Source organism: Pseudoalteromonas aliena (assembly GCF_038155085.1).
GTDB classification, from domain to species: domain Bacteria; phylum Pseudomonadota; class Gammaproteobacteria; order Enterobacterales; family Alteromonadaceae; genus Pseudoalteromonas; species Pseudoalteromonas aliena_A.
Window position 1 is genome coordinate 1 of the sequence record NZ_JBAKAU010000017.1, and the last position, 57,671, is coordinate 57,671.

Consider the following 57,671-nt stretch of genomic DNA (forward strand, 5'->3'; position numbering starts at 1 on the left):
CCTCGCTATGCGTTGCGCTCTGCCGTCTCAGTGGGGTCGCATTATAGGGAGATCCGAAAACAGATCAACCCTTTTTTGAAGAAAACTTAAAATAAATGACTGTTCGCGCAATTTTGCATCGAAGTGATTACTTTAAACACTAAAAAGGCCCTTTCGGGCCTTTTATACTAGTTAACTATGAGTTTCCAACCTAGCTTACTTTGTTGTTTAGACTCTTGTTGTAGCTCACTTGCCATTAATGGATGATCTTTTAACCAATTGGTTTCGAACTTAAGGTCTAATACTTCGTTTTTAGCAATTAACTCTATTTTAGGTAGCACGTCGTCTTGGCGACGCATTGATAGAATTACAGCAATACGAAGCAATCGCACCAAATACTGCGCAAGTATGCTGTTAGCCCCTAGCGAATCAAAGCACCCTTTTTGGATATCTGAACGATGCGCATTAGCTACTGCTGCAATAACTTTATGCTCTGATTGTGAAAAGCCAGGCATATCTGTGTTTTCTAAAATATAGGCTGTGTGTTTATGGTACTGCTTATACTCTATTAGCAATCCAATTTCGTGAAGTTCAGCCACCGCTTTTAACAAGGGCAATCCATTTAAGCTTTCTATGGGCCAGCTTTGGTTAATTTTACCTGCTAACTGCATTGCAAGGCTAGAAACACGGTATGCTTGCTTCTGATCAACATGGTAACGATCCATAAAACCATCGATAGTGCGTTTACGAATATCGTTATTGTGAAGCTCTGGTACCATACTGTATAAAACACCTTCTCGAAGTGCTCCGCCTGCAAGGCCCATTTTTTCTATTTCAAGTAATTCAAATAACGCAATTAAAATTGCAAGCCCAGATACAAACACAAGCCTACGCTCTTCACTTAAACCTGGTAGGTCTAGTGCTGCAATAGTGCTAAACGCAATAGATTGCTCTTTAATAGTGTAAAGCTTTTCAAGAGTGAGGAGATCATCAAGGTTTTGAGCAACCATAATCTCTTGGATAGCTTGCACAGTACCCGAAGCACCAGAAGCAACTTGCCATCCTGTTGCTTTATATTCAACGGCAATATCATTTATTACATCTCGCGCCGCTTTTATTGCTGCATTAAAGTTGCTCGTACTTAGCTTACAGTCTTTAAAGTAACGCTCTAAGTAAGTAACACATCCCATATTTAAGCTTTTATAGTGCAGTGCTTCAAAGCCCTTTCCTATAACCACTTCCGTACTTGCACCACCAATATCTATAACCAGCTGCTTACCATTACATGATGATGTATGGGCTACGCCCTTATAAATAGTTCTCGCCTCTAGCTCACCACTAATAACGTTAATAGTGTGGCCTAGTATTTTTTCAGCTTGAGTTTTAAATACATCGGCATTAGTTGCCAAACGCAGTGTGGCGGTTGCCACTATGGTGATATTTTGCTTTGGAATGTCTTGTAGACGCTCAGCAAAAAGAGCAAGGCATTCCCAGCCTCGCTGCATTGCTTCAGTACTTAATACGTTATCTTTATCAAGCCCTGCTGCTAATCTTACTTTGCGCTTTACGCGACCTATTGTTTGTAGGCCGCCAGCAATTGATTTGGCAATAAGCATATGAAAGCTGTTTGAGCCCAAATCAATAACTGCATACACATTTTTTTGCGGTATAAGTTGCCCCACCGTTCAAAAACCTCTAGTTACTACTACTTATAGTAACGGCCGAATTACGACCGTCCTTTTTGGTAACTATTATTTGGGCGACGTCCGTTGTTATTACTACGATTACGTGGGCCTGAAGAATAGTTGCGCTTTCTTTGAATAGTAGGCTTTGTTAAATCATCTAGCAACGCTGCTTTATCATAATGTGATAAAGGAATGCTGTGCTCTATATATTCTTCAATTTCATGCAAGTTATAAGCATATTGCTCACAAGCAAAACTAATTGCATGGCCTGATGCACCAGCACGGCCTGTACGCCCTATCCGATGAACGTAATCCTCACAATCATCAGGTAAATCAAAATTAAAGACATGACTCACTTCTGGGATGTGTAAACCACGAGCAGCAACATCGGTCGCGACTAAAAAGTCTAACTCACCTTTGCTAAATTGCGCTAATATAGATTGGCGTTTTTTCTGATTAACATCGCCAGTAAGCATACCAACGCGATGTCCATCAGCTTTAAGCCACGCATAAACCGTCTCACAACTATGCTTGGTATTAGCAAACACAATTGCCTTGTCAGGCCATTCTTCTTCAATTAAAGTTAACAAAAGCTTAATTTTGTCATCTTGTGAAGGATGAAATAGCTCTTCCTGTATACGTTTACCCGTTTTGACGTCAGGTTCAATTTGAACATGTTCCGGGTTTGTCATATGCTCAAAAGCTAATTCTTGTACGCGATACGATAATGTAGCAGAAAATAATAAGTTTAAACGCTTTGATGTATCTGGCATACGATCGAACATATAGCGAATATCTTTTATAAAACCTAAATCGAACATACGATCGGCTTCATCCAGCACGACTACCTCAATTTCATTAAGGGTGTAACAGCCTTGCTTATACAGATCAATTAGGCGACCCGTAGTACCAATTAAAATATCAACGCCTTTTTCTAGTTGTGCACGTTGTTTTTCATAATCTTCGCCACCATATACTAAACCTAAGTTAAGATTACAGTGCGGCGCTAAAATTTTAGCATCTTTGTGTATCTGAATCGCCAGCTCCCGAGTAGGGGCCATGATCAGGGCTCTTGGATGTTTACTAGGTGCTTTGCTAGATTGTAATAACCGATGGCACGTTGCCGTTAAAAACGCCAACGTTTTGCCTGTACCTGTTTGAGCTTGGCCCGCGATATCGCGTCCATCACAAATAAAAGGTAGGCATTTTGCTTGAATAGGTGTGCAATATTCAAACCCATTCTCGGTTAAACCGGCAACCACTTCCGGTGCGATAGCAAAGTCTGAAAACTTTTTATCGGTTAAATGTGTCTTAGTCATAGCGTTTAAGCATAACGTTTAAACTTGCAATAAGAAACAAGAGTGTTTAAATACGCACTAAATATTTCGCCTAACTAAATCGGAGAGCGCAATGAGCGAGAAAATAATCCAAATTACTGACGATAGCTTTGAGGCTGACGTATTACAATCAGACAAACCAGTACTAGTAGATTTCTGGGCTGAATGGTGTGGCCCTTGTAAAATGATCGCCCCAATTCTTCATGAAGTTGCTGATGAGTACGACAGCCGCGTAACTGTTGCTAAATTAAACATTGACCAAAATGCTGGAACACCGCCAAAATTTGGTATTCGTGGTATTCCTACTTTGCTTCTTTTTAAAGATGGTCAAGTAGCAGCAACAAAAGTTGGTGCACTTTCTAAAACTCAACTAATTGAGTTTTTAGAAAACAATATCTAGTTTAGATCTATAAAAAGGGCTTTTTTGCCCTTTTTTAAAATTTATTTTGTATAAAGACTGGACGCTTCGCCAGTGAACTGCTAGTTTATGAAGCCAACTAATCCTTAGTTATATTCAACAAACCTCACTCAACTATCAAATAAAGCGATTTTGAGTATGACAACTGTAATAAAGAACCCACCAATATGCATTTACGCGAATTAAAAGACAAGTCTATTAAAGAGCTTGTAAACTTAGCTGAGTCCATGGGGCTCGAAAACGTAGCCCGCTTAAGAAAGCAAGATATCATTTTTGCCATTCTTAAATCCCATGCCAAAGGCGGAGAGAATATCTTCGGTGGCGGTGTATTAGAGATTTTACAAGATGGTTTCGGCTTTTTAAGATCATCAGAAGCCTCTTACTTAGCTGGCCCAGATGATATTTATGTTTCACCTAGCCAAATTCGCCGTTTCAGCATGCGTACTGGCGATTCAATTTCAGGTCTTATTCGTCCTCCTAAAGACGGTGAGCGTTACTTTGCTTTACTTAAAGTAAATGAAGTTAACTTTGATAAACCTGAAAACTCTCGAACTAAAATTCTTTTTGAAAACCTTACTCCACTACATGCAAACGAACGTTTTCGCATGGAGCGTGGTAACGGCAGTAAAGAAGATATCACAGCCCGCGTACTTGATTTAGCATCACCAATTGGCCGCGGCCAACGTGGTTTACTAGTAGCTCCGCCTAAAGCGGGTAAAACAATGCTACTTCAAAATATTGCACAATCGATTACACACAATCACCCTGATGTAACGTTAATGGTTTTGCTTATTGATGAACGTCCGGAAGAAGTGACTGAGATGCAACGCCTAGTTAAGGGTGAAGTTATTGCATCAACGTTCGATGAACCAGCTTCTCGCCACGTACAAGTAGCAGAAATGGTTATCGAAAAAGCTAAACGTTTGGTTGAGCATAAAAAAGATGTCGTTATTTTATTAGATTCAATCACTCGCCTAGCACGTGCTTATAACACCGTTATTCCTTCATCTGGTAAAGTACTTACCGGTGGTGTTGATGCTAATGCACTTCACAAGCCTAAGCGCTTCTTTGGTGCTGCACGTAACGTTGAGGAAGGCGGTAGTTTAACTATTATCGCAACTGCCCTTATCGATACTGGCTCTAAAATGGATGAAGTTATCTACGAAGAGTTTAAAGGTACAGGTAACATGGAACTACACTTAAATCGTAAGATTGCTGAAAAGCGTGTATTCCCTGCTATCGACTTTAACCGCTCAGGTACTCGTCGTGAAGAGTTACTTACTAAACCAGATGAACTGCAAAAGCTTTGGATTTTACGTAAGATTGTTCATGAGATGTCAGAAATTGACGCAATGGAATTCTTAATCGATAAATTATCGATGAGTAAAACTAATGATGAATTTTTTGATTCAATGAGACGCCAATAAGTACACGTTTTAATTGAATAAAAAAGCGCCTAAGGCGCTTTTTTTGTTTAATATGATCTGCTTTAACTTTCATTATACTTATTAAGTACATCCTGCAATATATCAACTAACTCTTTAAAACTATTTGCACTACTATTTTGGCTTCTGCATAAAAGTGCTCTATCTAGACTTTTTGCCGACCGTACAATTTCATCTAAGCCAAACATTTGCGCCGCCCCTAAAATTCGATGACTGTCTTTTTGTAATGCATCTAAATCACCACTTGTAAAATGTTGGGTAATTGTTTCACTCTCCAAAGCAAAACTTTGTTTGAAGCTAACCACAAGATCACTCATATCAACTTCACTTTGCTTTGTAGTCGGATTATTTTCTGTGCTGTTGAGGTGGTGTAAAAGTGCTTTGTAAAATGATTCTTTATCTATTGGCTTAGCTAAATAACCAGTGAATCCTAACTCCAAATAACCATCTACTTCATGGCTCATAGCATTTGCTGTTAGAGCGAAAACAGGTCGTTCAAAACCACATTTTTTTAATAATTGAAAAGCTGAACATCCATCCATAACTGGCATTTGAATATCTAATAGCACTAAATCAGGATACTCTTGTAAACATTGTTCAACAGCTTGTTCGCCATTTTCAACGGCGATCACCTCGAGCCCCATTGAACGTAAATAACGACTGATTAACCTACGATTATCTGGATGATCTTCTGCAAGTACAATACGTCCAGTTAATTGCTTATTTCCCTTAGGAGCACTTTGAGTTTCAATTATGCTTTGCGCTTTATTTACTTCTGCGCACGGTAAGAAAAACGAAAACTGACTGCCTTTTTTATATTCACTTTGTACGCTGATATAACCGCCCATCATAGAGGCTAGTTGTTGCGACAAACTAAGCCCCAACCCGGTACCACCAAATCGACGACTTATACTATTATCGGCCTGGCTAAAGCATTCAAAAATAAGCTTTAACTGTTTAGAGTTCATTCCAATACCGGTATCTCTTACAATAATAACTACCCCTTGCTCAGTCTTATTCAAGGCTATAATGATCTGCCCTGAATGAGTAAACTTAATAGCATTTGCACATAAATTTATAAGTATCTGTTTAACGCGCATCAAATCGAGTTTAGTATAAAACTCATCACTAATTTGATTATCTAAAATAAGGTGTAGATTTTTTGCATTTGCTTGAGTAATAAACATTGCATGCACATCATTGACAAGTTCGACAATATCAAAGCAAGAAATATTTAACTCCAATCTATTCGCTTCAATTTTACTTAAATCGAGCACATCATTTATTAAACTTTTTAAATGGTCGCTATGACGCTGAATTACTTTCAACTCATCTTTAAGTGATTCTGGCTCGTACAACTCATTAATTAAGGCATCGGTTTGCCCTAAAATAGCAGTTAAAGGAGTACGGATTTCGTGGCTAATATTAGCTAAAAATTGGCTTTTAACATCATTAGCTTCACGCAACTCTTGTGCAATCGCTTGTAACTCGGCAGTCCGCTGGGCTACCTGTTCTGTCAGCTTCTGTTTAGCGCGTTTTTCTGCACCACGGCGGTAAAGCGCAATCCCAGTTACCAGAACTAAGACAAACAATAAAAAAATAAAGAATGTTAATTGAGAACGCTGCGACATTTTTAACTCTTGCACACGTCGATCTTGTTTAAGTTTTTCTATCTCTTGGTTTAATTGCGTTGCTTTAAATTGATGCTGAAGTACCGCTAGTGCATTTATAATTGCTGTACTTCTAAGCTTTCGCTGTTCACTAACATATTTCTGTTGCAGAGCCATTGCGCTTGAGTAATCGCCTTTACTCGCTTCAAGTAACGCTTTAGCACCCAAGCTTTCTCTAATTATTCGCTCACTACCGTATTCGTGGGCAAGTGAAATAGCCCTATCTAAGTTTATTTTAGCCTCTTCTAAATTGCCCTTAACAAACTGAATTTTAGCTAGCGCATGTAGAGCATTGAGTTCTAAATTATGGTTACCTATTTTAAGCGCATAATACTCACCTTGTTTAGCTTGCTTGTAAGCCTCATCTACTTTTTTTAATACCAAATTAGCATTTGCTAGATTAGTATATTGCGTAGATAACTTTTTGTAATCATTAGATGAAATATAATAACGCAGTGCTAACTGATAATAATGTAATGCCAAGTCAAATTGGTTACTCTCCATATGAGCAACACCCATATTATTGTATACCTGCGCAATACCGCTTTTATCATCTAATCGCTGATAAACTTTAAGTACATCCTGATAAAGACTAAATGCACTATCATAGCGTGACAAGCGTATATAAACGCCTGCTATATTAAGTAATATATCGGTTTGATCTTGCTCACTACCGTGCACTTCGTAAATAGCTTTTGCCTTTAAGTAAAACTCTAGGGTATCGCCTAGCTTATTCATATTAAAATAAGCCAAACCAATATTATTTAGTAAATTTGCTTGCTCTAGTAGTTGTTCATTTTTTTCAGCTAACACTAGGGTGCGGGTGTATTCAGTAATGGCCTTTTGAAAAAAGCCTTGATAAAAAAGCACCACACCTTGCATTTTAATTGCACGAAAGTGCTCATCAGGAAAGAACGTATCTGAGGTATTTTGTTCTAGTAATTTAAAATAGTGTAAAGACTCTTTAAAATTATTAGCCGATAACGCACCATTACCTAATGCAGAGTATACAGCGACACGCTCTTTTTTAGATAGGTTTTGATTGGCAAGTAAAGTATTAGCCAGTTGTAATTTTGGCTCCCATTGCTTTTCATTTTTAAATTGTGCATATAACGAGTCGGCATTTTGGGCATAGCTTGAAGCCATTAGTACACAGCATATAGTAAATAAGAGGCACTTAAACTTGCCCAGCATAATTTTAATCCTTCAAACCGTTACTTATATCAGTGTAATCTTTATTGAAGATACACCAATTACTAGGCCCTAAACAATGCTTAACCCACTGATTGATGAGATTTTTGAGCTAATATTAACAAAGCAAGTTTGGCAAGTTCATACTTTAGCTGCGCAGTTGTCCCATCAAGGTGCCATAGCAACGCTTGATCAAAGCCCTGAACGTGATTTATTTAAGCGTAATTTTTTAATTATGAACGCATTGTACCAACTGCAGGCACAATTAAAGCCGCAAAATCTAATTATTTCAACTTTACATATTGAGCTTATAGAACAAGAGGCTAAACATTTACTCGCAACCAGCAATAATTTACGAGATTACTATTTAGATTGGGATAATTACGACACGAGTGAGCAGCAAGTAGAAGAGTTGTTAAATAGCTTTTGGCATCGTATTAAAGCAACACCTAAAAAACATGTATTAACAGATAAAGAATACAATGAGCTGATTTTAAATTGGAATTTACCTGAGGATTTTACGCTTAAGGTCTTGCAAAAACGCTGGCGACAACTTGCGCTGCAAAACCACCCCGACAAGCTAAGTGGCTGTGCGGAAAAGTTTAAAAAAATAAAGTTACAATACGAGCAGCTTAAAACAGCTGCCCGTTAAACTGTTAATTTAGCCGTTTAAATTAACGCGTAAGGCGACGAGCACGAATTTTACGGCCCTTAATGTTACCTTCGGTTAGCTTACGTAACGCAGGCTTAGACGAATTACGCTCCACGGCAACAAATGCAACGTTATCAAGCACATTAATTTTACCTACTTGGCGACCTGCAATACCATCTTTACCCGTTAAGGCACCTAAAATATCACCAGCGCGCACTTTTTGTTTCTTCCCTGAATCAATCATTAGCGTAACCATTTCAGGTCGGTACGGTGGTTTATCTAATAAGTTAAATGATGGCATTTGTTCTGGCGTGATATCACGCTCGTAATGATCGCCAATTTGCGCAACTTTAAATGCTTCAGCTTCACCGTAAATAGAGCATGCTATGCCCTTTTTACCGGCACGACCAGTACGCCCTACTCGGTGTACATGAGTCTGCGTATCATGTGCTAAATGGTAGTTAATCACCATATCCATATCATCAATATCTAAACCACGGGCAGCTACGTCAGTTGCCACTAATATAGACGCACTTTTATTAGCAAAGTGAATAAGTGTACGCTCACGATCGCGCTGCTCTAAATCACCATGAAGCGCAACTGCACTAAAGCCCTCGTCGGCTAAATCGTCACATACTTGCTGAGTTTCTACCTTGGTATTACAAAACACAACACAGCTTTGCGGTGTAAATTTAAGTAATAATAATTTAAGAGTTGGGTAACGCTGTTTATTGTTATCCATTTTGTAGAAGTATTGTTTGATAGTACTTTTTGCTTGCTCCTCTTCTACTTTAATCATTTCTGGATTTTTTAGTACACGCTTTGCTATAGCTTCTATTGCACGGGGGAACGTAGCGCTAAATAGCAAGGTTTGGCGATTTTGCGGTATACGTTCAATAATAGCATCAAGGGTGTCTTGAAAGCCCATGTCTAACATTTGATCGGCTTCATCAAGTACTAACGTTTCAACATCATCTAAGCGTAATGTACCTTTTCTAATGTGGTCATCTACACGCCCAGGCGTACCCACAATAATGTGCGCGCCATGCTCAAGCGATCCAATTTGCGGACCAATTGATACACCGCCACATAACGTTAATATTTTAATATTGTGGATACCGCGCGCTAATTTGCGCATATCAACCGCAACTTGCTCAGCAAGCTCACGCGTTGGGCATAAAACTAACGACTGAATACGAAAGCGTTTTACGTTTAATTTAGCCAATACACCTAAGCTAAATGCAGCCGTTTTACCTGAGCCGGTTTTTGCCTGAGCAATAATGTCTTTACCTTCAAGTACAGGTGGCAAGCTTTGCGCTTGCACAGGTGTCATTTGCGAATAGCCGAGTGTTGATAAGTTATCAACTAAACCAGCAGGTAAAGCCAAAGATGAAAATGCAGTAGAAGTCACAGTTAGTTCCAAAATAATAAAAAACAACACAGGGCATAGCCCACAAATATGGCCCATATAATAGCAGAATTCATATTGGGCAACCATTAATACCCAATTTTCAGATAGCTTGTTAAACCTTGTTAATAAAGATGTTGAAAATGATACTAGTTTTCATTAAGATCCGTGAAAAATTAACACAATGACATTGGATGTAACGAATGAAACTGAACCCTTTATACCTAGCACTTGTAGTTGCAAGCTCAAGCTCTTTTGCTGCCCCCGCCGATATAGAGCGAATTCAAGTTAAAGGTAGCTACTTCAACGACTACAAAGTCGACAACGCTAATGGTGCTATGAGAACATCAGCTTCATTATTAGAAACAGCCCAATCAGTAACTGTTATTAGCGATACAATAATTAGCGAGCAATTAGCAACCACGCTTGGCGAAGTGCTTACTAACGATGCAAGTCTAACGGCAGGATCACAGCAACGTAACCGCGAAGTATTTAACCTTCGTGGTTTTGAGTTAAGCTCAGGTACCGGCTATCTACGTGATGGACACCAGCATTGGTCGCACTATCAACAACCAATCGAAATCCTTCAACAGGTTGAAGTTATTAAAGGCCCTTCAAGCATCTTATATGGTCAATCAGGTCCTGGTGGCTTGGTGAATATGGTTACAAAAAAACCAACGGCGAAAACGTTACTAAACGCCTCAGCTGATGTTGACCAGCATGGTTCAACTCGCTTTATGGTTGATGCTGGCGGCGCACTAACAGAAGCTGACGATTTACGTGCACGCGGCATATTAGTAAAGCAAGATGTAGACTACTGGCGTGAATATCAAAATGGTGAAAACCGTGAGAGAGACCGCTTTTTAGGTGCTGTAGTCGTCGATTATGACATTAGCGAAAATGCACTTGTACGTGTTCATTATGACCGTACAGATGACAAAGCAGGCCTAGATACGGGTGCATGGATTGATGATAACGCCAATGTTATTGGCGACGATAAAACTATTCGTGATATGTCATGGGCATTTACTGATATCACTGTAGAAAACGTAGGTATCGATTTTAACGTATTCTTATCTGACAATTGGAAAGTAAACCTAGGTTATAATGAGCAGACTTTTGAGCGCCAACGCTTTGAGTCATCTCCTAGTCGCAATTCTTACGACACTCAAACTAACACATACACTTCGAACCCATACGATCGTTTTGATGATTGGCAATTCACCACTGCATTTATTGATTTTATTGGTGAATTTGAAACGGCTGGCATACAACATCAATTTTTGATTGGTGCTAACTCGCTTGACTACTATTATGGTCAACTGCGTACATCTGCTGATTCATTTAATTTTACAGCAGGCCAAAATGAACCTGTCCGCCCAGATGTGAGCTATAAAACCGATCTCATTAAAAGCGAAACTGAATACGACTACTATGGTATATATGCGCAAGACCTAATTACTTTCTCTGAACAGTGGCAAGTGTCTGTTGGCGGTCGCTTTGATAAGCAAACACGTGAAGGACAAGATAACGAGTCGTTTTTGCCTAAATTCGGCGTACTTTATCACCCGAATGAATCAGCTACTATTTATGCCAGTTATACAGAAGGTTTTGAACCACAAAACGAAACCATTACTGACGTAAAAGATATCAACTTTGGTATGAAAATAGATGCTGTCACCTCTGAACAAAGAGAGCTTGGTATTAAATGGCAGCTATTTGATGAGCGTTTAATGCTTAGCGGTGCTATTTTCGATATAAGTAAAAATGGAACCTTAGTTACAGAACAACTTGAAACACCTATCGGTTCAATTACCTCTGAAACAAACCAAGTTGGTGAACAGCGCCATAAAGGTTTTGAAATGGCAGCGCAAGGTGCAGCTACTGACCGCTTATTTGTTATGGCATCAACTATGTATTTAGATGCTAACTATGAAAGAGCGAACGAAAACCTACAAGGTAAACGCCCTGTAGATGCCCCTAAATGGTCAGCATCTCTGTGGACTCGTTATGAGTTAAATGATGCAATTGCTTTTAATGCGGGTGCCTTTTATGAAGGTGAACGCTTTGCTGATAGCGACAACTCTATTACCAAAGATGCCTATACACGTGTAGATGTGGGTGCAACTTATAAATTTATTATGAGTAATACCGATATAAATCTTCGCCTTAACGTTGAAAACCTATTTGATACTGATTACTTAGGTGGCGGCGGCAATGGTAATGTAACTATTGGCGAAGGCACTAACTTACGCCTAGCGGCACAATTTAATTTTTAAGATTAAATACGTTAAAAAAGCCCGCACTTTGTAAAAAAGTGCGGGCTTTTTGTATTTTGTCTCATTGTATTTTTTAGCCAAGGTATTTAATGGTTTAATAGCTATTAAGTTTCTTACAAGCCAAGGTTAACAATGAAGAAAATAATTACAACAATACTGCTTGCCAGCAGTTTTTTAGCCAATGCCGCTGAGCCCGAATTTAGCGCTGATCAATTAAAACAAGTGACGCAGCTTCGAACAACTGCTCTTAATAGCAATTTGAGCTATGAACTGCTTGAGTCTTTGACTACTGAAGTTGGCCCGCGCTTACCCGGTACAGACAACGATAAAAAAGCAGTGGCATGGGCCAAAGCAAAATTTAACCAACTTGGTTTTGATAAAGTATGGCTTGAAGAAGCAACCTTTCCTGAGTGGCGCCGATACAGCGAAAGCGGAAAAATACTAACCCCAAGCGAGCAGCCGCTTCATTTAACTGCACTTGGTAACAGTATTAGCACACCAAAAGAGGGAATTACAGCCACCGTAGTGTTGTTCGAAACGCTTGATGAGCTAATCGCAGCCCCAGCAAATAGCTTAAAAGGTAAAATAGCCTATATTAATTACCGTATGAACCGCCATATAGACGGTAATGGTTATGGCCCTGCGGTAAAGGCACGCGGTACAGGTGCTATAGAGGCGTCTAAAAAAGGCGCTGTTGCCTACATGATGCGCTCAGTAAGTACCGGCCATCATCGTTTTGCTCACACTGGCGGTAGTTACTATAAAGACGGCGTTAAAAAAATACCTAACGTGACGATTGCCAACCCTGATGCGGATCAAATTGCCCGCTTAGTAGCCTTAGGCAAAGACGTGTCAGTAAACATTAACGTGCAAACCGAAAATTTAGGTGAAGGCACAGGCTATAACGTAATAGGTCAGTTTAACGGCACTGAAAACCCTGAACAATATGTATTAATTGGCGGCCATTTAGATTCTTGGGATTTAGGAACTGGCGCGTTAGATGACGGCGCAGGCGTTGCACTAACAATGGCAGCTGCTAAACATATTAGCGATGTAAAACGCCCTAAGCGCAGTATTCGCGTTGTGCTTTTTGCAGCAGAAGAACTTGGTCTTTGGGGTGCAAAAGCCTATTTTGCAGAGCATAAAAACGAGCTAAGCAATATTGTTGCAGCAGCTGAGTCTGATTTTGGCGCTGATGTTGTGTATGCTTTTGAATCGAACGTAAGCGCAGAGTCACTTCCTGTAGTGCGTGCTATTGCAAAAGAACTTTCGCCGTTAAATATTGAGCATATTGGTAAAAACCAAGCGAATGGTGGCCCTGATCTAATTCCACTTAAAGCAGCAACCTCAGCACCTATTTTTGAACTTGCTCAAGATGGAACAGATTACTTTGATTACCACCATACAGCTGACGATACGCTTGATAAAGTAACACCTGCTAAGCTTCGTCAAAATACCGCTGCATACGCTGTATTTGCTCTAATGGCTGCTGATGCAAAAACCACTATCAAGCCTAAAGCTCAAAATAAGCAATAACAGACATACTTATTTACAGTTTGTGGCTTTAACTAACACGTTTCTTGTTTTACCTTTAGGTAATTAAACAAGGAGCGTGCTTTATGTTACTTTTCAACACGAGTGAATCATTCCCACATTTTGCACAAACAACACGCTGCCCTCATTGTCAAAGCGACGCCTATCATTTAGTAAATAAAAGCCGCTATTTACGGTTTAGTATTTTACCTATGCTTGCCTTAAAATTAAGCTATAAACGAGAGTGCTATCAATGTGGAAAAAGCGAACCTGTAAAAATAACGCAACTACCGTTAATAGAAAAACTAAGCCTACCTAAATACTTTATTGGTGTATTTTTATTACTTTGGATTGTTTTATTTTTTTATCAACAGCACTTTAATAGCGAGACTCAAAAGAAAAGCTATTTAAATACGCCTAAAATATATGATACCTACTTAGTACACGCCGATAAATTTACACACGAGCCCTGGACCCTAACCAATTTAAGAATTGCTCAAGTTTTAAGTTTTGATAAGCAGTTTATTACCTTTCAGATAAGTAACTACAGCTATAAACGTAATAATAGTATTACTTTGGCAATGCGTACTAGCCAACTAATTCAAGACAATTACTTCTCTACTCAAACAATCACCCTGCCTCGTGATGAAGTAAAGCGTTTGTATAAAGACGAAGCTATTTACGACGTGCTGCGCCCTTATGCCAACATCCTTTATGGTGGGTTTGTGATGCATCCTCCTAAACCTAAGCCACTATATAAAGGCTTAAAGCTCGATAAAAACAATCAACAAGGCATTATTTATTTTAAAGATGGCCTGTTTGTTGAAGCATTTAATAGCTTTAAACAAGCTGCTAAAGCGGGCTCTCAATGGGGACAATTAAATTTAGCGCAAATGTATCGTGATGGTCATGGAATAGATCAGGATCAACAGCAGGCTATTTATTGGTATAAAAAGGCCATTGAGCAAAGAAATACTAAAGCACAATTTGAGTTAGAATCTCTTTGTAAAATAGCTAACTGTGAATGAGTGAATTTCAATATAGCTGGCGCAACAAGTACGCCAGCTATAAATTATTTTTTAAATAACTTTGTATAACCTACATGTATAAGCACAACAACTAAGCCGGCAATCACGCCTAGCAAACCATCAAACAATAAAGGTGCTAATATTTCACCTGTACCGCCAGCAACAGATTGAGCATAGCTTGTTGCATCGACTTGAGTATGATGCAGTAACTCAACACCATGTACTAAAATTCCGCCACCTACTAAAAACATAGCGATGGTGCCCGCAAATGCTAAAAACTGCATCAACCTAGGCGCTGCTGCGAGTAAGCCTTTACCAAGTAATTCTTTAAATTTATTAGCTGACACTTTAGATTGGTTGAGTAAATAAAGTCCGGCATCATCCAGTTTTACAATACCAGCTACTAAACCATAAACGCCAATCGTCATTATAATTGCGATAACACAAAGCACTAAAGCTTGGTTAAGCAATGTAGCACCTGCCACAGTACCTAAAGTAATCACAATAATTTCGGCAGAAAGAATAAAGTCGGTTCTTATTGTCCCTTTTATTTTTTGTTTTTCGTACTCAACTAAACCTAATTTCTCATCCTCGTCTACCGCTTCACTGTTATGAGGCAAAAACTTAGCAAATACTTTTTCAGCTCCCTCAAAACATAAAAACAAACCACCAATCATTAAAAGCGGTGTTATTAACCAAGGCAGCCATACGCTTATTAATAAAGCGGCGGGTACGAGTATCGCTTTATTTAAAAATGAGCCCTTTGCCACAGCCCAAACAACCGGTAATTCACGCTCTGCTGCAACACCTGTAACCTGTTGTGCATTGAGTGCTAAGTCATCACCTAATACACCCGCTGTTTTCTTTGTTGCAACTTTCGACATTGTCGCAATGTCATCAAGTAAAGTGGTTATATCATCTAATAACGTTAAAAGATTAGTGCCTGCCATAAAGCTTCCGAGCTCAAAAAATATTGCTATAAACATAGCGTAAAGCGCTCCTTTCACCAACGGTTAATTTTGCTTTGTTATTCTCATATAAACAAAATAGATAAGTCGTCTAAAAGTAGTGGATTAAAAGTAAATGGAGGAATGATGAACGTATATTTGGCTATAGTGGCTGGCTTACTTAGCTTAACGGCATGTAACGACCCGCAAATAAGTACCACCTACTTATGTGACAAAAGCACTGTAAATCTCAATGTTATTAATCAGAGCAATGCTGAGCTTACTTTCAATAATCATACTTATTTACTTAATCGAGAAAGAAGTGCGTCTGGTAATAAATATATAAATGAAGATGTTTTATTTTGGGGGAAAGGTAACAACGCAATGCTAATAATTGCAGGAAAAAAATACCAATGCGTTACAGAGTAAAAAATAATATATTCGATTCAATGCTGAACTAAATAAAGTAATAGAGCGTACTAAAAAGTATAACCACCCTATCAAGAAAAGTTAAAAACTAATTAACTCATATATATTGTAACTGTATTGAGGGTACTCTAAGTTTTGAGTGCAGATAATGACTTGGCTTGCATGAAATGGGTATAATACTTTAACTCTTTTGCTTAATAGCGGCCCACAATGAAATATAAAGATCTACGTGATTTTATCGATTTGCTTGAAAAAAAAGGCGAACTTAAACGTATCACCCAAGAAATCGACCCGTATCTTGAAATGACCGAAATATCTGATCGCACCTTACGTGAAAAAGGTCCTGCGTTATTATTCGAAAACCCAAAAGGCTATGATATGCCAGTGCTTACCAACTTATTTGGTACACCAAAACGCGTAGCAATGGGCATGGGCCAAACAGATGTTAGCGAGCTTCGCGAAGTAGGTAAGTTACTCGCTTTTTTAAAAGAACCTGATCCACCAAAGGGTATTAAAGAAGCTTTAGGCTCTATACCTATTTTTAAGCAAGTGCTTAATATGCCTGCAAAAGAAGTTAAAAAAGCACCTTGTCAACAAGTAGTTTTAGAAGGTGATGATGTAGATTTAACTAAATTACCTATTCAACATTGTTGGCCAGGTGATGCTGCGCCATTAATTACCTGGGGCCTTACAGTTACCAAAGGGCCTTATAAAAAGCGCCAAAATTTAGGTATTTATCGCCAGCAATTATTAGGCAAAAATAAAATAATTATGCGTTGGTTGTCACATCGTGGTGGCGCGCTTGATTTTCAAGAATGGTGTAAAGAAAACCCAGGGCAACCCTACCCTGTATCGGTAGCGTTGGGTGCCGATCCTGCCACTATATTAGGTGCAGTAACGCCTGTGCCCGACACGCTAAGCGAGTATGCATTCGCTGGCTTATTACGTGGCAGCAGAACCGAAGTTGTAAAATCTATTTCAAATGACCTGCAGGTCCCTGCCAGTGCAGAGATAGTACTTGAGGGTTACATAATGCCTGGTGAAATGGCACCAGAAGGCCCTTATGGCGATCATACCGGTTACTACAATGAAGTCGATGACTTCCCAGTAATGACGGTCACTCACTTAACGCATCGTAAAGACCCTATTTATCACAGTACATTTACCGGCCGTCCACCTGATGAGCCAGCTATTTTAGGTGTGGCACTTAATGAAGTGTTTGTGCCGATACTACAAAAGCAATTCCCTGAAATTGTCGACTTTTACCTGCCGCCCGAAGGGTGCTCGTACCGTATGGCGATTGTAACAATGAAAAAACAATATCCTGGTCATGCCAAGCGCGTGATGATGGGAGTTTGGTCGTTCTTACGCCAGTTTATGTATACCAAATTTGTAATCGTCTGCGATGACGATGTTAACGCCCGCGATTGGGAAGATGTTATTTGGGCTATTACTACCCGCATGGACCCTGCACGTGACACCACATTAATAGAAAACACCCCTATTGATTATCTCGACTTTGCATCACCTGTATCAGGGCTCGGTTCAAAAATGGGAATGGATGCTACCAATAAATGGCCTGGTGAAACCACACGAGAATGGGGCGAACCTATTGTTATGGATAGAGCCACGAAAGAGCGTGTAGATGATATTTGGCAAAGCTTGAATATTCTGTAAACGTTTATATGTAAGTACATAACAGGCTATAAAGTAACCCTGCAGATATGCTAGAATCGATACATTCTATTGCGTATCTGCTGCTTAAAGCGCTACTAAAAGGTAAAAAATGCAAACATTAAAAGCTGAAGTTGTAGCTATCAGCCCACTTACAGAATTTGTACATAAAGTAATTTTAAAGCCTCAACAACCTGTTACGTTTGAAGCAGGCCAATACATGCAATTAGTACTAGGTGAAAAAGACAAACGTGCGTTTTCTATTGCTAGCCGCCCTTCACAATGTGACGAAATTGAATTACACATTGGTGCCTCGGGTGCAGACTCATATGCTATGCAATCGCTTGAACATCTTCGTAGTGCCTATGCTGATAATACCCCGGTAGATATTGAAGCAGGCCTTGGCGTATCGCAATTACGCCTTCAGTGCGAACGCCCTATTATTTTACTAGCCGGTGGTACTGGTTTTTCATACGCAAAATCAATGGCTGATCATTTAGCTGAAATAAAATGCGACCGTCCTGTATTGTTTTACTGGGGTGTAAAAGAAGAGTCTGCTTTATACGCACACACAGAAATGCAAGCTTGGGCAGACAGTAACGAAAACTTTAAGTTTATTCCTGTAGTAGAAAATCCATCTGCAAATTGGCAAGGTCATACTGGCTATGTACATAAAGCTGTGATGAAAGATATTGTATCACTCGAACCATACGATATTTACATGGCGGGTCGCTTTGACATGATAGGCATTGTTCGTGATGACTTTATCACTCACGGCGCGATACGTGAAAACATGTACGCAGATGCTTTTGCATTTATCAAATAATTGAAATTTACTTTTAGTTATGAATAAAGGTACCTAATCGGTGCCTTTATTTTTATTACAACAAATATTTAATAGCTAAAACCTATCAACTTCATCAATATAAACAATTTCCTAAATACCTAACTATAAACCATACTTTGTATAGAACATCAGCGGGAGAGACCCAAATGCTAAATACAAAAGTAAAAGACTTTATGCAACGCAAGTTGCCAAATATCACACCAGATACAGAAATGACGACAGCCATAGCAGAACTACAAAAATTTAAACTACTTGGCGCACCAGTATTTGATAAAGATAAATGCCTAGTTGGATTTATATCAGAGCAAGAGCTTTTAAAACCACTTACGCAAAACAGTTATTTTTGTGATGGAATGGTTAAAGTATCGCAGCTTATGCAAACAGAGGTAGTGACCGTTAGCGGCGATACCAATATTATCGAGCTTGCACAGCAGATGCAGCCTGGTAAACCAAAAAACTACCCTGTTATAGAGGGTATTAAAGTAATCGGTATGATCAGCCGAGCAGATGTGCTTAAAGCGCTTTACGATAATTACATGAGCTGCCAAACACACTAAATATCAGTTATAGATACAAAAATGCCGCTTATATAAAGCGGCATTTTTAATGCTCTTAAATTAACGTGTGCTAACGAGTGCTAAAAGTTCTTTTTTATCGCCATCACTTAAAAATGCTATTTCTAACGCATTTTTTTGAGCTTTTTCCATATCAACTTGAGATAAGCCAGCTTTAGGTGCAGCAACGGTATATTCATACTCAATTTCAATACCTTCAACCGCAGGATCATCAGTATTAATACACGCTAAAATACCATGATCTAAAAACTGTTTAAGTGGGTGCTTAGTTAAATCGTTTACTGTACTGGTTTGAATATTACTTGTTAAGCACGACTCAATACCAATACGGTTATCGCGTAAATAATCCATTAGTTTTGGATCTTCAATTGCTTTAACGCCATGCCCTATTCTGCTCGCACCCAACTCATTAATTGCTTGCCAAATACTTTGAGCACCAAGTGCCTCTCCAGCATGAATAGTAGAGGCTAAATACGCATTTCGTACTTGTTTAAAGTGCTCTACAAACAACTCACCTGGAAAGCCAATTTCGTCACCGGCTAAATCAACAGCGACTAAATCATTTTTAAATGCGAGTAATGCATCAAGCTCTTTTTGACACGTTTTTACGCCATAAGTACGCGATAAAATACCAATCAAGTTAGCTTTTATATTTGCGCCCATTGTTGCTGATTTAATACCATCAACAACCGCCTCTACAACCCCTTCAGGGTGTAAACCTTGGCTTTGTGCCATATAATAAGGGCTAAATCGAAGCTCTACATAATCAAGACCTTGTGCTTGTGCATCTTCAATGTTTTCAATCGCGATACGTCTACACGCATCGTAGTCGCCAAGTACAGTAACTCCCCAATCTAACTTTTGTAAAAAAGCCATAAGGTTTGGCTCAGGGTCAATAACTTGAACATGAGGGATTAATGCTTCAACGTTATCTGCAGGTAGCTCTATATTAAACTGTCGACCAAGTTCTAATATGGTTTGCGCACGCACATTACCGTCTAAATGGCGGTGAATATCTAGCAAAGGTAATTTTCTATTGATCATAATAGCAACCCAGTTTAGTTAAATTTGCGCGCATGATACGCAGATATAGTTATTTTTCAAGTGTATATGATTTGCGGTAAGTTTTAGCGGTCATATGTCTGCTTTTTGTGCAAAACATAACGTTATTTATTTGATAAATAATGCCAAAGAGTTTTAAAAAGCGTATTTGCATCAATAGGTTTGGTAATATAACTATTCATTCCAGAGGCTAATGCCTTTTTAACGTCATCATCATGTGCGTTCGCCGATAGCCCTATTATGGGTAAATCAATTAACCCTAAATCACAACGAATTACTTTTGTTGCTTGGAGTCCATCCATTTTCGGCATCTGAATATCCATAAGAACAATGTCGTAGCTATTTTCGGTTAGCTTTTCTATGGCTTCAAAACCATCATCAGCAATATCGGCAATACACCCTTTTGTTTTTAAAATGGCACTGGCAACATGCTGGTTAAGTGGGTTGTCCTCTACTAAAAGTAACTTATAGTTTGCGAATGATAAGGTACTTACATCTATTTCGTCGTATTGCTGCTGAATTTGCTCTGCCTTTGGTAAAGGCGATATAAGCGGCAAACTAAATGTAAATGTAGAACCTTTGCCTTCATAACTGACTAAATCAATTGCACCACCCATTAACTCAACCAGCTTTCTGCAAATACTTAACCCTAAGCCTGTACCACCATATTGACGTGAGGTTGAGCTATCGGCTTGCGCAAACGGTTTAAACAATTGTTTTTGTGCTTCGCTACTAATACCAATACCGGTATCGTTAATACTAAAGTAAGTCATTTTTTTCGACTGCCAAATTTTCAGAGTGATCTCACCTTCCCCTGTAAATTTAACCGCATTATTGAGCAGGTTCAGCAGCACTTGTTTTAAGCGGATTGGATCGGTATTAATGACCAAATTTGATGTTTTATCAAAATCGAGACTTAACTTTATTGATTTAATATCAGCTTCAAACTGAAGTAAATTAAGCATTTCATCCGCTAAACTCGCTACATAAATAGGCTCTTGCATTAAGTCTAACTTGCCTGCTTCCATTTTTGAAAAGTCGAGCACATCGTTTAATACCCGCAGTAAAACACCAAGTGCTCCATCTGCTTGTTCAATGTAACTTCTTGCTTGTTGCCAATCATTTTGCTGCAGCGCTAAATAATGCAGCCCTTTTATACCGTTAATAGGGGTGCGGACCTCGTGACTCATGTTTGCTAAAAACTGTCCCTTAATGTGACTCGCTTCATCTGCTTTTTGTTTTTCTTTGCGTAATGTATGCGTTTGCCTAGCCACTTGTTCGCGAATTTGTATGTTTGTACCAGTAACTGAAATCAAAAATGTAATCAGTAACCACACAAACAACATACCTACTATTTGTGCAAGCCAATACATTAACCAAGACGTTCTAACTATTGGTTCATATAGCTCGACCTGCCAGATGCGTTTGCCAATCAACAATTGATATTCTTTGAACAGCATTTGCGAATTATCGGTATCGGCAATATAAATTGCCTGCTTTTTTCCTGATATCGTTGTATCAAAAAAACTGGCTGAAATTGAGTTATTATAATCAAATAATAGTGTTTTCGATAAGCGTTTCAAACTGACAACCGCTGCTACAAAACCTTGAAAATCATCTTCGGTGGACGACTCTCTAAAAACAGGATATAAAAAAAGCACCCCTTGTTCGGCTGTATTTTGGACCAAGTTAATTGGCTCACTTAGTGCAAGTTCATTAAGTGCTTTCGCCTTACTAAGCGCTGCATCTCTTACTTTACTTGAAGCTAAATCAAACCCTAAAACATCTTCATTCCCCTCTAAAGGGTATACGTATTTTACAGGAAAGTAATTGCTACGCGTACCTGCAGGCTGCCAAGCTCCATCTAGTGACTTTTCTTTTACGTAGAAAGGTTTGCCTGTGGCTGTATTTTCATGTATTTCAAAATCTACGAGTTTATTTGCTGGTACATAAGGTATCCATTCAAATGCTAAAATTTCTTGGCTATAGTCCAACTGCTTTGAAGTAAATTGTTTAAACTCTTTAAAGTCCACGTCATTACTACTAATAAAAAATGTAGCTAGCAATTCTAAGTCAGCAGTAATACCGTCGATCTTATGGCTTACAGCATTTTGCACAGCAAGTATTTTGGCTTCTTGCTTTTGAATGTCTTTTTCTTTTTTAACACTAGCAGCACCATAAAAACTAACGCTGATCAGTATATAAATTAATAATGAAGGTAAAATCACCAGCATACGGTGGCGTACTTGCGTGTAATTAAAAGCTGCGAGCATGAGTGGAGTAAATATGAGTACGCCAATACTGTCGCCAATCCACCATGCAATAAAGCTATCAAAAATAGCATTGGTCGGAATCACATGGCTCAATGCTAATAAGCTAGTACCTACACCTGCAGCAATAATACAGCATATTGGCCCCGCTACTATTAAGCTCTGCACACTATGCTTTAAAGAAGATAAATCTAGCGGAGCCTTAATTACATTTACTATAATTTGTCGGCCAATCCAAGCCTGTAAAACAGAGGCTAAAGTAACGCCTATAGCTTGTAACAGCAGGTTAAAATGAAGAATGTCTACAGTGTTATCAAGGTGAATTAAGTTAGTACAAAAAGCCCCAACAATAAGGCCAACAAATGACTTACGTCCCCAAATTAAAAAACTCGCTAAAGCAATTCCTGAGGGCGGCCAAGAGGCGACCGCATAGCCATCTACAGAAAGCAGTGAGTTGCTAAAGTACCCAGAAAAAAAGTAAGCACAAGCCAAGCTAAGAGTTAATATTAAAAACTTTTTCAATGCTTGTGCTCCTGAACTACAAAATGCTAAGTAGTTATAGTGTAGTCATTTATTGATATAAAACGAGCGCCTTTTCTGCCTGTGCACTATTTTTATAACTCAAAACAGCTTGTTCAGAGAACTGTTTTTTATTTTCACTATTCAATGCTTTATCAAAAATCCTTGCAGCTAAGTCATAATCACCTTGCGCGTTAGCCAGGCAAGCCAATGCAAGTAATAATGAGTTATTTGAATCATCATTTTTAAGATGATCTTGAATGCTTACTTGCAGTTTAGCTGCATCAGCAGACGTCGCTTTACTTAATATATTAGCAAGATCTAAGTGTTGCTCATTGTGTTTAACCATTTTAATTAAGTCGCTTTCAATAACAGCCAATTGACCTGCTTGCGCCATTTGCATTAAATATGCGGTGTGGCCATGAACTTGCAGTTTTTTAGGTAGCTGTTTGTATTTTTCACTCAGTTTGTCTGCATCTAACGCATTAAAGTAGGCACTGAATAACTGCGTCCACTGTGCATCAGTAAGTGCTTTTTTGCGTAATAAACGCGGTAAAAAGTCTTCCAGCGCACTAAAGTGTTGCTGCTGTACCAATACTTCTGCATAAAGTTTTAACTCAAGTGCGGTGGCTTTTTTAGCTTCTGCGCTAATACGCATTTGTGATTCAATCGCGCTACTGTCGCCACTTGCCAACCATAGTTTTGCTACTTTTAATTGATGCTCTGGGCTTATTTCAAATAAACGCTCAAGTGCTTTATCTGTTTGATTATTAGCAAGCGCTGCTTTTGCAAGTAATGCTAAGCGAATATCTTCATACTTACCTGGTACGCTATTACCTGATAGAGCCTGCTCTACATGCTCATAATCATCGTTAATAGCACTCCACAGAGCCTGTTCAATCGCTGCTTGTTTACGCTCTTGGCTACGTGTAAAAAAACCATGTTTAGTATTATGATAAATCGATAATAAGTAGCGGATTAGCTTATAAGTTAAGTACAGCACAGCTGCTGTAATCACCGCCATAATACAAAACGACACTATAGTGCCTTCAATCGTTGTATTATTAAACGAAATAAGTACATAACCTTTTTCATCTAGCAAAAATGGAGTAACCGCTAGTACAACAACAATAGCTACAATTAAAATAATTAGCCCTATCATTGCGCCCACTCCTTAACCTTTTGTGTACTGTTTAAGGTTACTTTTGGATTGAAGTTAAGCTGCTCTTTTTCAAGTTTAGACAACGCTTTAAGTACCGTTTTAGTTGTATCATCTTGCTTAAAGTACTCACCAACTAAGCGTTTTGCTTCACTTAAGGCGCTAAAAAAAATACTCGCCTGCTTACTCATAAGCGCATCTTGTGCCTGAGTTATATTAAGCTTGATTCGTTGATTTATTAAATGACGCTCTTGATCTGTAAGTAATGGCTCAATGGAAACACCCTCATGCTGGCGAATAGTAATAAAACTGTCCACAATTTTATTCCAGCTATTACTCAAATTTTGCTGCCAATCACTTACGTCACTACTTAAAGCATTTTCATCTATTGCAGCTACTTCTTCTGGTAGATTAACTGCATTAAAAGCTAAGTCGTCAATACTGCTTAGTATACTGTTTAGCTGTAAATAAATAGCCTCTGTTGCAACAGGTTTAAGGCTATCAAGTGTTTGTATGTCTTGCATAATGGCTTGGCGGACTTCAACTGTCCCTGGGTGCTCACTAAGTAATCCATCTAAGCGTTTTAAAACAGCACTGGTGCCTTGGTAATCTTTTTCAGCCCATAGTTTAAACTCAGCCATACGTTGTAAGCTGGTTACTTCTTGTGGGTTTAAAGATGAGTCTTGTTGCTGCGCCTTTTGCAGAGCCGCTTTTAGTTCTTGCTGATTTTGAACTGCACTTTCATTTAGGGCTGCGGCAACTTTTTCTTCACTATTAAACAGCGCTTGTTGCAAATTAGATTGCGCCGATTTAAGTGCTTGCAGCTCCTGGGTGAGTAACTTATTTTGCTCGCTTAACTCATTAACGGCTAGGTTTTGCGCTTTACCAGCATTTAATTTTTGGTAAAACTCGTATCCAACACCAGAGGCCACAATTAACGAAATAAGAAGCGCAAGTACTGCAACCTTACTTGTTTTTTGTTTGCTTTTGTCTGCCGTATTTTTTGTAGCTGTAGACTCTTGCTTAGTTGATTTAGCTGAGGCTGTGTTAGCTGTTGTTGGTGTGGCTTTTTCTGCCGTTACTGGCTTTGACTGTTCGCTCATGTTGCTACCTTGCTGAATTATGCAGGTAAACATAGCATTATCGCTAGCCCCTGCTGCAATATGTATATTAGCCGAACTTACCTGTTGCAGCTTTAAATAAGCAGCTATCCGCTCGCTGGCAACATAAAATTGGCACTGTTGTAACCATTGTAGTTGTGGTGCAGCAAGGGGAGTAAAAATGGCATCAACTGCTGCATTACTTGTTATGACTATACCGTGTACATTCTGACTTTTCCAGTGGTCTGTCCAGTTAGGAGAAAGACTCTCGGTGGGTTCACGTTTGTACACAACACAATTATTTAAAAAAGCACCACGCTCTTTGAGCGTTTTAGCTAACTCAGGGCGGCCACCTTGCCCCTTAACTAACACTATATTACAACCATCAACCTCGGCGAGTGATTTAAGCGCAAGTAGCCCTTCTGAATCATGCTGCTTTGGTACAGCTGCGCGCACACCAAATTGTTCATATATAGCATCGGCTGTTTGTTGCCCAACCGCATAAAACTGCGCTTTGGTATTTATATTTGGTGTTAATTGCGAAAGCTCACTGACTGCATCTTGCGATATAAATATTATTTTATCGGCATTTATAAGCGGGCTAAGTTCAGTGCTGGAGGGTGTTAAATGCGTTATTTTTAATACCGGAAATAAAGACGCCTGATAACCCGCTTGCTCAAGTTTTTGTGCAAGGGCTGCGCCTTTTCCTTCGGGCCGAGTTATCAGAATATGTGTCATTTATGCGTCTCTATAAACTTCAGCTAATATTTTGTCTGCGCCTTGAGCTAGTAATTTTTTAGCAAGCTCAACACCTAGTTTTTCTGCGTCGGTTACATGACCTGTTACTTCGTCACGTAAAATTTCGCTGCCATCAACAGCACCAACTAAACCACGTAAATGTACCTGCTCGCCATCAACTAATGCATAAGCACCAATAGGAACTTGGCAACCACCTTCTAAATAGCGATTCATCGAACGCTCTGCGTTTACGCGAATACGTGTTTGTGTATGTTCAAGTGGTGCAAGTAATGCTTTGGTTACTTCATCATCAATTCGACATTCAATACCTACAGCGCCTTGACCATTTGCTGGTAATGACACTTCTGGCTCAATGTAGTTAGCAATACGTGACTCCATTTCTAAACGAATAAGCCCCGCTGCAGCTAAAATAATAGCATCATATTGGCCGTCATCTAATTTACCTAAACGCGTATTTACATTACCGCGCAAATCACGAATATCTAAATCAGGGCGAAGTGCCTTAATTTGGCACTGGCGGCGTAAGCTCGAAGTACCCACAATAGCGCCTTGTGGTAGCTCACTTAAATTAGCAAAATTGTTTGATACAAACGCATCGCGTGGATCCTCACGCTCACAAATAGTATGCAGTGCTAGCCCTTGAGGAAACTCTACTGGCACATCTTTCATAGAATGTACGGCAATATCAGCACGTCCATCTAACATAGCTTGCTCAAGCTCTTTAACAAATAAGCCTTTACCACCAATTTTAGCAAGTGGTGTATCTAAAATTATATCCCCTTGCGTCGACATTGGGACTAATTCTACGTACACATCGGCATGAAAACGCTCAAGCTCCGCTTTTACAAACTCGGCCTGCCAAAGTGCTAAAGCGCTTTTACGTGTTGCGATGCGTACTAATTTTGTTTTTTCTGTCATAAGGGTATCCAATTAATTACTGCGTTTAGCTACATTTAGTCAGCTAAAATTCTAAATTCTTTTTGGGCAATTAAATTACCTTGTTCATCAACTACATCAACACGCCAATGACCTGTTTGCGTGTTCATGATATTTTTTGTTGAGTACGTTCTGTAACGAGGCGAAGTAACATTAAGTATAATTTCAGCCATCGTTTCACCTTCAAACGACCAAATATGCTTAACTTGTTGACCTTGAAGATTTTTAATCTCGCTAAAAAACGATAACCCTTCATCAAACTGGCTTAATCTAATATCAGCAGCAAACACATTAGTAGGCTCACGCTTACTTACTTTACGAGTAAGTACCGCACGACTAATTTTACCCGTATCTATTTGCGCGCCCAATGCCAAACTTGCCACTTGTGCTGTAGGCGAAAAACCTTCAGTGCCACTCAATGCGCCATCATCACTTTTTAACTCTAAAAGTAAGTCACTTTGATTAGCGTGCTCAGTTACGTTTTGGACTTCTTCTTGCACATCATTATCGAGATGGGAGTTTAACTCTGTATTAATACTTTTGCTTTGATCAGTAACAATATCGTTGTCAGCTAATAAAGCCGGGGTATTATTTACAAGGCCTACTTCGGCAGGTGTATCACTAAATATGCTTTGTTGAGTTTCATTTTGCACAGCTAACAACGGTTCAATACTTGCTTGAGTTACCTCTGCAGACTCAGCTGCGGTGTTGTTTACAGATAATTCTGACTCAACATCTATTACTTCATTGTCTGTTTGGTTTTCAGCGTTACTGCTAAAACTTAAGAATAGTTCCTGCTCATTTGGATGCTCGCCTTGCTCTGCATTAACAGAGGTGGTTAAGCCATATACAACTGCTGCAGAGGTCATTAATACCAACATAGCAATACTCACAATACGACGCCAATTCCACTCGTAGCTTACCGTTGGAACGCTCTCTTGTAGTTCGCGTTTAACATTTGCTTTTATAACTATTTTTTGACTCATATTGACCTCAGCGGTTGCAAAGTTAGCTTAAACGAGCAATCAACCATTGGCGAATAGCTTGCAATTCTTCTGCGCAAACTTGATGAGCCATTGGATATTCTTGCCAGCTTACATCCATGTTATGTGCTGTTAATACTTCAAACGCATTTTTACCGGCACTATGCGGTACAACGTTATCTTGGCTACCATGAGCCATGAATACGTTTAAATCAGTATGTTTTGCTTCATTCGCAAATTTGTGTGGCACACACATATAAGTAGAAAGCGCCATAACACCCCCAAGCTTTTGTTCAAAGCGCGGAGCTAAATGCAGCGACACAACACCACCTTGAGAAAAACCAGCTAAAATAATTTTATTAGCAGGTATGCCATTGGCAATTTCTTTATTAATTAACTCTTCTATCTTCTCAGCAGAATCCCTTACGCCTTGTTCATCGGCACGCTTATCTAATTCTATAGACTTAATATCATACCAAGAGCGCATTTCCATACCACCATTTATGGTGACCGGTTGCACTGGCGCATGCGGAAAAATAAACCGTATACCAAGTTCGCTTGGCAAATTTAGCTGCGGAGCTACGGGTGCAAAACCATCCCCAGAGTCGCCTAAACCATGTAACCAAATAACCGTTGCTTTGTGCTCACTTTGGGCTGCATATTCTACAAATTCTAAACTCATAGTGTTGATTGCCATTTAACTTCTTGGCCAGCTTGGCGAGTTGAGGCTTCATTTATAAACGCCCAAAATTCAGCGCCAGAACGGTTATCAATCCATAACCCATCACGCATTTCAAAATGATGACCGTTAAACTTAGTCGCAACCCATATTTGATGAAGAGGTGCTTGCTTATTGATCACTATTTTACTTTTATCAGGAAAAATAATTTCTAAAATACCTTGTGCCGATTCATAATCTAAATCAGCTTCGCAATCATCAACCTGCTCTTCAATAGTGAACATAAGAGCTTCGGCTAATTGGTGATATTCGTGTTCAGTCATTGTTATTTCCTTTGCAGGCGAGCCGCCTAATATTGGGTACGTTTTAGCTTTGAATTAGCTTTAAAAATGTGCAGCTAGTGTAACAGGAATAAAATCATCCGCGAATAGCTGCATTTTTTAGATATTCTGTTACTCTGCGATTATAAAGCCAGCAACCATATTAATCTAATGAAAGCGACACATACCTTACAATTAAAAAGACTATTAATAAGCACTGTACTGTTAGGCGCCTTAGCTGGCTGCGGACAAAGCGGTCCGTTATATTTACCAGAGCAACAAATAGAGCAAAACCAACCTCAAAATACAGCTAAACCAGTCACTACCGCTGAGCAAGTCAAAACACTGCAAAGTCAGGAGCAATAAATGGATTATTTTAACTACAAAAGCAACCAATTATTTGCCGAAGACGTAAGTGTGGCGAGCATAGCGCAGCAATACGGTACGCCATGTTATGTTTACTCGCGCGCGACATTCGAGCGCCATTTCTTAGCATTTGCTAACGCCACTAAAAATCATAAAAGCTTGGTATGTTACGCCGTTAAAGCAAACTCAAATATAGCCGTGCTTAATATATTAGCGCGCTTAGGGTCGGGTTTCGATATTGTATCTAAAGGCGAACTAGCGCGTGTAATTAAAGCGGGAGGCGATGCTTCTAAAGTGGTTTTTTCGGGAGTGGCTAAAACAGCAGACGAAATAGCATATGCATTAAAGTTAGGCATTAAATGCTTTAACGTTGAATCAGCCTCTGAGCTTGAGCGTATTTCTGAAGTGGCTTGTGAGCTAAATCTAGAAGCGCCTATCTCTATTCGCGTAAACCCCGATATAGATGCAAAAACACACCCGTATATTTCTACCGGTTTAAAAGAAAATAAATTTGGTATTGATATTCAAACCGCTGTGAGTGTCTATCAACAAGCCGCAGCACTACCTGGTTTAAAAGTAATTGGTGTTGATTGCCATATTGGCTCTCAATTAACTGAAGTTAGGCCATTTTTAGAAGCCCTTGATAAATTAATGGCGCTTATTAATGAGCTAAAAACCAACGGTATTGAGCTAACCCACTTAGATATTGGTGGCGGTTTAGGCGTGCCATATAACAATGAGCAACCACCACACCCAAGTGAATATGCAGCGCAAGTTACCGAGCGCTTAGCTAACTACAAACACCTTGAACTTATTTTTGAACCAGGACGCGCTATTGCAGCTAATGCGGGTATTTTGGTTACTCAAGTTGAATTTATTAAACAAAACCAAGACAAATTTTTTGCCATTGTAGATGCCGGTATGAACGACATGCTTCGCCCTTCTCTTTATCAAGCCTGGCAAAAAATCATTCCGGTATCCGTTCGCGACGACGAAACACCGACTCACAACTTTGATATTGTGGGTCCGGTGTGTGAAACCGGCGACTTTTTAGGAAAAGACCGTGAACTCGCCCTAAAACAAGGCGATTTACTAGCACAACGAAGTGCGGGGGCATATGGCTTTACCATGAGCTCAAACTACAACTCGCGCCCGCGTGCTGCAGAGATAATGGTAGATGGTGTGCATCATCACCTTATTCGTGAACGCGAAACTATTGAAAGCCTTTATCAGGGTGAGAAAGTTTTACCATAAACGTTTTTGTCTACTAGCTGCTCTGTGGCATGATTAGCACAGAGCAAAACCGAATTAGAGCGCTATGTTAGTTAATTTTTCCAAAATGCACGGCTTAGGCAACGACTTTGTTGTAATTGATAACATTACACAAAATGTTTTTTTGTCGCGAGATCAAATCAAAAAACTGGCAGATCGCCATTTTGGCATTGGCTTTGACCAATTGCTGATGGTTGAAGCGCCGTATTCTCCCGATCTCGACTTTCATTATCGAATTTTTAATGCCGATGGTACCGAAGTAGAACAATGCGGTAACGGCGCACGCTGTTTTGCCCGCTTTGTGCGTATGAAAGGCCTTACTAACAAGCATAAAATTACTGTGTCGACCAAGTCGGGCAACTTAACGCTCTACATAGAAAAAGACGGTCAAGTAACGGTTAACATGGGTCATCCAAATTTTGAGCCAAGTAAAATCCCCTTAAAAGCGAGCAAACGTGAACTGACCTATATTATAAGAGCACAAGAGCACACTGTATTTAGTGGCGCGGTATCTATGGGTAACCCGCATTGCGTGCTAGAGGTTGACGACATAACCACCGCTCAAGTTGAAATACTGGGCCCTTTGCTTGAAAACCATGAACGCTTTCCACAAAAAGCGAACATTGGCTTTATGCAGGTTGTATCGCAAGAACACATTAAACTAAGAGTGTGGGAGCGCGGCGTTAACGAAACCCTAGCCTGTGGCACAGGTGCGTGTGCAGCAATGGTGATTGGTCATATGCAAAATAAATTATCAACAACAGTTCAAGTAGATTTGCCTGGTGGTAGTTTGCAAGTGCGCTGGAGTGGTGAAGGTCACCCGGTACGTATGACTGGTCCCGCAGAGCATGTTTTCGACGGACAAGTAGCGCTATGAGTGAGCTAAGTACAGAGCAGGTTATTGATTACTTACAGCAACATCCTGACTTTTTAACTCATCACCCTGAGCTACTTGCACAACTTGAGCTGCAACAACAAACTCAAGGTGCAACGTCACTAGTACATATTCAGCAACGTCAATTACGCGAGCACAACACGCTTTTAAAAAGCCAAATAGATGCTATGAGCAAGCATGCAACGCAAAACGAGCTTGTATATCGTTTGTTTAGCCAGTGCCATCGCCAGCTCTGGAGCAATTACGACTTTAATGCATTAGCAAGCAATTTACGTCATATTATCTGTACTAGCCCAAACATAAGTGACTGTAAACTAATTAAGTACACTCCTCAGTATGATGTACTTATTGAACATAGATTAACAAATTCAGCGCATTACTTGGGGCGTATAAATCAACAAGAACGCATTTTATTATTTAGTGATACAACGCAATCAGCCGCTGTTTATTTAATTGGTGAAGTAAAAAATCCCATTGCTATTTTAGCTTTTGGTAGTAATGACCCTAATCATTTTGAGCCCACGCAAGATAACTTGTTTGTACTCGATTTCGTACAGGCTTTACAATTAAGGCTGTTAGAACTTGCATGAGTGACGATGCGCCTAATATTACTGAGCTAAGTGACAACTGGCGCACACCCATAACGCTATTTAGCGACTATTTAAAATTTGAAAAGCAATATTCAGCACACACCGTAGACCAATATGTAAGCCAACTTGGTTTTGCTGCCATTTATTTTAGTAAATTGTGTGACGACTGGTTTGGCGTGCAAGGCGAGCATATTCGCCGCTACAGCATGGCACTGCGATCAAAACAATTAAGTGGCCGTACTATTAGTTTAAAGCTCAGTTGTATTCGCAGCTTGTATAAATTTTTAAAAGCAAAAAATATCTCCGAGCAGCCGCATTATCACAACCCGGCGGTGGGTATAAAAGGCCCTAAGTTTGCAAAACCCCTACCTAAAAATCTCGATGTAGATCAAATGGCACGCTTGCTCGAAATACCCGACGACGAACCTCTGGCAATTAGAGACAAGGCAATGATGGAGCTTATGTATTCATCAGGGCTGCGTATTAGTGAGTTAGTTGGCGCTAACATGCAAGATATTAGTGCGGCTAATGGCGAAATTTTAGTGCGTGGTAAAGGAAATAAAGAACGATTAATTCCGGTGGGTAAAAAAGCGTTAGACGCATTAAAAAAATGGCTCACAATACGCCCACAGTTTGCAAAACCTGAAGAAATAGCAGTATTTTTAAGTAGCCAAAAAAATCGTATTTCGATTCGCCAAGTGCGCCTACGCATGCAAGAGTGGGGAATAAAACAAGGCATTAGCTCGCAGGTTCATCCGCATAAGCTGCGCCACTCGTTTGCGTCACATATTTTAGAATCATCTGGTGATTTACGCGCCGTGCAGGAATTACTAGGGCATAGCAGTTTGTCGGCTACACAAGTGTATACGCATTTAGATTTTCAACATTTAGCCAAGGTGTACGACAACACTCACCCTCGTGCAAAAAAACGAACTGATTAGGTAAATAAAAATGATCCGATTTAATCGTGCTATTAAGCCATTTTCTGTCATGAGCTTTGATTTAGACGACACTCTTTACAACAATCACCCCATTATAAAAGCAGCGGTTAAAGCGCAGCAAGATTATTTAAACGCGCTCCCGAGCTACTTAGCCCAAGGCCCAAAATACTGGCAACAATGCCGCAATGAAGCCGTATTACAGTTGCCTGAACTTGCTGATAACGTCACTAAATGGCGCCAACATACATTGCGCTTAGCCCTTTCTAAACTAGATTTGAACGAGCAAGAGGTAGAGCATCATGCCGATGCTGCCTACAACGCCTTTGCCGATGCGCGCAGTAAAATAGTGGTAACCGACGACGTACTAAAGCTGCTAGATAACTTAGCCCAGCACTTTACGTTGGTTGCTATAACTAATGGTAATGTTGAAATTGAACGCTTTAACTTACACAATAAATTTGAACTCGTGTTACAAGCGGGTATGCACGGTAAAGCAAAACCTCACAGCACCTTATTTGATAAAGCAGCCACACATTTAAACGTTGCTAAAAGCGATATTTTACATATTGGCGATAGCCTAGATACCGACGTACAAGGTGCAAATAATGCCGGTTGCCAATCGGTATGGTTAAACGATCAAAATACCAATTACGCTTATAAAGGGCTCGCTGATATTGAAATAGCCAATATTCATGCCTTAACGCACTTTATTAAATAATACCAATTGCATTAAATAAGAGGTCACAATGAGCCACTATACCAAGCTAATTACCTTGTTATTAATTGGCTCACTTAGCCTTAACGCTTATTTATTGTGGCCGCAGCCTACGTTAACTCAAGTACAAAAAACGCAAGGTGCTGAAAAAAGCATATCGCCTAAACAGCAAAATACGCTATTAAATACGGCAAAGCAGCAATTTAAACAACACCAATTTGAAGCCGCACTTAGTAGCTATGAACAACTCAAAAACAGCAACCCAGAAAGTGCAAAAAACCTTTATTCATCGTGGCTAGTGCAGCTTAAAATATGGCTAAATAGCAATTTATTACTTAGCGAATCATTTCTCAATGCGCTATTAAATAACAGCCCTTATAACGTCGAGTTACTTAACTTACAGGTTGAGTATTTAATAAATAGCGAGCAAACACAAAGCGCCATTATTGCTTTATTTGAGCTGAATTCATTACTACCTGCTGATCAGCAAAGTAATGTAAATACACGTTTAAATACGCTCACTCAAAACGAATTACACACATTAACTGAGCAACAAAATTGGCAGGCTATTATTGAGCAAACACAAATTTGGCTTGATTATAAAAGCGATAACGCGCAGTTTTTATATCCACTTGCGTATGCCTACTATCAGCAAGGCGATTTAATTAGCGCACAAGCAACCCTTGATCGAATGCCAAACCAGCACAACCTAAAAAGCCAAGTGCAAACACTGCAAGCGATGATCAATAAAGCACAATCGCAAGACGACTTTGTTGCTTTAACGCCTTACGGCTCGCATTACTTAATAAACACCGAAATAAATAACAATCTATCGACCGAACTAATGATTGATACAGGCGCAAGCGTGACCTCGCTACCTACAAATATTATTGAGCAAATTTCGCCACAACCTTTATATTTAGGCGATGTAACGGTAAATACAGCTAATGGTCAAATTGTTGTAAAGCGTTATCAAATTGAATCGTTTAAAGTGGGCTCGCAAATTATTTATGGTTTTGAAGTGTTGAGCATTGAAAACACACGCGGACAAGGTTTACTAGGAATGAACTTTTTATCGCGATTTAAATTCAATATAAATCAGCAAACAGATGAGCTAGAGTTAAGCGCTAAATAATTAAAAATCCAAAGGTAACACATGACACTAAATAACTATTTAAAAGCACTTGCTGAAAACCCAAAAAGCATTCAATTTACCGATACAGTGGCCGTGATAGAAGCAAATTACGACTTTACTGCATGTGGCTTTAATAACCATGGATTACTTAGCTCTGCGAGTGAGAACAACGGCTCGTGTAAAATTTTTGCATTTGCTAAATTAAACGATTTAAGTAAACAAAATACGTTGGATTGTTTTGGTAAGTTTTACCGAGAAGACGTGCTGCAAAACCCTAAAGGGGATGATCACATGAACATTCGCACGTTTATGTTAGCACCAGAGGCAACACCTTTTTTAGGTATTACCTTTGAAGGCGAGCCACTAAAAGCTAAATAGCCAGCAAAAATTAAAGTGATTTTTCCATAAAGTAACGCGTACCTGAGCGCGGGTAATTATTAAGTTGATACTTAACACTATAGCCGCGCTTTTCATAAAAGGGTTTTGCTTGAAAATCAAGTGTATCAAGCTGAGCAGTTGTAGCACCTAGCTCAATAGCAGCTTGTTCAAGTGCCGTTAGCAGTTTATCTGCAAGCCCTTTACCTCGCGCACTATCGCTACACCAAAGCCAACTAATCATCAGCCAATTTCCAAACACACTCCCACTAATACCGGCAACAAGCTCGCCTTGCTCATCAGTAAATTTATAGCCTAATGGCACTCTTTGCGCATCAAAATGCTGGGCGTTAAATTCAACCATTTGTGCGCGAAGCGCTGAGTTTAACGCATCGGTATTATCTACTTTTAATTGATACATTTATCGCCCTTAAAAAGCGGATACTAGGGCCTGTTTATCTTTCGAGGTTAAATTTACAGCAGTATGTTTGGTATTTAGGCAAGGCAGAGCCTATGTAGTGTGGTTATTCCCCATAAATAGGCGATAACGTAGCACAAATGCCAAACATACGCTGCCCGAAGGGTTCTGCCTAGGGGCAATTTACTCTTTGTTGCTCGGTTTTTACTTAGCCCACTAGGTCACAAACCTCGCGCCGCGATTAAATAGCCCCTAGATTGAACAAATTTTAATCCTGAAAGGTCAACAGGCCCTAGCAAATTAGCTCAATCAATACAGATTATTTTTACCATAAGGTACTTCAAGCATATTGCTGCTGGTTTTATCCGGCTGGCCGCACATTTCGTCGTAAGCGCTTGTTTGCCTTAACATCATCTGTGCGTACGCTATTTTTTCAAAACGCTTTTGTACATGCAACGGACTAAGAGCTCTTAAAAACTCACCGCTGTCTTCTATTACATAATATTCAACGTTATTAATCATTACCGATACTTGATAAAGCGCCATATCTAACGAGTGAACAATGATTTTTTGTAGCGGCTCGTGCTTTTTTAACTGTGAAAATTTAATACCCATCTTGGCTACCTTTTTATATTTAACCTGAGTTTTTTGTTATTTAGCATTATCGATACGCAGCTTTGCTATAATCACGATCAAATTTTTATTAGCCGCTGGCGTCACACGTTATGAGCACAAAAATCCGACTCGCTAAATATATTGCCCATGCAGGTATTTGCTCTCGTAAACAGGCATCGCGTTTAATTGATGAAGGTGTGGTGACTGTAAATAATCGCCCAGCGAATCATATAGATCACGTTGATGAGCAAGACGTTGTTATAGTGAACGAAAAAGAAATTAAAGGTGCTGCCGATTTAGTTTATTTTGCGTATCACAAACCAGTAGGCATTGACTGCAAATTAAATATTGATGACCCAGCAAGCCTTATTCACCATTTGCCTACACTTACCCGTGTTTACCCTATTGGTCGATTAGATAAAGACTCGCGTGGTTTGCTTATTTTGACCAACGATGGGGATTTTTGTAATCAACTAATACATCCTGACTTCCACCAGCCTAAACATTATTTAGTCACCGTAAATAAGCCTTTAGACGATGCTTTTTGTAAAAAGATGGCATCAGGCGTACCCGTTGATAAACACATAACCCTGCCTTGTGAGGTAAATAAAATAGCCAGTAATCAGTTTAGTATTGTTTTAAAGCAAGGGCTAAACAGACAAATACGTAAAATGGCGCATTACTGCGGATACAAAGTAATTGATTTATTTAGAGTGCAATTTAGTGACCTTGTACTTGAGGATTTAAACCTTTGTGAAGGACAGTATATACAAATTAATAAAACCGATATTTTAAAAGCCCGCACCTAACCCCTTACCTATTAGCTTAAATAACATCCTAAAAAGTTAAAAAATAAACTTGCAATTAAAGATTACAGGTGTAGTCTTAAGTTAAGGATTACATTTGTAGGCAACAAAATGATTGAATTATCAAAAGCAGAATTTGACGTGCTCGATGCACTTTGGATTAACTACCCCGCCACCGCGAGCCAAATAATTGAGCGCTTAAGCGACGATAAGCAATGGCACGAAAAAACCATTAAAACGCTACTAGGTCGACTAGTAAAAAAAGGCGCACTTACATTTGAAAAAGAAGGTCGCCAATATATTTATACTCCCTGTATGGAGCGCGCCGACTACACCCTAAAAGAAAGCCAAAACTTTATTGAGCGATTTTTTAGTGGGCGTATTGCGCCACTTGTGAGTGGCTTTGCTAAATCGGAACAGCTTTCTCAGCAAGATATAAACGAGCTTAAAAAAGTCATTGATGACTGGGAAAAAAACCAAAAGTAAGGGATTAACATGGTTATTCAAACTGGGTTTAATTGGTTAATTGAGCAGCAATTACTATTAAGTATTTTGTTTTGTGGATTTATTTTACTCGAGCGATTTGGTTTAAAAGCCCTTGGCTCGCGATTTGTATATAAATTAGCATGGCTATTACCTGCAGCATTGGTGATTGCTAATTTACCAAATGCGATTAAACCACTGCAAAATAGCAATATTAGCCATTACTTAATCACCCCTAACCAGCCTTTTACAAACGAGGTAGGTATTAGCTGGGCCCTCATGTATGCACTTATTACTGCAGGGTTATTGATAGCTAGTTTTATTACACATACCCGTTTTGTTAAAAGCCTGCAGTTAACTGAGTTAACCCAATTTGAAGGCACTCTTGCTACTGGTGTTAATGTCTATACCAGCCAACATGTAGCCACGCCAATGGTGGTCGGTATTTTAAACAGCAAGCTGGTGTTACCGAGTAACTACAATACCCAGTTTGATAAAGCCACATTAGCGCTTATTTTAGAGCACGAAAACGTACACATAAAACGCAAAGACAACCTAACAAACGCACTTATATTACTGCCTACTATTTTACTGTGGTTTAACCCACTAGCTTGGGTTTGTTACGCAAGCATGCGCCGACTACAAGAGCTGACTTGTGATGAACGGGTACTTAGCAATAAAACCACACAACAACATATTTTATATAGCAAAGCCTTAATAAACTGCGCGGCAAATGCGCCCACAGGCCTTATGGCTTATTCACACTACGGAGATAAAAAAACCATGTTACAACGACTAACTAATATAAAGCACAGCGGGGAGCGTTCAAAGTTTGCTAAAGGTGGCTTATTACTTGTAGCAGCAAGTATGCTAAGCGGCTTAGCAATTGCAAAGCAACCTGAAGTAAATAAAACGCAAGAGGAACATATTTCACCAACAATACGCATTGAACCTGCTTACCCAATACAAGCAGCCCAACAAGGGATCAGCGGCTCTGTTGTATTAAAATACGATATTGCAGCAAACGGTAAAACAAAAAACATTAGTGTTATTCAATCTAAACCTAAAGATGTTTTTGATAAATCAGCGAAAGAGGCACTAGCAAAATGGAAATATAAAGCATCAGATTCAGGTTTTGAAGATGTACTTGTACAACTAGATTTTGCGATTAATAGTGAAGTGGCGCCTACCGATTTAATAGAGCGAATTAAAGTATCGCACTAACTTTATTAGATTTTTCAAGACTACAAAGCAAGCGCCCTTTTAGGCTGCTTGCTTTGTGGTTTTACGCTATAAAGTTATAAGCTCACCACAATCATGGCAATGGCTGTACTCAAACCAATAAACCACACTAATGAGCGAATTATATCTAGGTTCATATAGTAAAATACGCAATACAAAATACGCGACACAATATGCGTAACCGCTAGCATTTCGGTCACTGCACCTACAGAGTTAGTGCCCAGTACAACTGCAATAGCAACAGCAAAAACAGCAAGCGATTCAAAACAGTTTTGATGAGCAGCGAGCGCCCTTGCACCAAAGCCGGTTAATTTTGTTTGTTGCGCCCTTGGATGTTTGTTGTCGTATCGACCTAATTTTGCCATTGCTATAGCAACCGGCACTTTTGCAAAGTAAGGCATTAATACCGCAAGTAATGCACATACAACTAATGTTGTCATAATTTATCCTTTTGATGTTTCGGATAATTTAGCATAAGCGTAATAAAAAAGCCGCCAGATACGTTTTATGACAAACGCTGGCGGCTAAACAATAACATCACACTTACTATAGCTAAGTTTACTCATAAAACAGTGCGGCATAATGTCGCAGATGATGAATATTCACTATCACCCTTAATGCATCGCATTAATAACTAAAGATTGTTAACTTAAAGACCTTATTTTTAATCGACAAATACCATGACTTGGATCTTTTTCACTTTTTTAGCCGCCTTTATGCAAGCCTGGCGTAATGCCCTGCAAAGTAAATTAAGTAGCAATGTGAGTGTTGCTGGCGTAACTCTCTCCCGCTTTATTATTGCAGGTCCTATTGCTGCCGTGTATTTATATGGTTTGTATCAATATCAAGATACCGCCATGCCTACGTTTAATAATGCCTTTTGGGGATTTATTGTAGGCGCAAGTGTTATGCAAATACTTGCCACTGGTTTAATGGTTAAGTTATTTAAAATGAATAATTACGCTGTAGGTGCTGGTCTTGCCAAAAGCGAGGCGTTAGTAGCTGCCATTTTAGGTGTATTATTTTTTGGCTCGGCACTTTCTTTGCTCGGTTGGCTTGGTGTGTTTTTTGGCGCTATTGCCGTATTGCTACTCAGCGGCATAACAAGCGTTAAACACTTTAATGCTAAAACAGCATTACTAGGCCTTGCTTGTGGTACTTGCTTTGCACTTACCTCACTGTGGGTACGAGAAGCGAGCTTAAACTCAGGATTACTATTTCCTCACTCAGCAGCTTGGGTTTTGCTGTTTGTAATTAGCCTACAAACATTAATACTACTTGGCTATTTATTATTAAAAGAGCCGCAAACACTTAGTAAACTGTGGCAATACAAAGGTACTACAGCCGCAATTAGTGTTTTTAGTTGTATCGGTTCTATTGGCTGGTTTAGTGCAATGAGCTTACAGCACGTTGCTTACGTTAAAACACTTGGACAGGTTGAAGTATTTTTTACCATGCTAATTGCTGTACTTTGGTTAAAACAGCCACTTAAAAAACAAGATACTGCTGGCTTAATACTCATAGCCATTGCCGCTGTTTTGGTTATGCTGCCAAGTTAAGGGCATAAAAAAGCGCAGGCTTTTATACCTGCGCTGTTATAATTTCTATTGCTTTAAGAACTGATTCTAAGAGCTTATTTTAAGTGTTATCACACCACTAATAATCATTAACACTCCCGCAATACGACCAAATGTAGCTGCATCGTTATAAAACAATATACCCACTAAAAACGTACCGGCGGCGCCAATACCTGTCCATACGGCGTATGAAGTACCCATTGATATTTGCTTTTGCGCAAGCCACAACATAAAGCCACTAGCGACCATAAATGCCACCGCTATTGCGATGCCCTGCCAGCGAGTATCATTGTTTTGCGAAATTTTTAAACCTATCGGCCAGCCAATTTCAAGTAAACCGGCAATAACCAAATAAATCCAAGCCATTAAACGTCTCTCTTTTTAACAATCACTTCGTATAAATCTTCACGTCGATCTTTTAAATTACGCACTGTGCCTTCGCTGTGAAGTATTTTAAGCTTATCCATATCAAGGTCACTAAATAATAGCATTTCTGTATTAGGTGTGGCTTCATTTAATGTTGCATCGTGCGGGAACGAAAAGTCCGATGGCGTTAATACAGCCGATTGTGAGTACTGCACATCAAGGCTTTCTACTTCAGGTAAGTTACCTACTGAACCTGCAATAACCACATAACATTCGTTTTCTATTGCACGAGCTTGTGCACAGTGACGCACACGTAAGTAGCTATTTTTAGTATCGGTCCAAAATGGCACAAACAGAATATCTAACCCTTGTTTGGCCAATATCCGTGAAAGCTCAGGAAACTCTACATCGTAACAAATTTGAATACCCACACGACCGGCATCAGTATCAAACACGGCAATTTTATCGCCGCCTTGAATAACCCAATCGTTTTGCTCATGCGGGGTTATGTGTATTTTACGTTGCTCGTCTATTTTACCGCTACGATGGCATAGGTAACTTACGTTATAAATTTTATCATCTTCGGCAAGTGGCATAGAGCCAGTAATTATATTGGCGTTGTATTCTATTGCCATACGCGACATGGCGTTTTTAAATGTCTCGGTGTATTCCGCTAAATAGCGAATCGCTTCCGTTTGATTACTTTGATTCCCTAGCCCCATTAGTGGCGCATTAAAAAACTCAGGGAAGAGTATAAAGTCACTTTTGTAGTCAGATACGGTATCTACAAAGTATTCAACCTGCTTTAGCATTTCTTCAACCGATTCAACACAACGCATTTGCCATTGCACAGCACCTACACGCACGATTGATTTAGTTGACTCAAGTACCGTATCGGTTGGCTCATACATGATGTTATTCCACTCAAGTAAAGTAGCGTAACCAACTGATTCTTGATCCTCCGGTAAATACTTTTTAAGTAAGCGTTTTACCTGAAAATCGTTAGATAACTGAAAGCTCAAAATAGGATCGTATAATTCTTTTTGGTCTACTTTTGCAATGTATTCCATTGGCGTCATTTCACTGCTGTGATTGTAATAACGCGGAATACGCCCACCGGCTAAAATGGCGCGTAAGTTATATTGGCGGCACAATTCTTTACGGGCATCATAAAGGCGACGACCTAAACGCATGCCTCTGTGAGTTTCGCTAATGGCAACATCTAAGCCGTATAGCGCATCGCCATCGGTATCGCTAAACACACGGTCGTGACCGTCTGCAATATCTTCGTATGTATGCGGATTTGAAAAACGCGTGTAATCAACCTGCACGCTTAATGCTAAGCCCACCAGCACGCCGTCATCCACAATACCTATTTGCCCTTCAGGAAATTGGTCTATTAATCTAAAAATGGTATGACTTGGCCACGCACCACCTAAGTCGGGATACGCTTGATCCATCAAGGTTTTAATTTGCGGATATTGCTCTCTGGTTAAGTTACAAATTTCAAGATGGGTTTTTTCTGCCGACATACACAACTCCTTTAGGCATAAGAAAATAAAAGCCGAATATACGCTCGATTAAATCAAGAATACACTCAGCTTTGTATCATGTTTTTTACGTTACGCGTACTACTTTAAGCTACGATAAAAAAGTGTGGTTACTTTCTCTTTTGGTAACCAGCCTGCGTATTCAAGACCAAGTTCTGCCAATGGATCGGCTTTAAGTACTTGCTCTAAGCTTGCATTATTTTGCATTGCTTTTAGCATTACGTCTTTCGCGTTTTGAACTAGCTTACCATACGCTATCAGTCCTGAACGGTCACTTACCTTACCGTGTCCTGGTATTACTTTAGTGTTGTCGTCAATTTGATTAACTACATCGTTTACTGCTGCTAAAATACCATCAACGCTGCCGCCGCTATCTACATCAACAAACGGTAAGCTGCCAAAATTAAAGTAAATGTCGCCCATGTGCACTATGTTGTCGTTACTAAAAAAGATAACCGAGTCGCCATCGGTATGTGCATGTTCGTAATGCACTACATGGGCGTGTTCGTTATTAAAATGTAGTTTTAAGTCGTGACCAAAACTAATGCGCGGTAAAAAGTCTGACCCTTCGCCGTGCTGCTCTTCTAAACGTTTGTGTACATTGTCGTGCGCTATAACGTGCGCACCCGCTTTAGCAAAGTTTTCGTTGCCACCGGTATGATCGCCATGATGGTGAGTATTAATAACAAACTCTGCGCTACCTGGTTTTAAATCGCTAATGGTTTTTTTAATATCATCTGATAACTTGGCAAACTGATCATCAATAATATAAATGCCATCATCACCTACACTTGCTGCAATATTACCGCCTTGCCCAAATAGTACGTATACATGCTCACTTAGCTTTTGTGCTGTTACTGGGCCATCATCTGCTTGCGCTGCTGTACTTAGTAGTAAACCTGTTATTAATGCAGGTAGTATTTTTTTCATTTTAGTTCTCTGTTGTATGAATTAATAAATATAGAACGTGTTTAGCTATACTTTAGTTCATCGTGTCGGCTTTATTACTATTTGATGTATTAATTCTTGCGGCAACAAAGGCGTATGTTTACCTTCTACGTAATCACTAAATCCCGCTCTGTAAAATTCAGAAAGAGGGTGCCCCGATTGCCCACCGGGAATAGCTAAAATTGCATGTTCTAAATGCCCAGGTTGAGCAATAAAACGCTGCGATGCGCCAAAACTACGCCCTTGTACAGCAGGCATGTAACTATCACCAAAGCCTGCTGCTGTGGGCATATTTAATAACTTAGCAAGTAACGGCATTTGCTTTGCAAACGGATGCTCTATCACTAACTCATTTACCTTGCCCCACTGCCAGCTTTGTACGTTATTGCCAAATTGTTCTGTAAGCTTAGTGATAGTTTGGCTAAATGCACCGTGTAGCTGCTCATCCCAGCTTTTAAATTGTGGATTTATCCACGAATCAGGTTTGTTATTAATAAGCTGCCAAACTGCGGGCTCTAAATCTCGTTTTACGTATTTAAGTGTGCCTTGTTGTTTATTTAATTCGTCTTCCATATCGCTAAATAAAATATTAATCACTTCATCGCGGTAGCGCTTAACTAAGGTATACCCTATGGAGGTTGAACATGCACATTGCTGCCAGTTTTCAAGCGCTGTTATATATTGCTGATTTTTAGTTGTATCGGTTTTTAATTGCTTTAATAGCAGAGCATGCCAAGGCATTAAAAAGCGAGCTTGATTATCAAGTTGTAATGCGTAAAAGTCGCTCTCAGCAAATGTTTGTTTTTCAAATAATCTATCGCGAATTTGACTCGAACGCGCACCGAGTGCATAGCCACCATTACCAAAACGCGTGTTATCCTCAGCCGATACCACGCGAGAATTACCAGTCCATAATCGACCACTTTGTGGGTTTTTAACAAATGGCCGTTCTAATTCGTTTTGCTGCCAAAGCACGCTGTAATCATCGGCATTTACACCAAGCTCACTTGGCGTTTTACGAGCCGGTATACCGCCCATGTTTTTCCACGCTGCGCCACCAAGGCTGTCTACCACCATTAAATTTTGCACAGGAATGCCCACATCGCTTGCCACAGTAAGTGCATCATCTACTGTTTTGGCTTGCTCTAACTTTAATAACTGCATATTAACGGCGTAAGGCTGATGGGCAGCCCAGCTAAGTGCATAAGATTTTTCGTTAATGTATTTTACAGGGCCGTATTCGCTGAGTATTAATGAATAGTTTTCAACCTCCCCATCGGGTAATGCAATAGGCTCATCTACTTGCCATGTTTTACTATCATCGTTTAATGCAATCCAATCGGCTGTATCTAAATAACCGTTAGTAAACCCCCATGCAACATTATTGTTAGTCCCAACCACAATGGCAGGTGCGCCGGGCAGCGATACACCGGTAACCTGAGTCTGCTCACCACTGTGCATGTAATTTAATTGTGCCCTGTACCAAATTACAGGTACTGCCATCGATAAATGCATATCATCAGACACCATTCCAGCACCTGTTTTAGTAAGTGCTCCTGTAACAGCCCAGTTATTACTGCCGCGCTCTTGGTTTGTTTCAATATTTTTAACTGTGTGCTGTGTTTGAGTTGGCAACGCGGGTATGTCGCCGTTATAAGGCGTTAATTTACTACCATCAAGCGCAGCTTGGTATTTGCTCGGTTGCGTTAAAAAATCAACCATTTGCTTACCGTACGTTTGCTCAAGTTGTATCAGTGCTTGATCGCGCTCAAAGGTCGCGCTTTGTAAATCTAGGTACATACTAAATATCACAAGTAGGCTGTCTTCACTTTGCCATGGCTTTTGCGCTGCACCTGTTAGTAAATATTCAAAGCTTGAATACCCTACTTGCGCTAAGCCTTCGTTTACACCTTGAGCGTAACTTTTAAGTAATTGCTTATCTGCCTCTGGCAGCGTTTGTAAAATAATTTGGCTGCGTTTACGTAATTGATGAAAGCGCATTTTTTTATCAAGCCCAAGCGCTGCTTCGCCAAATAATTCACTTAACTCACCTGCGGCATTACGTCTTAGTAAATCCATTTGAAAAAATCGGTCTTGCCCGTGTGCATAACCTAAACCATAGGCAGCGTCGTTTCGGCTATTGGCGTTTATTACTGCTTGCCCTAGTGCATCGCGCGAAATTTTTACAGGCTCTATTACCGCGTTACTACGTCCGTTTCCATCAAGAGCGGGTAAACTTAAACTAAGTACGCCATAAACAACAGCGGTACTTGCCAGCCCTAATATCACAATTAACAACAACAAGCGTTTGATTACTTTAAACATCACCGTTTCCTTTGCACGTTTTGACCAAGCGTTAAGCACATATAATAACCACAGTTTTATTAAATAATAATGTTCTTGCTCGCAAAGGGTGAAATAAACATCAAAATCCACGATAATGTCAGCTCCACACATCGTGCAGAACTAGTTGAGATCAATATGACTGAAAAAACATTTATCAAAGGTAAAGACCGCGACCTAGAATCGTCAATCTCTACCATGCAAAACAAGCTTAAAGCCCTAAACATTAATGTTGAAGAAGCGCTTTGGCTTAACCCTGTAGCTAACTGTTATTCGGTTCATATAAAAGACAGCGACTGCGGCGTTATGTTTACCAATGGTAAAGGCGCAACCGACAAAGCATCTATTGCTTCAGCGCTAGGTGAATACTTTGAACGTTTAAGCTGTAACTACTTTTTTGCAGACTTTTATCTAGGTGAAGAGTTTGCTAATGGTGAGTTTACTCATTACCCAAGCGAAAAATGGTTTAAAGTTGAAGGCGATGAAGTACCACAAGGTATTATGGATGAAAGCTTATGGGATTACTTTGACCCAGAGCGCGAACTAAACGCATCACACCTTTTTGATTTTAACTCTGGCAATATCGATCGTGGTATTTGTACCCTGCCATACACACGCCAACGCGATAACCAAGACGTGTACATTCCGGTAAACGTTATCGGTAATATTTTTGTATCTAACGGTATGAGCGCAGGTAACACCAAATTTGAAGCGCGCGTACAAGGTTTATCAGAAGTATTTGAACGCGCTATTAAAAACCGCATCATCGCCGAAGGCATTTGTTTACCAATCGTGCCTGAAGACGTTGTTAAGCAATACCCTAAAATTCACGAAGCGTGTGAAGAACTTCGCAGCCATGGCTTTCATTTACGTATTGCCGATGCATCACTAGGTGGTAAATACCCAGTAATGAGCGTAACGCTTATTAACCCAACTGATGGCTCTGTATTTGCCTCTTTTGGTGCTCACCCATCATTTGAAGTTGCGCTTGAGCGTACCGTTACCGAGTTACTACAAGGTCGTCGTCTTGATCAACTAGATGTATTCCAACCTGCTACCTTTGATAACGATGAAGTAGCAACACCAGAGAACATTGAACTGCACTTCATTGATTCAAGTGGCTTGATTTCGCATGATTTTTTCCGTGAAAAGCCTGATTTTGAATTTGTTCACTGGGACTTTAGCGGAACAACTGAAGAAGAATATAACTTCTGTACTGACTTAATTCATAGCATGGATCATGATATCTACATCATGGATTACACGCACCTAAACGTATACGCGTGTCGTATTTTAGTCCCGGGCATGTCTGACATTTACCCTGTTGATGAGCTTATTTGGCGTAACAACAACGAAGGCGCTAAATTCCGCGAAACATTCCTATCGCTTGATCAGTACGATGCAGAGCAATGGATGGAAATTTACGACAGCCTTGAAGAAGCAGGCCACAGCGATATTATCCGCGCCGCAGAATTTATTGGCCTTGCAACCGATGCCGACACACCATGGCACACACTGCGCATTGGTGAGCTTAAAGCGCACCTATGTTTAGCTGCAGGCAGCGAAGAAGCAATTGATTGGGTTGATTGGATACTTCATACAGGCCAAGTTAGTGAAGATGCAATGCGCCACTTCCGCTGTTTAAAAGCGATTTTAGAAATTAAATACGATGACGAGCGCGAATATGCCGATTATCAAGATGCACTAGGCTTAATGTTTGGTGCTAACAATGTAGCGCTGGCTATAGAAATTGCCGAAGGTAAAAAGCAGTTTAACGGTTTAACCTTCCCTGGTTTATCGCTTGAAGGCTTTAAAAAGCATGCTGCACTACTTGATGGTTACCGAAAGCTACATGTAGCAAAGCAAAATCATTGGGCGTGTGAAGTTACCGATAGTTAATACTAATAGTTGAGCTAATAAAGCTAAACTATTAATTATGAAAAATAAATGGCGCATTTGTTAATGCGCCATTTTCATTTGTGTAATAAATTAGCTATAGTTAATTTGCCTTAATTAACGCCACGATATAGCTAATGCCAGCGCCTAATAACAATAAAATGAATGTCCATAACTTTAAGCTTACTTTTTGGCTGTCGCTTACGCTAACTATACTCGTTGGTGTCGTTCTTGATCGTATTAACTATAATCGTGTTAAAGGTGCTCATCGCCTACAAACGCACTCAGAAGCAAGTACCTATCGCGCCCAGCTAGAATCTATATTAATTTCAAATATTCAGCTCGTTAGAGGCCTGGGTGTTGCTGTTGCGGCTGAACCAAAGCTAGGACAAGAACGATTTTCACAAATTGCAGCCCCTCTTTTTGAGACATCAAATGAACTTCGTCATATTGGCGGCGCCCCAAACATGATAGTTCAAATGATTCACCCTTTAAAAGGGAATGAAAAAGCAATCGGCCTAAATTTTTTAGCGAATAAAAATCAACGTGATGATGCTCTCAAAGCTTACAATACGAATTCAATTATTATGGTTGGACCACTAACATTACTGCAAGGAGTTGAGGGACTAATTGCGAGAGTGCCGGTATACACATCACCTGAACATGAGTTTTGGGGGTTATTGTCTGTCGTACTCGATATCGAAAAAGTTTATAGTAACTCGGGTATTTATGAGCTTAGTGAAAAGTATTCAGTAGCGATACAAGGACGTAATGGTTTTGGTAAAAAAGGGGAATTTTTTTATGGAAATTCAAATATTGTTGAACAAGATCCTCTTGAGTTCACGCTTAATTTTCAAACTGGCAGTTGGCAGCTTTATGTAGCACCAAAAGTAGATTGGAGCCCTCCAATTTCAGCTATATGGCCACTTCGATTGTCAATTATTATTATTTGCGGATTATTAATTTGGGCATTTTTATTCTTTTTAAAAATGCTTAATCGTCAACAGCAAAATGAAAAAATGCTTGAAGCAATGAGTGACTTAGCTCAAACAGGGGCATGGTCATTTAACTTAGAAAAAAAACAAGTATATTGGTCCGATATGACCAAAAAAATCTTTAAATACCCACTTGATATAGAGCCAGAATGGCCTAATGATTTAAGTTATTTTAAAGAAGGTGAAAGCCGTCAAAAAGTAGCTACATTAATTGAGCGAGCCATAAAATTTGGTGAAAGTTACGAAGTTGAACTTGAAGTTATTAACGCAAAAAAAGAAACCATTTGGGTTCTTGCCCACGGAGAAGTAGAGCGTAAAAATGGCCGTAGTATTCGCTTATTTGGTTCATTACAAAATATTGATGCCCGTAAAAAAGTCGAGTTAGAAAGCAAAAAAATTGCTTTACACAACGAAATTTTAGCATCATTAACTGTTAATAAACTGATATTAAACGGGCAACTAAGTCAATCTAAATACATAATAACAAAAGCAATTTGCCAAGCATTTGATGTTAAACGTGCCAGTATTTGGTTTTTTAATGGCGATAAAAGCCAGTTAACCCCTTTTGCTGTTCACAGCACACATTCATCAAGCGATAATATAGATTCTATTTGGCTTAGAAAAAACACTAGAGACTTTTTTAATGCCATTGATCACCAAGCTGTATTTAATGCACCTGATGCACTTAGCCATCCAATTTTAAAGCCTTTAAAAGCGCACTATTTATCTCCATTAGATATACAAGCCATGCTATGTGTAGTTATTCCTGCTGGTAGTGGCGCGCTTGGTATAGTATGCGCCGAACAATGCCAATCACCTAAGCAATGGTCTCGCAACGAAGAAAGTTTTTTAATTGCGGTAGCTGCACTCATTGGTAGTTTACATTCAAGTCAAAAGAGGATTGAAACAGAGCAACAGCTTGTTACCGCTAAAGATGCAGCTGAACAAGCTGTTGAAGCAAAAAGTGAATTTTTAGCAAGCATGAGCCACGAAATCAGAACGCCAATGAATGGCGTACTCGGCATGCTTAATATTATAAAACAAACCAAACTCGATCAGCAGCAAGAACACCATATAGAGCTTGCCCAGTCATCAGCCCAATCTCTACTTAATATAATTAACGACATATTAGATTTTTCTAAAATTGAAGCAGGTAAGCTTAATATTGAAAACGTGCAATTTAATTTGCCAAGGCTGTTAGGCGAAGTAGTTGAATCGTTTGCATTAAAAGTAGAACAGAATAATACCAAGCTTATTTTGGACGCCACTCAAATTAAAGTGAGTGAAGTGATAAGCGACCCAAATAGGTTACGTCAAATATTAAATAACCTAATTGGCAACGCGGTAAAATTCACTATAAATGGTGAGATAATAGTCACAGCACATATTGAAGAATCAACCGACGGTTCATTTTTGCAATGCTCAGTTATTGATACGGGAATTGGCATCAAACCTGAAAAACAAAACTCGTTATTCGATTCTTTCACTCAAGCAGATGCATCAACTACCCGCCAATTTGGTGGTACAGGGTTGGGTCTTGCTATTGTAAAGCAACTATGCGAACTAATGAATGGCGAAGTGAATGTAACGAGCATGCTTGACGAGGGTAGTACTTTTTCGTTCACTATAAAAATACAACCTTGCTTGAGTAAACAGCAAGACCTTCCTAGTCACTTAATTAAAAATAAACATATTCTAATTATTGATGAATGCACTTTGAATGCGAATACAGCAAACAAACAGCTTAGTGTGTGGGGAGCTAATGTAAAATGTATAAATGACTATGATCAAATCAATCAGCTTTTAGATAACTCAATTGTTATCCCAGATGCTATATTAGTTGATTATTACTTTTTTGAAAAAGCGCAGCAAACACGTGTCACCACCTTAAAACACTTTATAAACATGCATGACTGTAAGTTAGTAATTATGGCTCCGATGAGTTTTTCACAAAAAAATTCAAAGCTTAATATAAAAGTCGATTGCATGATTTTCAAACCACTTACGCCTTCAGATTTGTTTGACTCACTCACAAACGATAAATTTATAGAGCAACAACACCGTCAAGCCCAACTACAAAATAAATTAACCCAAGCACCAATAACTAACTCAGCTAAACCACAATTATTATTGGTAGAAGATAACAAGATAAACCAAGTGGTTGCTTCTGCACTATTAAAGCAAATAGGCGTGACTTTTGATATTGCCGAAAATGGACTTGATGCAATTGTAAAACTCAATGCAAAACAAGGTAAACCATATAAGCTAGTTTTAATGGATTGCCAAATGCCCGAAATGGACGGCTACCAAGCCACTAAAGCTATTAGAGAAGGTGATGCAGGTAAAGATAATGAAAATATTACTATCATTGCGCTAACAGCCAATGCCATGCAGGGCGATAAAGAAAAATGTTTGGAAGCAGGCATGAACGATTATTTAAGTAAGCCTCTCGATTTAGCTGCATTACAACCAAAGCTTCAACAATGGCTTGGCACCTAATAAAGGTGTAAGCTAATAAAATACGCTTACTAATTTGAGATTATTTATGCAGTTATCAGCAAATCAACAACGTATTCTTGGTTGCTTATTAGAAAAACAGAGCACGACGCCAGAGCATTATCCGCTATCGTTAAACGCGCTAGTGAATGCATGTAATCAAAAGTCTAATCGCGATCCTGTGTTAAATCTTACAGATAGTGACGTGCAAAACGCACTTGATGAACTAATAGAAATGCGTTTGGTTACAATAGATGAAGGTCTTTCGGGTCGCGTAAATAAATACGACCACCGCTTTTGCAACACTGAATTTAGTAATCTGCAATTTTCTGCTCAGCAGCGTGCCATTGTTTGTTTATTACTTTTGCGTGGTGCTCAAACCCCTGGTGAATTAAGAACCCGCAGTGCTAGGCTTACTGATTTTAATAACATAAATGAAGTAGAGGCAGCGCTCAATAAGCTAATTGAAAGTGAGCACGTAAGAAAATTCGAGCGTGAAGCTGGTAAACGTGACAGCCGATATATTCATTTGTTCAGCGAACAACAAAATAATCCAGCAAGTGCTTTTGTTGCTCTATCAAGCGAAGTAATTAAAGATAAAGAATTAAGCGATTTACTTGCAGAAGTAGAAGAATTAAAAACAGAGCTTCTCCAAATTAAAGCTCATTTAGGGCTTTAATTAATCAAAACTAAATCACATAATAAGTTTATTGCGTATCACATATAAAATTTTATAAGGAGCTGGCAATGCGCGCCGAAATTATGGCTGAAATGAAGGTTCAGCCAACGATTGATGTAAATGCTGAGATAACTCGCCGAGTTAATTTTATTAAAACACGTTTAGTTGCAGCTCACTCCCGCTCATTAGTACTGGGTATTAGCGGTGGTGTTGACTCATCAACTTGCGGCCGCTTATGTCAACTTGCCGTAAACGAGCTAAATAAAGATCAAGATACTGACAAGTATCAGTTTATTGCTGTGCGTCTACCTTATGGTGTACAAGCCGACGAAGATGAAGCACAAATGGCAGTCGATTTTATTCAGCCAAGTAAACGTATGACCGTTAACGTACAACCTGCCGCTGATGCATTGCATGAGCAAGCGATAGCTGCCGTAGTTGGCTGTGGTGAGGCTCTGCCTGAGCAAGCTCAAATAGACTTTATTAAAGGTAATGTTAAAGCACGCCAACGTATGGTTGCTCAGTATGAAATAGCAGGCTTTTGCCAAGGTTTAGTTGTAGGTACAGATCATAGCGCTGAAAACATTACTGGTTTTTATACAAAATTTGGTGACGGCGCTTGTGATTTAGCCCCTCTGTTTGGTTTATCAAAACGCCAAGTTCGTGCTCTTGCTACTACACTAGGTGCGCCAGCTTTATTAGTAGATAAAGCACCTACAGCTGATTTAGAAAGTGACCGCCCAGGTTTAACAGATGAAGAAGCACTTGGTTTGAGCTATGAGCAAATTGATGACTTTTTAGAAGGTAAACCTGTGTCAAATGATGTTGAACAAAAGCTTGTAAACATTTACACGCGCACCCAACATAAGCGCCAACCAATTCCGACAATTTACGATTAAGTTTAGTAGCTAAAATAAAGCAATTGATACCTTTGAGGATTAATTGCTTTTTTGATCGACAGATTAAGAAGCTGCGTATATTTTAATAAAATTGGTATAACCACCCGCCATAGAGAACACTGCCTTATATGACATCGCCCATTTTAATTACCGGCGCAGGCCAACGTATTGGTTTAGCACTCGCTCATCATTATATAGCCCAAGAGCAGAGTATTATCATCACTTATCGTACTCGTCACGCTGCTGTTGATAAATTAGAGCAACAAGGCGCTGTATGTATTTACGCTGACTTTAGTACCGATGACGGTATAAGCGCATTTATAAATACGCTTAAAGAGCATACAACATCGCTGCGTGCTATTGTTCACAATGCATCAAGCTGGGACTGCGAAGCTAACAATCCTGACTTTGTAGTACTGTTTGATAATATGATGCGTATACACGCCAAAACACCGTATTTAATTAATTTAATGTGTGCTGAGCTGCTTATAAACTATCAGAAAAGTGAAAAAGTACCTGCTGATATAATTCACCTTACTGATTATGTAGTTGAAACAGGTAGCCCTAAACACTTAGCTTATGCAGCAAGTAAAGCAGCTCTCGATAACTTAACTAAATCGTTTAGCGCTAAATATGCGCCAAACATAAAAGTGAACTCGGTTGCTCCATCACTCATTATTTTTAATGAACATGACGATGAGCAATATCGAGCTAAAACCCTTAAAAAATCATTAATGGGCATTGAACCCGGATGCCAAGAAATTATCAATAGCATTGATTTACTATTACAAAGCCACTACATCACAGGGCGCTCCTTGCCTGTTGATGGCGGACGCCATTTAAAGTAAAACACACTAGACTGAGAAACTTATGCATGACGAATTAAAAGAAAGTTATGAAAAAATCATCACTGCTGTAGGTGAAGATGCTAACCGAGAGGGTTTACTTGATACGCCAAAACGTGCCGCAAAAGCAATGGAATATTTAACGCAAGGGTATCGTCAAACGCTTGATGAAATAACTAATAAAGCGGTATTTACATCTGACGCTGACGACATGGTTTTAGTGCAAGACATAGAGCTTTACTCTATGTGTGAGCATCATTTACTGCCTTTTATTGGCCGTTGCCATATTGCTTATATTCCAAACGGTAACGTATTAGGCTTATCTAAATTTGCACGTATTGTTGATATGTTTTCACGCCGCTTTCAAATTCAAGAGCAGCTCACACATCAAATCGCTAAAGCGGTTGAAGAAGTGACTGGCGCTAAAGGTGTGGGTGTTATTGTTGAAGCAAAACACATGTGTATGATGATGCGTGGTGTAGAAAAGCAAAATTCAAGCATGCGTACATCAGTAATGCTAGGTAACTTTAGAAGCGATCCTAAAACACGTAACGAATTTTTGCAGCTTATAAAAGGTTAACTCTATGGCTAATGCAATTATTAACGTTACTAATTTGCGCCTGCGTACGTTTATTGGCTTTAACCCTGATGAGCGCGAAAAAAAGCAAGATGTAGTGATCAATCTAGAGATTCACTACCCTGCTGATGACGCGTGTAAAACGGATGAAGTTGACCAAGCGCTTAATTACAAAGTGATCACCAAAGAAGTAATTAGCTTAGTAGAGCAAGGGCACTTTTTATTGCTCGAAAAATTAGTGGCTGAAATTCTCGTGGTTTGTCACGCACATCCAAGCGTTCATTACGCTAAAGCACGTGTTGATAAACCGCATGCACTGCGTTTTGCCGACTCGGTGTCATTAACGCTTGATTGGGCTAAATAAGGTCTTAAAATCTTATTTAAAAAAGCTTTTCGAATCCTACGGCAAGGGCGATAACCGCTAAATAGCGCGCGCCTTTGCCTAGTGTTACTAACAGTAAAAAGGTACTAAATCGCACTTTAAATATGCCTCCAATCACCGTTAACGGATCTCCCACAACCGGTAACCAAGCAAATAACAAACTATATACTCCATATTTATTAAATTGCTTTTGTGCGCTATCAAGCCCTTTTTGCGATACAGGAAACCATTTTTTATCTTTAAAACGTATTGCCTGCCTGCCTAACCAGTAATTAACACAGCTTCCCAATACATTTCCAAATGTTGCAACGCACCACATAAGCCATAAATTAACTTTACCTTGAGTAATCATTCCCACCATTATCGCCTCAGAAGAACTAGGCAATAATGTGGCAGATATAAATGCGCTAATAAATAACGTGAGATAAAGCATAATGCCCTTATGGCTAAACGTAAAAACCCAGCCTATAGCTGGGTTTATAATACCAATTTTATTAAAAACATGATCATTCTAGCGTATTAAATAACTCACTAACTGCGTTAAAAATTATTTATATAGAACAACTATGTATCATAATTTTAGCCTTGTTATTGAGCTATTTTCTCATCGCTATAATAGATCTCTAATTTAATGCAATTGGCATAAAAATAAACTGAGATTTTATTTTATCAAATTTAAACTAAACGGGTAATTAAACTCTTTACCTTCGTTAGCTTTAATACTCGCCATTACAACCATTACAAACCCAAAAATTGCCACTATAGGTAGTAATATTAAGCCTACCGCTACAAACATCAGTAAAAAGCAAACTACATATGCAATTGCCATCGTTATTTGAAAGTTAAGCGCCTTTTTACCGTGCACATCAACAACTGGCATCTCATCTCTTTTAATTAACCATACAATTAATGGCCCAATTATTGAACCAAACGGCACAATAAATCCGGCAAGCGCACTTAAATGACATAACATAGCCCACATACGGTCATCTTTATTAACTGATTCAACCTGTTGATTTTCTTCCATAACACTCTCCTTTTTGTTTTGTGTATGTTGCCTCTTAATCAAGCAAATGTCTACAAATCAACCAATGTATTTATGTTTAAAAATCACAGTGTGAAATCTTGTGATAAAAAAGTGATAAGTTTGTGAGAGTTTCTTGAGACGATTATTCAATACTTAACTCGAATCATCACTTACAGGAAATAATAATGAAAGCTTCAGCATTTACAATTGCAACCCTTTTAACAGTAGCTAGCCAATCAACTATGGCAGCAGAGCTAGACGTTAAAATTACAAACCTTACTAAAGGTCTTTACTTTACGCCGGTACTAATAACAGCGCACGATAGCGAAGACAAATTATTTGAAGTAGCGACCGAAGCCTCTTCTGCATTGCAAGCAATGGCTGAGGGCGGCGATATTTCAGCACTTGTTACTCAGGCATCAGCATCAAGTAGCGATATTGCAGAAAACCCAGCTGCTGGTTTATTAGCCCCAGCAGCGTCAGCAACAGCAGAATTAACAACGACCGATGGCAACGAATACCTATCTGTAACCGCTATGCTACTTCCAACAAATGATGGCTTTGTAGGTCTTGATAGCTGGAAAGTTCCTTCAGAAGCAGGTACTTATACTGTTTACCTAAATGGCTATGATGCAGGCACAGAAGCAAATAACGAACTTGTAGTAGAGGGCTCTGGCGCACCGGGTGTTTTAGGTATTCCAGCAGCACCAGGTGCTGATGCAGGTACTGCGGGCACAGGTATCACAATGGGCGATACAAACACCATGGTGCACATTCACCCTGGTAGTTTAGGCGATGACGATCTAGAAGGTGGCAATAGTGATTTAAATAACACTGTACACAGATGGTTAAACCCTGTAGCAAAATTAACTGTGACGGTTAAATAGGAGAGTTAATTATGTCATCTCTTTCTAACTTTAAAAAAAGTGCGCTTATTTTAATACTAGCCGGCTCGTTAGCAGCATGTAGCGACAATGATAATAACGACCCTATTGAAGAGCAAGAACCAGTCGTTGTTGTTGAACCAGAACCAGTAGTTTATGAGTTTACTATTACCTTTAGTAACCTAACAGCCGGTCAGCCCCTATCGCCATTATCTGTTATTGCGTTTGATGATACCCCGCCATGGCAGTTTGGTGAGTCAGCCTCTGTTGGCTTAGAAATGATTGCAGAAAGCGGCGCTAACGAAGAGTACCTTGGTGACGAAAGTGCACTTGCTTCAGTATCAGCTGAAGGCGGCATTGGTCCTGGTGAAACAACCTCTGTAACGATCTCTGTAGATGCACAAGATGTTCTTAATTTATCTTTTGCTGCAATGCTTGGGAATACAAATGACGCTTTTACCGGTCTTAGTTCTGTAGATGTATCAGCATTAGAGGTAGGCAGTTCAATATCAAGAACAACCGCTGCTTACGATGCAGGTACGGAAGCAAATACAGAAACAGCTGAAACTGTACCGGGACCCGCTGCTGGCGGCGAAGGATTTAACGAAACACGCGACGATATTGCCGATATTATCACAATGCATCCAGGTATTGTGTCTAATCAAGATGGCTTATCAACCTCAGCACTTGGTGCTGAACTGAAATTTGATAATCCAGTATCGAAAATCGTGATCACTCGTACACAGTAAAACAGCTTGTAATGGGGAAGTAAGGGAGCATGGATGCCCCCCTTTTTACGAGGTAATACATGCGTCACGACAAAATATTAGTAGTAGAAGATGACAGAGAAATAGGTAAGTTAATTACCACGCAGCTAACGTCGCTTAACTTACATGTTGATCATGTTGTGAGCGCAGAACTAGCCTTAAAAAAAATAGCTAAGCATCCCTACGGACTTATTTTACTCGATATAAACTTACCACAAATGGATGGTTTGAGTTTATGCCGAAAAATAAAAGAGCATTACCCAACTACCTCAGTAATTTTACTCACCGCGCTGAGTAGCGATATGGACAGAGTTATTGGCCTTGAAATGGGCGCCGATGATTATATTTGTAAACCCTTTTTTGCACGCGAATTACAAGCTAGAGTAAAAACCCAATTACGCCACAGAGCACAACTACTCGAAGGCCAAAACAACGACAACTCCCCTATTGATAGCGAACAAACACTAAATGTAGGCTCACTCAACATAGAATTTAGCTCGCACCAAGTGTATTTAGGCGAACGAGCACTCAACCTTACCGCCACCGAATTTGATTTACTTGTTTACTTTGCGCGTCATCCTAATCATGTTTTTAGTCGTCAGCAATTACTCGATAAAGTATGGGGTTACCAGCATAGTGGCTATGAGCATACCGTTAATTCACACATAAACCGTTTACGTGCCAAGCTAGAAGAACACCAACA

54 protein-coding genes (1 of these 54 running past the window's edge) are annotated in these 57,671 nt (G+C 39.5%); 32 read left to right on the top strand and 22 right to left on the bottom strand.

Going from position 1 to position 57,671, the window contains the following annotated elements; genetic code table 11:
* Window positions 1-167 precede the first annotated feature (167 nt).
* Window positions 168-1,661 (bottom strand): guanosine-5'-triphosphate,3'-diphosphate diphosphatase, encoded by a 1,494-nt coding sequence (gppA, locus tag V6260_RS14605; protein ID WP_341594880.1) that lies wholly within the window; start codon window positions 1,659-1,661, stop codon window positions 168-170.
* A 44-nt stretch (window positions 1,662-1,705) separates the two neighbouring features.
* Window positions 1,706-2,983 (bottom strand): ATP-dependent RNA helicase RhlB, encoded by a 1,278-nt coding sequence (rhlB, locus tag V6260_RS14610; protein WP_341594881.1) that lies wholly within the window; start codon window positions 2,981-2,983, stop codon window positions 1,706-1,708.
* 91 nt (window positions 2,984-3,074) lie between these two features.
* Here rhlB and trxA point away from each other — a divergent pair, with 91 nt between their 5' ends.
* Both trxA and rho read left to right on the top strand, forming a co-directional pair.
* The gene (gene trxA, locus V6260_RS14615) at window positions 3,075-3,401 is read left to right on the top strand and encodes a thioredoxin TrxA (RefSeq protein ID WP_002960942.1); all 327 of its coding nucleotides are present in this window, start codon (window positions 3,075-3,077) and stop codon (window positions 3,399-3,401) included.
* Between the two features lie 185 nt (window positions 3,402-3,586).
* Window positions 3,587-4,846 carry a transcription termination factor Rho gene (rho, locus tag V6260_RS14620; RefSeq protein WP_341594882.1) on the top strand — a complete coding sequence of 420 codons (1,260 nt, stop codon included), beginning with the start codon at window positions 3,587-3,589 and terminating at the stop codon, window positions 4,844-4,846.
* Window positions 4,847-4,908: 62 nt separating this feature from the next.
* On the opposite strand, the gene V6260_RS14625 is transcribed toward rho, so the two are convergent.
* Window positions 4,909-7,728: an ATP-binding protein gene (locus V6260_RS14625; protein ID WP_341594883.1), complete on the bottom strand. Its 2,820-nt coding sequence runs from the start codon at window positions 7,726-7,728 to the stop codon at window positions 4,909-4,911.
* Between the two features lie 76 nt (window positions 7,729-7,804).
* Between V6260_RS14625 and V6260_RS14630 the strand changes: the two genes are divergently transcribed.
* A complete protein-coding gene (locus V6260_RS14630; RefSeq protein WP_341594884.1) occupies window positions 7,805-8,377 on the top strand; it encodes a DNA-J related domain-containing protein in 573 nt (190 codons plus the stop codon).
* A 22-nt stretch (window positions 8,378-8,399) separates the two neighbouring features.
* On the opposite strand, the gene dbpA is transcribed toward V6260_RS14630, so the two are convergent.
* Window positions 8,400-9,788 (bottom strand): ATP-dependent RNA helicase DbpA, encoded by a 1,389-nt coding sequence (gene dbpA, locus V6260_RS14635; RefSeq protein WP_341594885.1) that lies wholly within the window; start codon window positions 9,786-9,788, stop codon window positions 8,400-8,402.
* A 200-nt stretch (window positions 9,789-9,988) separates the two neighbouring features.
* Here dbpA and V6260_RS14640 point away from each other — a divergent pair, with 200 nt between their 5' ends.
* The 3 genes from V6260_RS14640 to V6260_RS14650 all read left to right on the top strand — a co-directional run bounded on the left by V6260_RS14640 (window position 9,989) and on the right by V6260_RS14650 (window position 14,625).
* Entirely contained in the window at window positions 9,989-12,064 is a 2,076-nt protein-coding gene (locus V6260_RS14640) for a TonB-dependent siderophore receptor (protein WP_341594886.1), read from the top strand.
* 132 nt (window positions 12,065-12,196) lie between these two features.
* Window positions 12,197-13,600, top strand: a complete 1,404-nt coding sequence (locus tag V6260_RS14645) for a M20/M25/M40 family metallo-hydrolase (RefSeq protein WP_341594887.1) — start codon at window positions 12,197-12,199, stop codon at window positions 13,598-13,600.
* 83 nt (window positions 13,601-13,683) lie between these two features.
* The gene (locus V6260_RS14650; protein WP_341594888.1) at window positions 13,684-14,625 is read left to right on the top strand and encodes a tetratricopeptide repeat protein; all 942 of its coding nucleotides are present in this window, start codon (window positions 13,684-13,686) and stop codon (window positions 14,623-14,625) included.
* 44 nt (window positions 14,626-14,669) lie between these two features.
* On the opposite strand, the gene V6260_RS14655 is transcribed toward V6260_RS14650, so the two are convergent.
* Window positions 14,670-15,575, bottom strand: coding sequence for a DUF808 domain-containing protein (locus tag V6260_RS14655; protein WP_341594937.1), 906 nt, complete (start codon window positions 15,573-15,575; stop codon window positions 14,670-14,672).
* Window positions 15,576-15,719: 144 nt separating this feature from the next.
* On the opposite strand from V6260_RS14655, the gene V6260_RS14660 reads away from it, so the two are divergent.
* The 4 genes from V6260_RS14660 (at window position 15,720) to V6260_RS14675 (ending at window position 19,079) form a co-directional block, all read left to right on the top strand.
* Window positions 15,720-16,001, top strand: coding sequence for an MliC family protein (locus V6260_RS14660; RefSeq protein ID WP_341594938.1), 282 nt, complete (start codon window positions 15,720-15,722; stop codon window positions 15,999-16,001).
* 210 nt (window positions 16,002-16,211) lie between these two features.
* Complete coding sequence (ubiD, locus tag V6260_RS14665; RefSeq protein WP_341594889.1) at window positions 16,212-17,678, top strand: 4-hydroxy-3-polyprenylbenzoate decarboxylase; 1,467 nt, start codon at window positions 16,212-16,214, stop codon at window positions 17,676-17,678.
* A 109-nt stretch (window positions 17,679-17,787) separates the two neighbouring features.
* Window positions 17,788-18,501, top strand: a complete 714-nt coding sequence (gene fre / locus V6260_RS14670; RefSeq protein ID WP_341594890.1) for an NAD(P)H-flavin reductase — start codon at window positions 17,788-17,790, stop codon at window positions 18,499-18,501.
* A gap of 167 nt (window positions 18,502-18,668) precedes the next feature.
* Window positions 18,669-19,079, top strand: coding sequence for a CBS domain-containing protein (locus V6260_RS14675; RefSeq protein WP_341594891.1), 411 nt, complete (start codon window positions 18,669-18,671; stop codon window positions 19,077-19,079).
* Between the two features lie 60 nt (window positions 19,080-19,139).
* Here V6260_RS14675 and add read toward each other — a convergent pair whose 3' ends face one another.
* The 8 genes from add to cyaY form a co-directional block, all read right to left on the bottom strand.
* A complete protein-coding gene (add, locus tag V6260_RS14680; protein WP_341594892.1) occupies window positions 19,140-20,141 on the bottom strand; it encodes an adenosine deaminase in 1,002 nt (333 codons plus the stop codon).
* 122 nt (window positions 20,142-20,263) lie between these two features.
* Window positions 20,264-22,951: a CHASE domain-containing protein gene (locus V6260_RS14685; RefSeq protein WP_341594893.1), complete on the bottom strand. Its 2,688-nt coding sequence runs from the start codon at window positions 22,949-22,951 to the stop codon at window positions 20,264-20,266.
* 49 nt (window positions 22,952-23,000) lie between these two features.
* The gene (locus V6260_RS14690; protein WP_341594894.1) at window positions 23,001-24,110 is read right to left on the bottom strand and encodes a heme biosynthesis HemY N-terminal domain-containing protein; all 1,110 of its coding nucleotides are present in this window, start codon (window positions 24,108-24,110) and stop codon (window positions 23,001-23,003) included.
* On the bottom strand, window positions 24,107-25,945 hold the full coding sequence (locus V6260_RS14695) for a uroporphyrinogen-III synthase (RefSeq protein WP_341594895.1): 1,839 nt from the start codon (window positions 25,943-25,945) through the stop codon (window positions 24,107-24,109). The genes V6260_RS14690 and V6260_RS14695 overlap by 4 nt, the downstream gene beginning before the upstream one ends.
* Window positions 25,946-26,884: a hydroxymethylbilane synthase gene (hemC, locus tag V6260_RS14700; protein WP_341594896.1), complete on the bottom strand. Its 939-nt coding sequence runs from the start codon at window positions 26,882-26,884 to the stop codon at window positions 25,946-25,948.
* A 35-nt stretch (window positions 26,885-26,919) separates the two neighbouring features.
* Window positions 26,920-27,888: a DUF2914 domain-containing protein gene (locus tag V6260_RS14705; protein WP_341594897.1), complete on the bottom strand. Its 969-nt coding sequence runs from the start codon at window positions 27,886-27,888 to the stop codon at window positions 26,920-26,922.
* A 22-nt stretch (window positions 27,889-27,910) separates the two neighbouring features.
* The gene (locus V6260_RS14710; RefSeq protein WP_341594939.1) at window positions 27,911-28,567 is read right to left on the bottom strand and encodes an alpha/beta hydrolase; all 657 of its coding nucleotides are present in this window, start codon (window positions 28,565-28,567) and stop codon (window positions 27,911-27,913) included.
* Complete coding sequence (gene cyaY / locus V6260_RS14715) at window positions 28,564-28,887, bottom strand: iron donor protein CyaY (protein WP_341594898.1); 324 nt, start codon at window positions 28,885-28,887, stop codon at window positions 28,564-28,566. Before cyaY ends, V6260_RS14710 begins: the two co-directional genes overlap by 4 nt.
* Window positions 28,888-29,055: 168 nt before the next feature.
* On the opposite strand from cyaY, the gene lptM reads away from it, so the two are divergent.
* From lptM to V6260_RS14755, 8 genes are all read left to right on the top strand, one after another.
* Complete coding sequence (lptM, locus tag V6260_RS14720) at window positions 29,056-29,250, top strand: LPS translocon maturation chaperone LptM (protein ID WP_341594899.1); 195 nt, start codon at window positions 29,056-29,058, stop codon at window positions 29,248-29,250.
* On the top strand, window positions 29,251-30,504 hold the full coding sequence (gene lysA, locus V6260_RS14725) for a diaminopimelate decarboxylase (protein ID WP_341594900.1): 1,254 nt from the start codon (window positions 29,251-29,253) through the stop codon (window positions 30,502-30,504).
* 64 nt (window positions 30,505-30,568) lie between these two features.
* A complete protein-coding gene (gene dapF / locus V6260_RS14730) occupies window positions 30,569-31,399 on the top strand; it encodes a diaminopimelate epimerase (RefSeq protein ID WP_341594901.1) in 831 nt (276 codons plus the stop codon).
* Window positions 31,396-32,007, top strand: coding sequence for a DUF484 family protein (locus V6260_RS14735; protein ID WP_341594902.1), 612 nt, complete (start codon window positions 31,396-31,398; stop codon window positions 32,005-32,007). Before dapF ends, V6260_RS14735 begins: the two co-directional genes overlap by 4 nt.
* Window positions 32,004-32,948: a tyrosine recombinase XerC gene (locus V6260_RS14740; RefSeq protein WP_341594903.1), complete on the top strand. Its 945-nt coding sequence runs from the start codon at window positions 32,004-32,006 to the stop codon at window positions 32,946-32,948. The genes V6260_RS14735 and V6260_RS14740 overlap by 4 nt, the downstream gene beginning before the upstream one ends.
* Window positions 32,949-32,958: 10 nt before the next feature.
* Window positions 32,959-33,666, top strand: a complete 708-nt coding sequence (locus V6260_RS14745) for an HAD-IA family hydrolase (RefSeq protein WP_341594904.1) — start codon at window positions 32,959-32,961, stop codon at window positions 33,664-33,666.
* Between the two features lie 28 nt (window positions 33,667-33,694).
* Window positions 33,695-34,798 (top strand): retroviral-like aspartic protease family protein, encoded by a 1,104-nt coding sequence (locus V6260_RS14750; protein ID WP_341594905.1) that lies wholly within the window; start codon window positions 33,695-33,697, stop codon window positions 34,796-34,798.
* Between the two features lie 21 nt (window positions 34,799-34,819).
* A complete protein-coding gene (locus V6260_RS14755) occupies window positions 34,820-35,176 on the top strand; it encodes a HopJ type III effector protein (protein WP_024605941.1) in 357 nt (118 codons plus the stop codon).
* Window positions 35,177-35,186: 10 nt separating this feature from the next.
* Here the strand turns inward: V6260_RS14755 and V6260_RS14760 are convergent, their stop codons facing one another.
* Together V6260_RS14760 and V6260_RS14765 are read right to left on the bottom strand one after the other, a co-directional pair.
* Window positions 35,187-35,594, bottom strand: a complete 408-nt coding sequence (locus V6260_RS14760; RefSeq protein ID WP_341594906.1) for a GNAT family N-acetyltransferase — start codon at window positions 35,592-35,594, stop codon at window positions 35,187-35,189.
* Between the two features lie 306 nt (window positions 35,595-35,900).
* Entirely contained in the window at window positions 35,901-36,206 is a 306-nt protein-coding gene (locus V6260_RS14765) for a DUF6482 family protein (protein ID WP_341594907.1), read from the bottom strand.
* 110 nt (window positions 36,207-36,316) lie between these two features.
* On the opposite strand from V6260_RS14765, the gene V6260_RS14770 reads away from it, so the two are divergent.
* The 3 genes from V6260_RS14770 to V6260_RS14780 all read left to right on the top strand — a co-directional run bounded on the left by V6260_RS14770 (window position 36,317) and on the right by V6260_RS14780 (window position 38,719).
* Window positions 36,317-37,015, top strand: a complete 699-nt coding sequence (locus V6260_RS14770) for a pseudouridine synthase (protein WP_341594908.1) — start codon at window positions 36,317-36,319, stop codon at window positions 37,013-37,015.
* A gap of 108 nt (window positions 37,016-37,123) precedes the next feature.
* Window positions 37,124-37,498, top strand: a complete 375-nt coding sequence (locus V6260_RS14775; RefSeq protein WP_007377323.1) for a BlaI/MecI/CopY family transcriptional regulator — start codon at window positions 37,124-37,126, stop codon at window positions 37,496-37,498.
* Window positions 37,499-37,507: 9 nt separating this feature from the next.
* Window positions 37,508-38,719, top strand: coding sequence for a M56 family metallopeptidase (locus V6260_RS14780; protein WP_341594909.1), 1,212 nt, complete (start codon window positions 37,508-37,510; stop codon window positions 38,717-38,719).
* A 74-nt stretch (window positions 38,720-38,793) separates the two neighbouring features.
* Here V6260_RS14780 and V6260_RS14785 read toward each other — a convergent pair whose 3' ends face one another.
* A complete protein-coding gene (locus V6260_RS14785) occupies window positions 38,794-39,177 on the bottom strand; it encodes an MAPEG family protein (RefSeq protein ID WP_341594910.1) in 384 nt (127 codons plus the stop codon).
* Between the two features lie 240 nt (window positions 39,178-39,417).
* Here V6260_RS14785 and V6260_RS14790 point away from each other — a divergent pair, with 240 nt between their 5' ends.
* Complete coding sequence (locus V6260_RS14790; protein WP_425355710.1) at window positions 39,418-40,296, top strand: EamA family transporter; 879 nt, start codon at window positions 39,418-39,420, stop codon at window positions 40,294-40,296.
* 66 nt (window positions 40,297-40,362) lie between these two features.
* Here the strand turns inward: V6260_RS14790 and V6260_RS14795 are convergent, their stop codons facing one another.
* The 4 genes from V6260_RS14795 to V6260_RS14810 all read right to left on the bottom strand — a co-directional run bounded on the left by V6260_RS14795 (window position 40,363) and on the right by V6260_RS14810 (window position 45,503).
* Window positions 40,363-40,680 carry a DMT family transporter gene (locus tag V6260_RS14795; RefSeq protein WP_149594647.1) on the bottom strand — a complete coding sequence of 106 codons (318 nt, stop codon included), beginning with the start codon at window positions 40,678-40,680 and terminating at the stop codon, window positions 40,363-40,365.
* Window positions 40,680-42,212 (bottom strand): bifunctional GNAT family N-acetyltransferase/carbon-nitrogen hydrolase family protein, encoded by a 1,533-nt coding sequence (locus tag V6260_RS14800; protein WP_149594646.1) that lies wholly within the window; start codon window positions 42,210-42,212, stop codon window positions 40,680-40,682. Before V6260_RS14800 ends, V6260_RS14795 begins: the two co-directional genes overlap by 1 nt.
* A 99-nt stretch (window positions 42,213-42,311) precedes the next feature.
* Entirely contained in the window at window positions 42,312-43,160 is an 849-nt protein-coding gene (locus tag V6260_RS14805; protein WP_341594912.1) for an MBL fold metallo-hydrolase, read from the bottom strand.
* A gap of 57 nt (window positions 43,161-43,217) precedes the next feature.
* Entirely contained in the window at window positions 43,218-45,503 is a 2,286-nt protein-coding gene (locus tag V6260_RS14810; protein ID WP_341594913.1) for a penicillin acylase family protein, read from the bottom strand.
* A 156-nt stretch (window positions 45,504-45,659) separates the two neighbouring features.
* Here V6260_RS14810 and ycaO point away from each other — a divergent pair, with 156 nt between their 5' ends.
* The 7 genes from ycaO (at window position 45,660) to folX (ending at window position 54,272) form a co-directional block, all read left to right on the top strand.
* Window positions 45,660-47,420, top strand: coding sequence for a 30S ribosomal protein S12 methylthiotransferase accessory factor YcaO (gene ycaO, locus V6260_RS14815; protein WP_341594914.1), 1,761 nt, complete (start codon window positions 45,660-45,662; stop codon window positions 47,418-47,420).
* A gap of 134 nt (window positions 47,421-47,554) precedes the next feature.
* On the top strand, window positions 47,555-50,911 hold the full coding sequence (locus V6260_RS14820; RefSeq protein ID WP_341594915.1) for an ATP-binding protein: 3,357 nt from the start codon (window positions 47,555-47,557) through the stop codon (window positions 50,909-50,911).
* Between the two features lie 46 nt (window positions 50,912-50,957).
* Complete coding sequence (locus V6260_RS14825; protein ID WP_341594916.1) at window positions 50,958-51,587, top strand: YceH family protein; 630 nt, start codon at window positions 50,958-50,960, stop codon at window positions 51,585-51,587.
* A gap of 68 nt (window positions 51,588-51,655) precedes the next feature.
* On the top strand, window positions 51,656-52,486 hold the full coding sequence (gene nadE, locus V6260_RS14830) for an ammonia-dependent NAD(+) synthetase (protein WP_341594917.1): 831 nt from the start codon (window positions 51,656-51,658) through the stop codon (window positions 52,484-52,486).
* 128 nt (window positions 52,487-52,614) lie between these two features.
* A complete protein-coding gene (gene folM / locus V6260_RS14835; protein WP_341594918.1) occupies window positions 52,615-53,334 on the top strand; it encodes a dihydromonapterin reductase in 720 nt (239 codons plus the stop codon).
* Window positions 53,335-53,356: 22 nt separating this feature from the next.
* Window positions 53,357-53,911 (top strand): GTP cyclohydrolase I FolE, encoded by a 555-nt coding sequence (gene folE, locus V6260_RS14840; protein WP_341594919.1) that lies wholly within the window; start codon window positions 53,357-53,359, stop codon window positions 53,909-53,911.
* Between the two features lie 4 nt (window positions 53,912-53,915).
* The gene (gene folX, locus V6260_RS14845; RefSeq protein WP_341594920.1) at window positions 53,916-54,272 is read left to right on the top strand and encodes a dihydroneopterin triphosphate 2'-epimerase; all 357 of its coding nucleotides are present in this window, start codon (window positions 53,916-53,918) and stop codon (window positions 54,270-54,272) included.
* 16 nt (window positions 54,273-54,288) lie between these two features.
* Here the strand turns inward: folX and V6260_RS14850 are convergent, their stop codons facing one another.
* Both V6260_RS14850 and V6260_RS14855 read right to left on the bottom strand, forming a co-directional pair.
* Entirely contained in the window at window positions 54,289-54,723 is a 435-nt protein-coding gene (locus V6260_RS14850) for a YqaA family protein (RefSeq protein WP_341594921.1), read from the bottom strand.
* 228 nt (window positions 54,724-54,951) lie between these two features.
* The gene (locus tag V6260_RS14855) at window positions 54,952-55,317 is read right to left on the bottom strand and encodes a DUF4870 domain-containing protein (protein ID WP_341594922.1); all 366 of its coding nucleotides are present in this window, start codon (window positions 55,315-55,317) and stop codon (window positions 54,952-54,954) included.
* A 185-nt stretch (window positions 55,318-55,502) separates the two neighbouring features.
* On the opposite strand from V6260_RS14855, the gene V6260_RS14860 reads away from it, so the two are divergent.
* The 3 genes in view from V6260_RS14860 to V6260_RS14870 are tightly spaced (at most 59 nt apart) and all read left to right on the top strand, a layout consistent with a single transcriptional unit that may run on beyond the window.
* Window positions 55,503-56,204, top strand: a complete 702-nt coding sequence (locus V6260_RS14860) for a spondin domain-containing protein (protein WP_341594923.1) — start codon at window positions 55,503-55,505, stop codon at window positions 56,202-56,204.
* 11 nt (window positions 56,205-56,215) lie between these two features.
* Window positions 56,216-56,950 carry a spondin domain-containing protein gene (locus V6260_RS14865; protein WP_341594924.1) on the top strand — a complete coding sequence of 245 codons (735 nt, stop codon included), beginning with the start codon at window positions 56,216-56,218 and terminating at the stop codon, window positions 56,948-56,950.
* A gap of 59 nt (window positions 56,951-57,009) precedes the next feature.
* On the top strand, window positions 57,010-57,671 hold the 5' portion of the coding sequence (locus V6260_RS14870) for a response regulator transcription factor (RefSeq protein WP_341594925.1). It continues 64 nt past the right edge of the window; the window shows 662 of its 726 coding nt (coding positions 1-662); its start codon is at window positions 57,010-57,012; the stop codon falls past the right edge of the window.

Excerpts from the sequence above, each read along its gene's own strand:
- rhlB (WP_341594881.1), bottom strand. The coding sequence starts at position 2,983 with ATGACTAAGACACATTTAACCGATAAAAAGTTTTCAGACTTTGCTATC.
- trxA (WP_002960942.1), top strand. The coding sequence starts at position 3,075 with ATGAGCGAGAAAATAATCCAAATTACTGACGATAGCTTTGAGGCTGAC.
- rho (WP_341594882.1), top strand. The coding sequence starts at position 3,587 with ATGCATTTACGCGAATTAAAAGACAAGTCTATTAAAGAGCTTGTAAAC.
- V6260_RS14625 (WP_341594883.1), bottom strand. The coding sequence starts at position 7,728 with ATGCTGGGCAAGTTTAAGTGCCTCTTATTTACTATATGCTGTGTACTA.
- V6260_RS14630 (WP_341594884.1), top strand. The coding sequence starts at position 7,805 with ATGCTTAACCCACTGATTGATGAGATTTTTGAGCTAATATTAACAAAG.
- V6260_RS14640 (WP_341594886.1), top strand. The coding sequence starts at position 9,989 with ATGAAACTGAACCCTTTATACCTAGCACTTGTAGTTGCAAGCTCAAGC.
- V6260_RS14645 (WP_341594887.1), top strand. The coding sequence starts at position 12,197 with ATGAAGAAAATAATTACAACAATACTGCTTGCCAGCAGTTTTTTAGCC.
- V6260_RS14650 (WP_341594888.1), top strand. The coding sequence starts at position 13,684 with ATGTTACTTTTCAACACGAGTGAATCATTCCCACATTTTGCACAAACA.
- V6260_RS14655 (WP_341594937.1), bottom strand. The coding sequence starts at position 15,575 with ATGGCAGGCACTAATCTTTTAACGTTATTAGATGATATAACCACTTTA.
- V6260_RS14660 (WP_341594938.1), top strand. The coding sequence starts at position 15,720 with ATGAACGTATATTTGGCTATAGTGGCTGGCTTACTTAGCTTAACGGCA.
- ubiD (WP_341594889.1), top strand. The coding sequence starts at position 16,212 with ATGAAATATAAAGATCTACGTGATTTTATCGATTTGCTTGAAAAAAAA.
- fre (WP_341594890.1), top strand. The coding sequence starts at position 17,788 with ATGCAAACATTAAAAGCTGAAGTTGTAGCTATCAGCCCACTTACAGAA.
- V6260_RS14675 (WP_341594891.1), top strand. The coding sequence starts at position 18,669 with ATGCTAAATACAAAAGTAAAAGACTTTATGCAACGCAAGTTGCCAAAT.
- add (WP_341594892.1), bottom strand. The coding sequence starts at position 20,141 with ATGATCAATAGAAAATTACCTTTGCTAGATATTCACCGCCATTTAGAC.
- V6260_RS14690 (WP_341594894.1), bottom strand. The coding sequence starts at position 24,110 with ATGATAGGGCTAATTATTTTAATTGTAGCTATTGTTGTTGTACTAGCG.
- V6260_RS14695 (WP_341594895.1), bottom strand. The coding sequence starts at position 25,945 with ATGACACATATTCTGATAACTCGGCCCGAAGGAAAAGGCGCAGCCCTT.
- hemC (WP_341594896.1), bottom strand. The coding sequence starts at position 26,884 with ATGACAGAAAAAACAAAATTAGTACGCATCGCAACACGTAAAAGCGCT.
- V6260_RS14705 (WP_341594897.1), bottom strand. The coding sequence starts at position 27,888 with ATGAGTCAAAAAATAGTTATAAAAGCAAATGTTAAACGCGAACTACAA.
- V6260_RS14710 (WP_341594939.1), bottom strand. The coding sequence starts at position 28,567 with ATGAGTTTAGAATTTGTAGAATATGCAGCCCAAAGTGAGCACAAAGCA.
- cyaY (WP_341594898.1), bottom strand. The coding sequence starts at position 28,887 with ATGACTGAACACGAATATCACCAATTAGCCGAAGCTCTTATGTTCACT.
- lptM (WP_341594899.1), top strand. The coding sequence starts at position 29,056 with ATGAAAGCGACACATACCTTACAATTAAAAAGACTATTAATAAGCACT.
- lysA (WP_341594900.1), top strand. The coding sequence starts at position 29,251 with ATGGATTATTTTAACTACAAAAGCAACCAATTATTTGCCGAAGACGTA.
- dapF (WP_341594901.1), top strand. The coding sequence starts at position 30,569 with ATGTTAGTTAATTTTTCCAAAATGCACGGCTTAGGCAACGACTTTGTT.
- V6260_RS14735 (WP_341594902.1), top strand. The coding sequence starts at position 31,396 with ATGAGTGAGCTAAGTACAGAGCAGGTTATTGATTACTTACAGCAACAT.
- V6260_RS14740 (WP_341594903.1), top strand. The coding sequence starts at position 32,004 with ATGAGTGACGATGCGCCTAATATTACTGAGCTAAGTGACAACTGGCGC.
- V6260_RS14745 (WP_341594904.1), top strand. The coding sequence starts at position 32,959 with ATGATCCGATTTAATCGTGCTATTAAGCCATTTTCTGTCATGAGCTTT.
- V6260_RS14750 (WP_341594905.1), top strand. The coding sequence starts at position 33,695 with ATGAGCCACTATACCAAGCTAATTACCTTGTTATTAATTGGCTCACTT.
- V6260_RS14755 (WP_024605941.1), top strand. The coding sequence starts at position 34,820 with ATGACACTAAATAACTATTTAAAAGCACTTGCTGAAAACCCAAAAAGC.
- V6260_RS14760 (WP_341594906.1), bottom strand. The coding sequence starts at position 35,594 with ATGTATCAATTAAAAGTAGATAATACCGATGCGTTAAACTCAGCGCTT.
- V6260_RS14765 (WP_341594907.1), bottom strand. The coding sequence starts at position 36,206 with ATGGGTATTAAATTTTCACAGTTAAAAAAGCACGAGCCGCTACAAAAA.
- V6260_RS14770 (WP_341594908.1), top strand. The coding sequence starts at position 36,317 with ATGAGCACAAAAATCCGACTCGCTAAATATATTGCCCATGCAGGTATT.
- V6260_RS14775 (WP_007377323.1), top strand. The coding sequence starts at position 37,124 with ATGATTGAATTATCAAAAGCAGAATTTGACGTGCTCGATGCACTTTGG.
- V6260_RS14780 (WP_341594909.1), top strand. The coding sequence starts at position 37,508 with ATGGTTATTCAAACTGGGTTTAATTGGTTAATTGAGCAGCAATTACTA.
- V6260_RS14785 (WP_341594910.1), bottom strand. The coding sequence starts at position 39,177 with ATGACAACATTAGTTGTATGTGCATTACTTGCGGTATTAATGCCTTAC.
- V6260_RS14790 (WP_425355710.1), top strand. The coding sequence starts at position 39,418 with ATGACTTGGATCTTTTTCACTTTTTTAGCCGCCTTTATGCAAGCCTGG.
- V6260_RS14795 (WP_149594647.1), bottom strand. The coding sequence starts at position 40,680 with ATGGCTTGGATTTATTTGGTTATTGCCGGTTTACTTGAAATTGGCTGG.
- V6260_RS14800 (WP_149594646.1), bottom strand. The coding sequence starts at position 42,212 with ATGTCGGCAGAAAAAACCCATCTTGAAATTTGTAACTTAACCAGAGAG.
- V6260_RS14805 (WP_341594912.1), bottom strand. The coding sequence starts at position 43,160 with ATGAAAAAAATACTACCTGCATTAATAACAGGTTTACTACTAAGTACA.
- V6260_RS14810 (WP_341594913.1), bottom strand. The coding sequence starts at position 45,503 with ATGTTTAAAGTAATCAAACGCTTGTTGTTGTTAATTGTGATATTAGGG.
- ycaO (WP_341594914.1), top strand. The coding sequence starts at position 45,660 with ATGACTGAAAAAACATTTATCAAAGGTAAAGACCGCGACCTAGAATCG.
- V6260_RS14820 (WP_341594915.1), top strand. The coding sequence starts at position 47,555 with ATGCCAGCGCCTAATAACAATAAAATGAATGTCCATAACTTTAAGCTT.
- V6260_RS14825 (WP_341594916.1), top strand. The coding sequence starts at position 50,958 with ATGCAGTTATCAGCAAATCAACAACGTATTCTTGGTTGCTTATTAGAA.
- nadE (WP_341594917.1), top strand. The coding sequence starts at position 51,656 with ATGCGCGCCGAAATTATGGCTGAAATGAAGGTTCAGCCAACGATTGAT.
- folM (WP_341594918.1), top strand. The coding sequence starts at position 52,615 with ATGACATCGCCCATTTTAATTACCGGCGCAGGCCAACGTATTGGTTTA.
- folE (WP_341594919.1), top strand. The coding sequence starts at position 53,357 with ATGCATGACGAATTAAAAGAAAGTTATGAAAAAATCATCACTGCTGTA.
- folX (WP_341594920.1), top strand. The coding sequence starts at position 53,916 with ATGGCTAATGCAATTATTAACGTTACTAATTTGCGCCTGCGTACGTTT.
- V6260_RS14850 (WP_341594921.1), bottom strand. The coding sequence starts at position 54,723 with ATGCTTTATCTCACGTTATTTATTAGCGCATTTATATCTGCCACATTA.
- V6260_RS14855 (WP_341594922.1), bottom strand. The coding sequence starts at position 55,317 with ATGGAAGAAAATCAACAGGTTGAATCAGTTAATAAAGATGACCGTATG.
- V6260_RS14860 (WP_341594923.1), top strand. The coding sequence starts at position 55,503 with ATGAAAGCTTCAGCATTTACAATTGCAACCCTTTTAACAGTAGCTAGC.
- V6260_RS14865 (WP_341594924.1), top strand. The coding sequence starts at position 56,216 with ATGTCATCTCTTTCTAACTTTAAAAAAAGTGCGCTTATTTTAATACTA.